We start from the raw sequence: 56087 nt of genomic DNA, 5'->3' as shown, positions 1-56087 counted from the left end.
GAATCGCTCACAGATGCTAGAATCCGTGGGCGATTTTCTGCTAAAACGACGAGAAGAGAAAGGGCAAAACACATGAAAAAATTTATGGATAAGGATTTCCTTTTGACAACAGATACAGCAAAACATTTATTCCATGATTTTGCAGAAAATATGCCAATCATCGATTATCACTGCCATTTGAGCCCACAGGAAATTGCTGAGGATGCTCATTTTGAAAACATTACACAGGTATGGCTTGGTGGTGATCACTATAAGTGGCGTCAGATGCGTTCCAATGGTGTGGAAGAGCGCTACATCACAGGAGATGCGACAGACCGTGAAAAATTCCAGAAATGGGCAGAAACACTTGAAATGGCAATCGGAAACCCACTTTACCATTGGTCACATCTGGAATTACAGAGATACTTTGGCTATACAGGGGCTTTGAATGGTGATACAGCAGAAGAAGTATGGAATCTGTGCAACGAAAAGTTACAGAATATGTCTGCAAGACAGCTGATTCTTGATTCCAATGTAGAAATGATTGGTACAACGGATGATCCGATTGATGATTTGCATTGGCATAAAGTGATTGCAGCGGATGAAAGTTTTAACGTAAAGGTGCTTCCATCCTGGAGACCGGACAAGGCTGTCAATATTGAGAAAGATGATTTTGTTTCTTATATGGAAAAATTAGGTGATGCAGCAGGCATGAAAATCACATCGTTTGCAGATGTGAAGACAGCACTTACGAAGAGAATGGAATACTTCAAAGAAGCAGGCTGTTGTGTCAGCGATCATGGCTTGGAATATGTAGCATATGCAAAGACAACCGAGGAAGAAGTAGAAGCCGTATTTGCTAAGAAAATGGCTGGAGAGGCTTTGAACCATGAAGAAATCGGTAAATACAAGATGGGCATTTTATTACATCTTGGAAAAGAATATCATCGCTTGAACTGGGTAATGCAGCTGCATTATGGTGTAAAGCGTGACAACAACCGCAAGATTTTTGAAGCCTTGGGACCGGATGCAGGCATCGACAGCATTTCTACCAGTGCACCGATCAACGAACTGGCTGATTTCTTAAATGCCCTGGCATATACGGATGAACTGCCAAAGACCATCATCTACTCTTTGAACCCGATCGACAATGCAGCGATCGGAACCATCATTGGATGCTTCCAGTCTTCTGAGGCAGTCGGCAAGATCCAGCATGGTTCTGCATGGTGGTTCAATGACAATAAGACCGGCATGATGGAGCAGATGACTTCGCTGGCGAACTTAGGACTCCTTGGCAACTTTATCGGTATGCTGACAGATTCCAGAAGTTTCCTGTCTTACACAAGACATGAGTATTTCCGCCGCATTATGTGCGAACTGATCGGAAATTGGGTAGAAAACGGAGAGTACCCGGCAGACGACAAGTCTTTACAGAAGATTGTAGAAGGTATTTCTTACCGCAACGCAAAACGTTATTTCGAAATTTAGTACATCAGGTAGTACATCAGGGACGTTCCTTTTGCCACAAGGAGCGTCCCTTTTTCCATCTTTATCTTGTGATGTTTCTAACCCATACATATTTTTTGTAGTGTTTGTAAACGGCAGGAAGTTTTACAATTTCGTCTAAGCTGATAATGATATAGACAAGCCAGACAGGCGCATGGAAAACGAACGCAGTAATAAAACCAAGAGGTACGGAAAAACACCACATGGCACCCAGATTACCGATCATATCAAATTTTGCATCGCCGCCAGCACAGAAAATACCATCGAGTACGGTGGTGTTTACAGATTGCCCCATGAGGTTGAATCCAAGTACAACCATCATAAATTGCAGATATTCTCTAGCGGTGTCTGACATCGGAGCAACGTGAGATACAAATGGTGATAGGATAATTAAAATGGTTCCGGTTACTACACCGATGAGAATGGAGATACGCGTAATCCTGCCTCCGTAATTTTTCGCTTTTTCCAGTTCATTTGCGCCAAGCAAATTGCCGACAAGAATACCTGCACCGGCACTGACACCACGAATTACGCATTGTACCATACTTTTTACAATGCTGGCAATGGAATTTGCAGCGACAGCATCACTGCCCATATGCCCTAGAATGACAGAGTAAAGGACAAAGGCAATGCCCCATACAAGAGCTGCACCAAGTGCCGGTGTTGTGTAGTACCAAAAATCTTTTGTTAAAACTTTACTGGTGTGCAAAATGCCGGACCAGCGAATGGCAACATTATGAGCGTGGCGTACAGCAAAATATGCCCATACAAGTTCGACCAATCGAGCGGTAACTGTTGCGTAAGCGGCACCGACAATGCCAAGACGTGGTGCCCCAAACAGACCGAAAATCAAAATGGCATTTAGGATAATATTAATAATGACAGCGGAAGAGCTGATTTTAGAACTCAGCGCGGCATGCCCTGTGTTTTTTAGAAGAATCAGGTAAATCTGTGAAATCCCACAAAAAACATAGGAAAGTGCAACAGCGCGTAAGTAGGACGCACCATTGGCAATCAGCAGGGGATCATTTGTAAAAATGTGCATAAGTCCACCCGGTATCATAAGGGCAAGCACTGTAAAAATCCCACCGGATAAAAGGTTGGTATATAACGCAACGGGCATGACTTTTTCAATGGATGCAGTGTCTCTTTTGCCCCAATATTGTGCAATCATAATGCCGCAGCCAGCAGCAATGCCGGCAACAAAGAGATTGAGAACAAATTGAACCTGCCCTGCGAGAGAAACGGCAGAAAGAGATGTCTGGTCGACAAATCCTAGCATCAGAGCATCGGTTGCACTGACGAGCGCCAGCATAAATTGCTGTATGGCAATTGGCACAACCAGATGCAACATTTGTTGCGCTAATTCATTATCTTTTGTTTTTGATAGCATCATGGTAAAACTCCTTTATGTTTCGTCAAATCCTTGCTATTTTATCGGTTATGACAGGCTGATGTCAAGGGATTTCAGAGAAAGGACAAATTACGCGAAAGAAAGTGAAACGTGAGAAAAAATAGAGCAAGATATGTAAAACGTATGGGATAGAAAATGAGTTGGATAAAAGTAGCAGAAACGGTTTAATGAAGGTGATTGAAAATCGGAAATGAAAGAAGATAGGAGGGGACTCTTTGAAAGGATTGCTGGAAATTTGCTGTGGCAGTTTTGAAGATGTGAAAATCGCCTGGGAAAATGGTGCAAATCGCGTGGAACTTAATAGTGCATTGTATTTGGGCGGGCTGACACCATCACTCGCTCATTTGATTTGTGCAAAAGAGCAATGTGATATTCCCATTGTGACTATGGTTCGACCAAGGGGAGGCGGGTTTTGTTATTCCGAGGAAGAATATCAGACGATGCTTCTGGATGCGCGCATACTGTTAGAACATGGAGCAGATGGAATTGCGTTTGGCTTTTTACATGCGGATCATACACTGGATGTTGCACGGACGGAAGAAATGATTGCACTTGTTCATGAAAAAGGAAAGGAAGCAGTATTTCATCGGGCATTTGATTGTGTCACGCAGCAGGAGCATGTGACGGAAACTTTGATTTCTCTTGGAGCAGACCGGATTCTTACCAGTGGTGGTGCGCCAGATGCATGGACGGGAAGACAACAATTGCAATGGCTGCAAAGTCAATATGGGAAAGAAATCACATTTTTGGCAGGAAGTGGCATAAATGCTGAAAATGTAAAAGATTTGATGGAATATACGAAAGTGGAGCAGGTGCATACATCTTGTCGAAAATGGAACGTGGATGGGACAACCTCGCATCAGAATGTAGATTTTTCTTATGATGCAGACAAAAAGGATGCATATGAGATGGTAGATCCTCAAAAAGTAGAAAAAATGGTAAAAGTATTGACCTTGTAGTTTGTATATGGTTTAGAGTTCAGGGTGTAAAAATCAAAAACACGGAGGAATGGAAAATGATGAACATCAAACAAGTAGAAAAACTTACAGGGATTTCAAGCCAAAATATTAGATTTTATGAAAAGAGTGGATTGATTTATCCAAAACGTAACGAAGAAAATGGATATCGAGAATATAATGAGGAAGATGTCCGTTTGCTAAAACTGGTAAAAATGTTTCGCATGCTGGATATGCCTATCGAACAGATTAAGTTGATGTTATGTGAAACGGATGAGTTGGACAATCTTCTCGTAAAACAGGAAAAAGCGTTAGAGAAAAAATTTGCAAATACAAAGTGTGCGATTGATCTCTGTGAAAATTTAAGAAAAACGCATAAAACAATTGCAGATATTGATGTTGATTCGTATCTCAACCAGATGGAAAAGGTGCCGGGCAATTATTTTGATAAGTGGATTTCGGATTATAAGGATGTGGTTCAATATGAGCACCGGAGAACCTTTACGTTTACACCAGATGATGAGATAAAAGACGTATATGATTTCGCTAATGCACTGTATACTTATGCGAGAGAGATGGATAAGGAGATTACCATAACGAAAGAGGGAATGTATCCGGAATTCATGATGGATGGCGTGGAATATACGGCAGAACGAAATTATACGGCTGTTCGTGGTATTCCGGTGTCTGCGATTCGATGTACAAGAAAGGATGCACCGGAAACAGATGCTGCGTACCAATCGGGTAGAAAGAAATGGATGCGGCTTCTTCATGTGTGCTGGCCGGCTGTTTTGGGAATGCTGTTTTTGATTTTTATGAGAGGAACGGCATCATTAAAAGCGCTGTTTTCTACAGCAGAAGGCGTTATTGTTCTCGTGGCAATGTTGGTGGTATGCATAGCGATGTCCATTCGCAATTATTTCTTTTATTGGAATCGCGATGATGCACAAGAAAAATTATGATGGTGCCATCGGCAATTGAAAAGCTTGGTGAACTGGCAGTTTATTCATCGGAGCCAACCATCAGGAGTATCGTATCGCTGAAAACAGAGGGTTACTCAGAAAGTAAGAAAATGGGAATTGAGTGGCTTTCATGGAGTATACACGGTAACCTACTGCAATGAAAGCATCTAAATTATAAAAATTGATGTTGTATTTTTCATCAGATTCAGCCAGAATAATTCGTTATAATAGATTATTGATACATTCACATCGCCATCATCAAGAAGATTAGAGATAGTAAAAACTCTGATGGATATCTCTATCGAGGCTGACATCTTTAATCAATGTAATTCTGGTGCTAAAGTGAAATGCTGCTTCTTAAGTTTGAGAGCATATTGAATGGGCTTTCCTAACATGGTATAAATCTTTTTATACTCGTATTCTCTCTTTTCATTTTGAGTTGTTATACACTTCATTGTAAAACCGATTTCTTCATCAGATCCAAGTAAATCATCAATGCTACAATTACAACAAATCCAAATCGACGAATTAGCAGGAATATTAGAATCTTCATAAATTAGTTCGTCCTGAAGAAATACTTGAATACTTCTCATATCAAATGGAAGTTGCATTTTAACTTTCGTATGTCCTGCATTACCTGATTCTCTTAGATATTCAGGAGGTGTACATTCATCGATATCAAATGAGTCAAACTCATAAAAGTGAAACATCTCATATTTCTTTCGCTTCATGTAATCAAAGATTGTCTGCATCACTATTATAATAATGGATGCTACTACACCTGTTACAATGCCCGTTAAAACATTATCTAATGTCATGAAAATCACCCGCTTCTAATTTCCTAATAACCCTATTATACTCTGAAAGTGCTATTCTTCAAAGTGTCTATGTATTATGTCACACCAAAGGCATTATGCAGAGTGGCAGGTTACAAGATTCAACAAAATAAATATACGCATTAAATGCGTATAAAATTGTTGACATATACGTATTCAATGCGTATAATATGTATATAAAGAGCGAAAGGAGGTATATATTTGAAGCGAGCGGACTTAATTAGGACGCTAGAACAAAACGGATGGTATTTGTTGCGAAATGGTTCTAATCACGACATATACACCAATGGTGTAAAGAAAGAGCCAATTCCTAGGCACAAAGAGATCAGCGAACGACTAGCGAAAACCATTCTAAAAAGGGCAGGGGTATAAAACCCCTGTTCTTACAGAATCCTAATTAAGTAAATTGTTAAAGGAGAGCAATCATAGGAGGTAGGAGAAAATGGCTGTAGTATATCCGGTTATATTATCAAAAGAAGCCAATGGATATTTTGTTACTATACCAGATTTCGACGCAAATACAGAAGGAGAAACACTGGAAGAGGCTATTTTTATGGCAAGAGATGCTATTGGAATTCTTGGTATAGAAATGGAAGATGAAGGGGAGCAGTTACCAAAACCTTTTTCACGGACATGTGAAAAGGAATTGGGAGATCAGGAGGCGCTTATCGATATTGATTTTGAAGATTACAGAAAGAAACATGATAATCGTACAGTAAAGAAAAACTGTACGATACCATATTACTTGAATGCACAGGCAGAAAAAGCAGGAATAAACTTTTCACGGTTGTTGCAGGATGCACTAAAACGAGAACTATCTTGTTGATTTTATCGCTAAGTGTGATATAATCTGATGTATTCAAATATATACCGAAAGAGGAGCACCTTGTCGTGGGGTGCTCCTTTTTGATAAAATGTAAAAGATACTTTTTTGTTAGCGGGATGTTTTTTCAAGATGTGCAAGAACTGATCCGGTATACGTTAACAAATACGACGAGGGGATATTATAGAAATAACTCGGATAATATAAAGCATTCTTAACTAAAAGCAGCCTAATAATTGTGGGGCAAAAATGAGTGTCTTTTTCGATATAAATTGAAATAGTAAAAAACCCGAAACCCAATAATAAGGGCTTCGGGGTTTTTATATACGTTCTATAACAACCAATGCGGAAGATGGGAAGTTTACCTTTTATGAGAAGTGCCGTAAAATCAACGCTTTGCGGCACTTCTTACTTCGCAAATTATATAAAATGGGGCAAAAATGGGGCAAGTGGTTCTTACTGTGCCGCCTTGAGGTATGAGTGCTTTACATTCTCCAGAGTGTTTCGATAATAACTCCGCGTGGTATTGATGGAGGTATGCCCGGCTAATTCTTGCACATCCTGTAATGGCATGCCGCGATCAACAAGATGCGTGATCCGGCTGACGCGGAACCGATGCGGATGCAATCTAGTGATCCCGGATCGGACACCTACATCGTGGATCATGCTACGGATACCGGCGGCACTAAGGGCGCTGCCTTTATTCTTGGACTCAAACAGAGCATTGACCGACAAATCGCGGTTGGTGAGATATTCTTCCAGATACATCGCTGACTTGTCTGTGAACATGGAAATACGGTCCTTGCCACCCTTGCCGTGTAAAAGTACAGTGTGTTCGTTGAAATCAATATCTGATAACTGTACCCCGGCGACCTCGGAGACCCGCGCTCCGGTTTCATACATAAAAGAGATAATTGCTTTGTCGCGTGTGGATTTGCAGTTTATCATGGCTTTTTCAATCTGGCCGGAAGTGAGAGCAGGCTCCTTGGTTTTTTCCGACTTGCCCTCGACCTTTAAGGTGGCATAGTATTGTTCACATAAAAAGCGATCATAATCATCGTATTCGACAATTTCATTCTTGCCCTCAGAGATCTCACAGTCGTATAAGGTGATCATGAGAACATTGTGGAGCATATCTAATTGATCCTGGGATAATATTCTTTCCATTTCCATAATAACTTTATTGATAATTACAGTCTTTGCTTCCATATTCAACCCTCCTATAGTAAAGATATTTTAGAGACAATTTCGTTATCGCGCTCAATCATGCGATTGGTGACATGAAGATAGACACGTTTGGTTATGTCACTGTCTTCGTGACCGACACGCCTTGTGATTGTTTCCAGTGGTACACCAGCCTCTGCAAGCAGGGAAACATGCGTGTGCCGGAGTACATGCGTTGTGATCGGTCTGCCAAGGACAGATGATGATGTTTCCTTCAGATATTTGTTAAATGCATAGTATCGCAGATACTGACCATTCTTATTGCATAAGAGAAGATTTCCACGAAAGCCACAGAGGTTTTTCTTTTTGCTGGTGTCGTTGCAAATTTCATGCAATAGATCCTCTAACTCCGGTTGCATGAATACATCCCGGTTGGAAGTCGGGGTCTTAGGTGTTGTGACGGTTTGATTTACGGCATCATATGTTTTGGTAATATGTATTACCTTGTTGGCAAAATCTATATCATTCATGGTAAGAGCCAGAGCCTCACCTACGCGCAAGCCGGAAAGAACCATGAGTGCAGTTAGGTAGTGCCAGTGCTTGACACGCATGGCATCAAGCAGGGTGGAGAGTTCGGATTTCTCTAAAAACTTATGATCTAGTTTTTCGCGTGCCTCTTTATCGGGCAGAGGCTTAATCTTCTTTAGATAGTTGATATCGGATATGTAATCGTTATCATAGCCCCAGCGGATCAGAGCCTTAAAGCGTGTGATACGTTCGTTGATAGTGCCTGGTGCATCATGGTTTTTGATAAATTGTGTTTTGACATAGCCGGCAGAGAGTTGGTTTACTAATGTCGATGGTCCGAGCAATTTTAGGATGGATTGGGTGGCAAAGAAATTTCGCTGGTAGGTAGAAGCAGAGACTGAACTTTTCTGGGAGTCACGGTATAGACCAACCAACTCTTGCAATGTGAGGTTATCCTGCTTGGTATATGCAGCAGTGGTGGCTATTGCGTCCTCAATGCGGGTCTGTAAGATCTCTGTTGCCTGTTTTCTTACGGCGGCGGTATTTTTATCCATGACAACCGATACCTTGCGGTATTGACCGGTCAGAGGCTCCATGTAACGTTCGACAAATCGAACTTTTCCGTTTTTGGTATTTTCAGCCCACATAGTATCATCCTCCTTAAAAATGCGTATAAAAATAACAGCCAGCAAGGAACGTCTGTTCCGCTTGCGACTGGCTGCCCCGAATGATACAATATGCTTGTTGAGGGCGTTGTATCTTCGGAACAATGCTTGTCCTCGGTGCAATTAGCACCGGGGGCTTTTTTATTGTTACTGATTTTGATATCGCTTTGCCACGGCGACTAATTTACTTTTACAAGAGTATATATCGTTTAAGGATTGGATATAAATTCTTTCAAAATTCTTATCGGCATCTGGAATTAGGATTTGTTTGTTTTTGGTGTCGAGGTTGATTCGACAAATAGGTTTTCGGTTATTGTCTTTATATAAAATGCCAAAATAACTTTCTGTATCTCGATATACAATATTTTCAACTGGAATAGTTCCTGCCAAAATGCCTCGGATAATATAAAATGCCTCTAGTTCTTCCTCGGTAGTAATGATTTTGCTTTTAGGCTCAGATAGGGTTGGCTCTGCTGGGGGAACATCATCTTCTGGAGTAAGGGCAGAGGAGATTTTTTGGTTTACAATATCATTGATAAAACCAGTAAAGGATTTCTTGATGATAGGCTTGAATTTATCTATCACTTTCTGATTCTTTTGCCCTTCATATACATTAGATAATATGTATCTTACAAAGTCGTCACTTGGTTCTTCTATATCGCTTGCTAAAAGATTTTTAATTAGAGAAGAATACTTTAAGTCAGATGCTGTACTAAATATGCTTTCTTTGTCAAAGATTTCTTTAGAGAATTTTTTTAACTCATTTATTTGAGCATCCTTGAGATTGTCGAGATGGATTTCTAAGAATGGAGTTAGATCCATCTTGTTGACTTCGTCTAAATCAGTGAAAAACTGATATGTCAATCCATTAGTTAAAATACCAAACTTAGCTTGTGATGTCCCAAAGTAGCGGAATAACTGAGAACCATGTTTTGAAAGCGACTCACCACACCATTTGCATTCAATAAGAATTTGTGGAGTATTGTCAATGAGAATTGCATAATCAACTTTTTCGCCCTTTTTCACCCCGATATCAGCAGTGTATTCAGGACAAAATTCTGACGGATTGAATACATCATATCCCAATAGTTGGAAGAAAGGGAGAATCATTGACATTTTAGTTGCCTCTTCGGTCGAAATGCTTTCCCTAAGTGATACTACTCTTTCAGCAAGTTGTTTTAAATCTTCATTAAAGCCCATAATTTTTCCTCCTAAAGTATAATTTGCTTGATAATTAGAATTTTCCACGTAACTCTACAACTTTTCCAATGATCCGGACAGGTTTGGCCTGGATTTCAGTGTTATCAAAGAACAGGGGATCATAAGATGGGTTGTTAGCAATGAGTTCGATACCATCATGATATTTTTTTAAGCGTTTGCAGGTGGCTTCGTCTCCATTGACCGTTACGATGACAATATCTCCAGATTCAGCATCGTCTTGTTGGCGTACGATAACGACATCTCCATCGCAGATGCGAGGCTCCATCGAATGACCACGGATGAGAAGACCAAAAAATTCTCCGGTTTGCGCCATTTCTTCTGTAATTTCTTCGGTATCAATGATTTCCTCAACGGCATTGATTGGAATACCAGCAGCAACACGTCCGAGAACGTTGATAGTGTGAACCGGAATATTATGATGAGCCTGTCCTTTAGAATCATATGATATCTTCTGTTTGATAGGACTTCGACCATATAAGTAATCCATATCCACATTAAAGTAGTCTGCGATTTCTTCGTATTTATCAGGACCTGGTTTTCGTTCACCGATTTCCCACATACCGATTGTAGCCTTGGAAACGTGAAGTTCTTGAGCCATTTGTTCTTGATTGAATCCCATGGAACTTCGGAGATCAAAAAAAATATCTTTGAATTCGGCCATTATTTTTCTCCATTCATAATATTTATATTATGAAAATATCACAAATAGTGATAATTTACAATATCTTAATCACAAAAAGTGAAAAAAGTTATTGACAAGGTCACAAATAGTGATTATCATACAGACGTAATCACAAATAGTGAACTAAGAGAAAGGAGAAGAAAGATGGATACCAAAAGAATGGGATCAAAATTAAGAAGGTTGCGAGGAAATAGAAGCCAGAAAGTTGTCGCTGAGGAACTAAAAATTTGCCAAAGTACTTATGCAATGTATGAACTTGGGGAAAGAATTCCAAGCGATGAAAAAAAGAAAAAAATCGCTGATTATTACAAGGTAACCGTGCAGTTTCTTTTTTTTGAATAGAAGATCACAAAAAGTGAGAATAGATAACAATCTCAAGACCAGAGGAGAAAGGAGAAGAGAGTGGATAAGTTTCAAGAAATTCTTGCTGGAATACCGCAAGAGATAAAAACACTTGAGGTAGATACAGAAAAGAAAATTTTCAAATTAAATGGTGTGGATTTTGGGAAGGGGTGCGATTTTTTGAAATATCGTGCACAGGAGGCGTAAATGCAGAAGGATATAACTATATATCAAAATAAGTCAGCCATTTGTCGCACCTTTGGCATAGGGCGGCAGACGATGTATCGGTACGAAGCCGGCATAAGAGAGCAGATGGAGCATGGTCGTTATAACGAGTATGCCATCATCGACAATGAGATCAATGTCGGTGTGTTTGCGGATTATATCAAGTATCGGAAATTGTTGAAAAATAAGAATGCGCGGAAGTATGTACCGCCGTTTAATCTGCAAAAGGCACTGGCGATGGTAGTACCAGAGGAAGAAGAATGACAGAACAGGAGAGATACTTCATATTGGTACGGATGCTCCGGCAAAAGAAGAAAATCAGGGTCTATAGTCATATGTCAATGTATGACGATGGCTGGATCAAGATTTATGAGGTAGTTGGAATCGGACAGGCGACGCGTCTGGGTAAATGCCTGGTCGCAGTGTCAGATGATGACGAGGACGCGCTTTACCGGCGCGCCGCCAATGATATACGGATGATCTTGATATGGGAGAAAGAAAAAGATGAAAAAGAAAAATAAAGAGGTGTTGGCAGATTGCGCCCTGGCATTAGTGGCGGCTGCTATGTTTGGCACGGCACTTGGGTGCGTGATCGTTACCAAGGATGAGTGCAGCTTGCTCCGGCGTCAGGTCGGACAAGCCATACTGGAGGTATCCAATATTCAAACAGCACAGGAAGATGAAATGTATCGTTTGGAACAGGTGGAATCCGAGCAGGAGAGAATGAAAGAGAATGTCGAGGCGAACAATCAGAAGTACGCTGCCGAGATAGAAATACTTGCCAGATGCGTAGAAGCCGAGGCAGGAGACCAGAGGATTGATGTCAAACGTGCAGTGATCTCCGTGATTTTAAATCGCACGGAGGACGCAGACTGGCCAGACACGATTAGCGAGGTGATTGCGGATCCGTATGAATTCGCGACCTATTGGAATGGTCGCATGAATGAGGTAGAGCCGTCAATAAGTACATACGAGGCGATCAGCCTTGAAATGGAGACAAGATCCTATCCGGGGCTGTACTACTTTGATATGGATAAGTACCTACAATATGGTACCCCATACGCCAGGATGGGCGACTTATACTTCTCAACAAAATAAAAAAATAGCACCGACCAAAACGGTCGATGCCAGGTATCACATGGATACAAAAATCATCTAAAAAGAGTATACCATGTGATGCCCGAAAAAGCAAGAAAAACAGCGGATTTAGCGGCTGTTTTCCGAACACTATCAATATATTAAACTTAGGAGCATTTAAGCGTGGCATACAAGAGAAAGACATATGACTGTGGTGTATGTAAAGACATCGAATATACATGGGCTGGTAATTATGGAGCAAAAGGAGAGAGTAGAGCACCAAGGAAGAAGCCAACACCGGAGCAGATAGAAAAACAGAACCAAAGGAACAAAGAGACCAGAGTCCGGCGGAAGATGCTTTTGAACTTTAAAGAGGGAGATTACTGGTGCACACTCAAGTATAAAAAGGGTTACCGCCCTACTACAAGTCAGGTGCTAAAAGATTTTAAAAATTTCCGGTCGAGGCTGGGTAATCGATACCGGTCACGTGGCCAGCCTCTGAAATACATATACCGGATCGAGATAGGAAAGCAGGGAGGCGTGCATATCCACTTCCTGATCAATGACATCGGCAGCACAGATAAACTGGTTGCCACGGAATGGAACAAGGTGCAGCAGGCGGCGGGAATCTATTTCGCACATGCTTACGAGAAGGGCGGCTTTAAAGAACTGGCAGAATATGTCGTAAAAAAGCCAAAGGGAAAGGCATTGGAACAGATCAGCCTTTTCCCCGAGGAGGAACAAAAGACATATATGGCATATAACTGCTCACGCAACCTGATAGAGCCTGATCCGGAGGAAAAAGAGTATAGCCACTGGACGATGGCGAAGATCCTTGCAGATGGTCCACAGCCGTCTGAGGGATTCTATATAGAAAAGTCCACGATCAGACAAGGGATAAATCCGTTTACCGGATATTCCTACCTGTATTACACAGAGAAAAAATTGGACAGAAAGAGAGGTGATCCGCCATGGATGTCAATCTTTACCTGATATCGACCATAAAAACACCAAAACCGAGCGACGGTATCATCGGTTTTGTGATCGAAATACCGACAAGTGGAGAACCGGCAACAAAAAGTCAGTTCTATAGAGTAAATACAACGAAAAACCAGTCTCAGATCATGATATTGAACATTGCACTGTCACACCTTAAGAAAACCCGCTTCCGCTTTAGTATTTATGCGGATTTCGAGTACTTAGAGAGTACCTTTTTACAGGGCTGGATAGAGGAATGGGAGAAGAATGGATGGAAAAATGCCAAAAATGAGCCGGTTGCCAATGCCGCCATGTGGCAGGAAACCTTGATTTTACTAAATGGGAACGAGATTTTGTTCGACCATGAAACGAAAGATAAATACCGGAACTGGATGTTGAGTGAAATGAAAAGAATGGAGGAAAAGAAATGAAAAAAACAGAAAGAGACATCGTGATGATCGAGACCAAGCGGTTGAGACACCACCCGGACAATCCCAGGAAGGATCTGGGGGATGTGACAGAACTTGCGGATTCCATCAAAAAGAATGGAATCATGCAGAACCTTACCGTTATCCCAATCGAATGCACTGAAGAGGATCCAGAGAAACAGTGGGATGCAAATAAGGTCAGTCCGTTTCATGATTTTTACGTGCTGATCGGAAACCGTCGTATGGAAGCGTGCTTGCAGGCAGGACTTGAGGAAGTGCCGTGTAAGATCGTATCGAACATCAGCAAGAAGGAACAGGTCGCCATCATGTTAGAAGAAAACATGCAGAGAAGTGATCTGACGATCATTGAGCAGGCGGAGGGCTTTCAGATGATGCTTGACCTGGGAGAGACAGTGGATAGCATCAGTGAAAAGACCGGCTTTAGCAAGGCGACAGTCTATCATCGCGTGAACATTGCAAAATTAGACAAGGAGATTTTAGCAGAAAAGAAAGACGATGAGGGATTTTTCCAGTTATCCATGGGTGATCTCATCGAACTGGAAAAGGTCAAGGATATGGATGAAAGAAACCGGATCCTGAAAGAAACGTCAGGTGGAAGAGATATGCAGTGGCGCGTGCAGCAGGCGGTCAGAAAAGCAAACAGAAAAAGGAACGTGAGTGAGATCAAGTTGATGTTTGCAAAAGCAGGATTAGAGGCAGCACCAAAAAAGGCAGAGCAGGAAAGATGGTATGGGGACAGATGGAGCATTTGCAGGACTGGGACTTAGAGGACGATACCTTAGAACCGGTAAAAGAGATCAAGAAAAAGAATGCCATGTGGGTATCTACGATGATCGTAATGCAGCAGTTGTGGTGGAGGTCAAGCAGAAAGAACGGAAGTTATCAGAAGCGGAGATCAAATCACAGGAGAGGGACACTAAAAAGAAAGAACTGAAAGAAAAGCAGAAAAAGTTATATGGCACGATCACTAATTTTATTAAGGCTATCTTCGTTTTCAAGGAGATCAAACCTTTGAAGCCGGATCTGGAATTGTATAAAGCGATCGTGGAAGTAATGGTCAAAGTGAATGCCCAGTCAACCGAAAGTGATCTGACACAACTCTACGCGGGTAAAGGTCTATGGGAGATAGAACAATCAGAGGACTATGAAAAATATGTCAAGTGGCGTGACAGTCTGACGGCACTGGATCGCGCAATAATATCCCTACAGGAAGTAAAGCGTAACGATTTATACACATGGGATGGCAAGTACCGCCGAGAGTACGCAGAAAGAGCGATCGCGGTTGTAGATTTCTTTAAGAAGTATGGATTTTCCATAACAGACGATATGCAGCAGTTGCTGGATGGAACAGATGAGTCTTATGTAAAGGAGTAGGAGATGAGCAGTTTAAAGAAAGACGAACAACTAAGGCGCGAGGGTATGTCATATGCTTTGCGTGTCGCAAAGGAAAATGGTGTAGAGGGATTGGAAAATGAGTTGCATAGAAGAAATGCATCGGAAGTTCCTCTGCGTATTACAAAGGCGCAGATGCAGCAGTATTCCGAAAGTGTGAAAGAAAATGTGGTCAATCATATTTTACTGCTTTCATTGGTGACGCTTAGGGATGAGTTTGAATTTGGAGCAAAACGTTTAAAACAATTCCAAGAGAGATTTACAGACAAAGCATCCTGCATAGCAGGGGACTGGACTACATGGGAAGAACAGGTAAAGGTACTTGCCGAGGAAGTCGGTATTGAGTACGTGGAATACATGAAGGATGTGACGGTGAGAGTATGACATATCAAGAATTTTTAGAGACCAAGATAGAACTGGCGCAGGATAGTGGATTTGTTGTTGCGCCGGGGAAGATCAATCAGGTGCTAAAGCCGCATCAGAGGGATGCCGTGGCTTGGGCACTTAAAGGTGGCAGGAGAGCATTGTTTGAGTCTTTTGGACTGGGAAAGACGGTGCAGGAATTAGAGTTTTGCCATCTGGCAGCCGAGCATGAAAAGGGACGAGCCTTGATCGTGTTACCGCTGGGAGTAAAGCAGGAATTTACCAGGGATGCAGTAGAGATCCTTGGGTATGAGCGACCGACATATTGCAGGACAATGGATGAGGTCAAGGCATGTGATAGCCGGATCGTGCTGACAAATTATGAGCGTGTGCGAGACGGTGATATAGATCCGTCATACTTTGTGGCAACGTCACTGGATGAAGCCAGCGTATTGCGGTCCTTTGGAAGTAAGACCTACCAGACATTTCTGGATAAGTTCAAGAATGTGCCGTATAAGTTGGTGGCAACGGCTACACCAAGCCCGAACAAGTACAAGGAACTGATCCATTATGCCGGATATCTGGAAGTTATGGACACCGGACAGGCATTGACCCGGTTCTTCCAAAGAGACAGTACAAAGGCAAACCATCTGACATTATATCCAAACATGGAAGATGAGTTTTGGCTATGGATCTCATCATGGGCATTATTTATTACAAAGCCGTCAGATCTGAACCCAGAATATTCAGATGAGGGATATGATTTGCCACCCTTGGAAGTACGCTGGCATGAGATTCCAATCCACTACGGCGATGCTATGGAAAAAGATGGTCAGATGCAACTTTTTCAAGAAGCAGCGGAGGGGCTGAAAGAGGCGGCACAGGTAAAGCGCGAGAGTATTGATAAGCGTGTGGAGAAGATGAAAGAGATCGTGGATGCATCGCCGGAGGACAATTTCCTGTTGTGGCATGATCTGGAAGCAGAGCGGCATGCGATCAAGAAAGCCCTGACGGAAGTGGTAGATATCTACGGATCAATGGACTATGACCTGAGAGAAAAGCGGGTGATCGATTTCTCCGAGGGCAAGATGCGACTGTTTGCAACCAAGAAGTCTCTGTCCGGATCTGGATGTAATTTTCAGAGGCATTGCCACCGGGAGATTTTTCTGGGGATCGATTATGAATTTAATGATTTTATCCAGGCAGTGCATCGGTGCTATCGTTTCCTGCAACAGGATACTGTAGTGATCGACGTTATTTACATGGAGAACGAGAAAGCCATCAAGGATGCGCTGATGGAGAAATGGAAAAATCATAATCACATGGTGGATAAGATGATTGCCATTGTGAAGAAATATGGACTAAATGCAGCAAATAAGGCAGAGAGGCTGGAAAGGAAGATGGGAGTGGAAGGTACAAGAAAAGAAAGGACAGTGCAAGGAGCACATTATACGGCGGTGTATGGAGATTGTGTGGAAGAGACACGCGCCATGGAAGATAACAGCGTGGATCTGATCCATACGTCGATACCATTTGGCAATCATTATGAGTATTCGGCCAATTACAACGACTTCGGGCACAACCAGAATACAGACCGGTTCTTTGAGCAGATGGACTATCTGACACCGGAACTGCTCCGGGTCTTAAAGCCGGGAAGAGTTGCTGCCATTCATGTCAAGGACAGAGTGCTGTTCGGCAATGCGACCGGGACAGGGATGCCGACGATCGAGCCGTTTCATGCGGTATGCATTGAACACTATATGAAGCATGGATTTCAGTATTTCGGGATGATTACAGTAGTGACGGATGTGGTAAGGGAGAACAATCAGACCTACCGCTTAGGCTGGTCGGAGCAGTGCAAGGATGGATCTAAGATGGGCGTGGGATGCCCGGAGTATATTTTATTATTCCGCAAATTGCCGACAGACAGATCCACGGCATATGCAGATACACCGGTCAAGAAAAGCAAAGAGGACTATACAAGAGCACAGTGGCAGATTGACGCTCACGCATACTGGAGAAGTTCCGGTGACTGCCTTATCAGCAAGGAAGACTTGCAGAATGCATCGGTTGATACCTTGCAGGCGGTCTACCGGGAATATAGCAGGGACACGGTATATAACTACGATGAACACGTTGCACTTGCCAAGAAGTTAGATACCGAGGACAGACTGCCGGCAACTTTTATGGTGGTGGCACCGGGATCATGGAACCAGTTGGAAGTATGGGATGACATCAACAGGATGCGGACGTTGAACACTACACAGAGCCGCAGACGTGCCCAGATGCATGTATGTCCTTTGCAGTTGGATATCGTTGAGCGTATCATCAACCGCTATAGCAATGAGGGGGATGTGGTCTATGATCCGTTTGGTGGACTGATGACTGTACCGATGATGGCTGTCAAGATGCGTCGCTATGGAAAAGGGTGTGAACTTAACCCGGATTACTTTAGAGATGGTGTTGGATATCTGGAAGCAGCAGAGAGTGAGGTCGATATGCCGACTCTGTTTGATCTGTTTCCAAACGTGGTATAGGAGGATGAGGTGAATGAGCACAAAGCCAATATTGTTTAATACCGAAATGGTACGAGCCATTTTGGGCGGAAGAAAGACCTGCACTCGGCGATTGATAAAGCATAATGTTGATGCAATGCTGAATAGCCCATATCATAAGAAACACCCAGAGGTAGAGGATAAACAGATTATAAGCAAGTTGTGCCTGCCACCGTATCAGCCGGGAGATGTGCTGTATGTCCGAGAGACATGGAGTGAATGGACCGGCGGATATGTTTACAAAGCATGGAACAGTCCGTTTCCACAGACAGGAGCATATTTAGAAGAAAAGTGGCACCCCTCAATACACATGCCGAAGGATGCTGCTAGGATCTGGTTGAAGGTAACAGAGGTAAGGGTGGAACGGTTGCAGGAGATTACAGAAGATGGGGCAATACTTGAAGGCGCGATAGATAATAGAGGATTCATCCACGCTCCAGATGATGAGTACAATCATATACATAGCGCCAAGGAGCATTTTATGAATATATGGAACTCCACCATCAAGAAATCAGACCTTGACCGCTATGGATGGGATGCCAATCCTTGGGTATGGGTCATTGCATTTGAGCCATGTGAAAAGCCAAAAGATGATGAAAACTAAAAGAGGGTGAATAAGTGGATTTAGAAAAACAGGCAATAGACATCTTGCGGGCATTTGCAAGCGATGATCCCTATCAATTAGCATACAGCGGCGGCAAAGACTCAGACGTGATCCTGCATCTTGCTAAGAAATCGCAAGTTCCATTTAAGGCAGTGCATAATCTTACAACAGTAGATGCCCCGGAAACTGTTAGGTATGTGAAAAGCAAACCAGGTGTAACTATCGAATACCCGGCAATGTCGATGTGGCAGTTGATCGTGAAGCATAAAACACCGCCTACACGGATTTTTCGTTATTGTTGTTCGGAATTGAAAGAACATAGCGGAAAAGGCAAGAAAACCATAACTGGAGTGCGAAAGGCAGAAAGTCGTAGCAGATCGAATAATCAAGGAATTGTGACTTTTCCTAAGCCGAACAAGACCATTAAAGGGAGTGTTGACAATGGCGATGTCTTAGCAAGCAGGAAGGGCGGTGTCATTGTATTAAACTACGAAAACGCTGACACACATAGGATGGTAGAGCAGTGCTACCGGACAAGTAAGACGTTGGTAAATCCTATTTTGGAGTGGGATGACGACTATTTGCGATGGTACATCCGGCATGAGGGAATAGAAATAAACCCTTTGTATAAAGGTGGATGCTCAAGAATTGGTTGTATCGGATGCCCCATGGCAGGAAAGAACAGATACAGAGAATTTGAACAATATCCAAAATATAAACAAGCCTATATCAGAGCCTTCGACAGGATGCTGGAACACCGAAAACAGTGTGGCAACAAAGACATCATGGGTTGGAAAACAGGACAAGGCGTATTCGACTGGTGGATGGAAGATGCAAACATCACCGGTCAGTATTCAATGAACTTTGATGGAGCGAACATGGTTGGATATAGCGAAAAAATAACCTGAAAATATGGAGAGGAGAACTGACATGGCTAGAGAGGACGAGATGAGAGAGGTTATACAAGATTTGATGGCAGAAGTAGTTGATGTTGAGTCGTTGGCGAAAACATATGCCACTATTATAAGCGAAGCCAATCTTCAACTTGCATTTATAGCAGAACAAATTTCAAAGGAAAACAAAATAAACTGATGTTTAGGGAGGTAGAGAAATGAGGACATACATAAGCGGTCCGATCACAGGGACGACGGACTATAAAGAGAGGTTTGCAGTAGCGGAGCAAGCCATCAATGCAGCAGCTACGTTGCAATCAACCCGGAAAAGGTCAATGCACAACTGCCAGAGTTAAGCCATGAAGACTACATGAAGACATCACTGGCGATGCTGGATATGTGCGAGGCTATATTCATGTTGCCGGGCTGGCAGGAATCCAAAGGATGTGCCATAGAATTTGAATATGCCTATGAACACGGAATTCATATATTTTTTGCAGGAGGACGAAATGGCGAAGCGTAAAAAACAGACCAGAGCGCATGATTTCACACCAGCCACGAGAAAGCGCATAGAAGATCGGGACATGGAATGTATCTTCTGTCGTATGGGCTATCATATGCCGGAATATGATTATTTCGCGACACATACTTTTTCAATCATGCATTATATCCCAAGATCACAGGGCGGTCTGGGAATTGAGCAAAATGCAGCAGTTGGCTGTATCTACCATCATAACTTGATGGATAACGGGAATAAGGGACTGCGACCAGAAATGTTGGGGATAATGAAAACCTATCTCCAGCGCATCTATCCGGGCTGGAATGAAGATGAATTGACCTACAACAAATGGAAGGAGATGGAGGAATGTTTACAAGAACAAACAAATTAAAGGTGATTTTCAAGGAAGCACATGAGGACCATGCGCTGGATATCGGTCTGACGAATGATAACGTCTACATCATACGCGGACACATCTTTACGCTGATCTGTCCGGCTGAAATCATCGACAACGATGTACTGGCGGAACTGGTCAAACTGACCGGTGGACTTCCGAGTAAGGGCGAAGCCATTAGTTACGTCAAAAATGATGAGCCACAGATGACAAGAGTGGAATTTATCGAGGAAGATCTTAATAGCGAGTGGGAAAAGGCAGAGAATGTGGTAACGGCAACAAGGATGATTATTTCCAGTGGGTCTGACATACAGGTTGTATATCAGACCAATAAGTTAGAAAAGATCATGGTACCGGCGAGATTACATAATTGTATCGGTCTGCCAAGAGGAGATAACGAAGAAATGCAGCCTATCCACATAACGGCAGATGGCTATCTGATTGCCGTAAGTAACGAGATGCAGTTTCGGTTCGATCAGCACAAGATCAAATGGATCCAGGAGTGGGAGATCCTTGATAAGTGCAGAGACATTGACTTGAACTGGTCGCTTGTGGATGTCAATCTGTATCAGTGATGGTTGAAACACCTTAAGAACCAGCGATTTTACTATACCACGAAAAAGCCATGATGCGCCGCTTCCTTTATGGAGGCGGCAGAAAGGAGAAAGATGACGATCAGAAAGTGTCCGGTATGTGGAAAGACGTTTGAAGCGCATATGCGTCAGAAGTATTGCACACCGCAGTGCGCCGAAAAAGCATCGATAGATCTGCGCCAGAAACGATGCGAGAAAGAGAAAAAGAAAAGAGCGCAGGCGCGAGAAGAAAAGGAAAGGATGAAAAAGACCACAAGTCTTGCGCAGGATGCTATGGATGCCAGAGAAAATGATATGACCTATGGCAAGTATATGGCAAAAAAGTACAAGGTAACGATCACGAGACGATAGGCGAGCATCATGCAGCAGGATAAAATGATGTGGAAAAACACAAAAAAAGAGGATATAATAATCAAAAAGAGAGCCTAAGAGCCTGATATGTGGAGCAGAGACTTCATGTATTAGGCTCTTATTTGTTTGACAGGGGGTGCAGAGCATAGGGCAAAGTATGAGAAGTGGCTGGAACCAGAAAATTTGCTGAAATTGGAAGGCTGGGCGCGGGATGGTCTGACAGAGAAACAAATTGCTTCAAACATGGGGATTGCACGTAGCACATTGATCGAATGGAAAAATAAATTTTCGGACATTTCGGACACCCTAAAAAAAGAAAAGGAAATTGTTGACCGAAAAGTTGAGAATGCATTGCTTGAAAGAGCCATAGGTGGTGTGCATGAAGTCCGAAAGACATTTAAGGTAAAACATATCTATTATGACGACCATGGACGTAGGTGTGAAAAAGAGGAATTGGTTGTAGGCAAGGATGAGGTCTATATCCCGGGAGATACGACTGCACAGATTTTCTGGCTCAAGAATAGAAAACCGGAAGATTGGCGAGATAAACGTATTGTGGAAGAGGATGCTGGGAACAAGACCAATGAAATCGTCAAGAATATGCAGACGATAGCAGATATATGGCGGAATCCTGTAAATAACCGTAATATTGACGATCTTGAAAAAGAGGTGAATCATGAATAATCCGGCACCGTTATCAAAAAGACAATATGCATATTTTATGCGTTGCTTTTCCAGTTGGTTCAATGTTGCGGAAGGTGGTAAGCGTGGAGGGAAGAACGTCTTACAGACGATGATCTTTTGTGCCATGTTGGAGAATCACCCAAATAAGATACATTTGGCGGCAGGTGTTTCCAATGCCACAGCAAAACTCAATATTCTGGACTGTGATGGCTACGGTCTGCTCAATTACTTTGAGGGAAGATGCCGGGAAGGTAAGTATAAAGACCGTGATTGTGTATATGTGCAGACAAAAACCGGGGAAAAGATTGTTTTGGTATCCGGTGGTGGCAAAGACGGTGATGAGAAACTGATAAAAGGTAATACATACGGCATGGCATACGTTACAGAGGCGAATGAGTGCCACAAGAAGTTTCTAAAAGAAGTGTTTGACCGAACACTATCCAGTAAAGATCGAAAGATATTCCATGATCTGAATCCAAAAGAGGAAGAACACTGGTATTATACGGAGATCCTTAAGTTTCATGAGATGCAGCAAGAGCGTAATAGTGGCTATGGATATAACTATGGGCATTTCACTCTGGTGGATAATATGAGTATGACGGATGAGGAGATCCGCAAGGTACTAGCAACCTACCAGAAAGGAACGGTCTGGTATAAAAGAGATATCCGTGGTGAACGTGCCGTCGCCGAGGGCATTATATTCAGAAAATTTGCGGAAGATAATGAGCCGTATCTATTTGATGAAGAGACAGATCCGTTACTGGCAAGGGATGAGCAGGGAAGATTATTGCACCGACCATACAAAATTGTGATCGGGATTGACTTTGGAGGAAACGGATCCATGACAACTTTTGTCTGTACGCTATACTTTCATGGATTTCATGATTTGAGAATAACGGAAGAGGAAGGCATAGAGTTGTCACCGGATATAGATGCAGAAAGAATATGTGATAAGTTTGTTGCCTTTTACCGAAAGTGCAAAGATGCGTATGGACCGATCACATGGATCTTCCCGGATTCTGCGAGTACAACTATGATCAACAGTTTGATCAGTGCTGCAAGAAAAGCAGGACTGTCATTTCGCAATATTACCGGATGCACAAAGAATGAGATTGCCGATCGACCGAGAATGATGGATAAACTGTTGAATACCGGGCGGCTTAAAATCAACCGGAAATGCGCAAGAGTAAGAAGTGCAATGGGTAGATTGAAATGGGATGAAAAGGAACCCAATATCCCAGAGGATAAGAATATCGGGAACTGTAACGACTGGTGGGATGCCATATGCTACACCATGATAGATTTTGCAGATAATATTGATTTAGACAGGAGGTAGGACCAGGAAAGAGTGTGTAAAGGGATATTTAGAGAAAAAAGGATATGGAGTGAATGAAACGGCACTGACATATATCAAAATCTGTGAGGATTGGTATGCCAATCGGGAAATCGACGATTTTCATAGGCGGAAGAATTTAAACGACAGTGAGGTTGTGCTGCATAAGATGAACTTTGCAAAGCGGTGTTGTGCAGATGATGCTAATCTATGCGAGGTAGTATCTGTTGCTCCAGATAAGGAATCAGGATCACAGGAGTTTATTGAGAAGTTTATGGCAAGCAATCGCTTTGACATTATGTACCGGGAGCAGTTGGAAAAGACGGCGGCGACAGGGACGGTCGGAGCATACATTTACCTGCGGGGGGCAGAATACATCCAGAAAGGTAAGCAGATGATAGTCCGGGGTGGAGAAGTGCGCATCAATTATTGTGATGCAGACTGCATTGTACCACTGACAGTAGAGAATAAACTTATTACAGAGTGTGCCTTTAGTGGTACGAATGTGGTGAAAGGCAAAAAGAGAACCGTGCTTGTCATGTTCACTTTGCAAGATGGCTTGTATCGGGCAGAGACAGTTGTCTTTGACGAGACAGGAAAAGAAGTAAGCCGGAATGTATTACAGTTGGGTGCGGTAAAGCCATTTGCCATTATGGAGAATGCAGAGGTCAATCATCTGGACGACATGGAAGGATATGGCTTGCCAAAGATCTATAATGCCATTCCGTTGTTTAAAGCCGTAGATCTTTGCTACAACATCCTGCATGGTGATCTGTCAAAAGGAGATAAGTTGGTTTTTATCAATGAATTGCTGGCATGTATCAAAACAGATGAGGACGGCAATCCGTATCTTACCCAGCAGCAGAAGGAGTTATTTGTACTTCTGGGAGAAAAATTACCAAATGCTGATACACTGATAAAAGAATATAATCCAGAGATCCGTGTCGAAGAGATTACAAAGGCCTTTGAACTGGTGCTGTCTCTTTTGTCGATGCAGTTTGGCTTCGGTAGTAAGAAATATACCTTTGAGAATGGGCAGATCAAAACGGCGACCGAGTATATCGGTACCAGACAGGATGCCATGCAGGAACTAAATAAGCAGAGGAAACAGGCGAGCAACTATATCACGGATATATTGCATGCGGCGATGTGGTTTTCAAATCATTTTAACGGAACGTCCTTTAACGAGGATGAGATCCTGTCGATCGAGTTTGATGATTCCTACGTGGAGGATCGGCAGAGCAAGTTAGAGTCCATGAGAGCAGATGCGATGACCTTTAGTAATGTGCCTATCCTTTTACAGTGGTATTTGAAAGAAAAGTATAATTTGTCGGATGAAGAGCTCAAAAGTATATTCCGGCAGATGTGGAAGAGGATGAGCCAGAAGATGATGACTAATGCAGCAGGATGGAGGTGTGTCACAGGGCATTATCAGAAGAACAGATCGAAATATTAGCAGATAAGTATATTATCGGACTGTACCAGCAAATGGAAGATGAGGTGATCGCAGATATTGCCAGACGCGTGAAAGCGACCGGGAGATATACCGAAACGGCTGAACTTATGGCAAAGGATATGATCGAGCAGGGATATTCTGCTGATAAGATCCGGACGGCTGTGATGCAGTCCATTCGGGCAGACAAGGATTATCAGATGGCAGTGGCAGAAAATACACTCAATGCCAAGCAGGAGATCCAGGACATCATTGATAAGACAGTAGCCAAGGCAAAGGTGCAGGGAAAAGAGTTGATCGCTCAGGCAGGAAGTATGGCGTGGAATAACGATCTGTCGATGTGGGAAGAACAAGGTGAGGATCTGAAACAACCGAACAGTATGAGCCAACTGATCAAGGCAGCACAAAAGCAGACAGTCGGAGAATTAAAGAATCTGACACGGTCTATGGGATTCAAGAATGTTCTGTTGGGGACTACCGGTGTCAAAGGCATGTATCAGCGTGAAATGGACCTGGCACTGCTTAAGGTGTGTACCGGGACATTTTCATATGATGCAGCAGTAGACGAGTGTATCCACCGTATGGCACAAAGCGGGCTTCGGACAATCGATTATGCAAGTGGCAAGTCTTATCAGTTGGATACAGCCGCAAGAATGTGTGTCAGGACGGGTATGAGCCAACTATCGGGCAAGATCACGGAAGCCAATTTGCAGCAGTCGGATCATGATCTGGTTATTACCAGTCAGCATATGGGAAGCAGACCGGAGCATGCAGTCTGGCAAAATAAGGTTTTTTCCTATTCAGGAAAGAGTAAGAAATATCCTGATTTCGTCAAAGAAACCGGATATGGGACAGTGACCGGATTAAAAGGAGCAAACTGCACGCATGACTTTTACCCATACTGGGAAGGTGCTTCCGTAGTCCCGGATAATGTGACTGTACCGGAGCCTAAGGTAATAGATGGAAAGAAATATACCTATTACCAGATGACACAGCAACAGCGCAAAATGGAGCGCCAGATCAGAGCCACCAAGCGCGAGATCGAAGCCCAGAATATAGTCGGCGGAGACGTGACAGTGTTGAAAAATAAATTAAGCCGACAGATGGACCAGTATGTCAGTTTTAGTGATAAGGCTGAATTGCGACCGAAAGAAAATCGCCTGAGGATTATTGCTGGGACAAGTGCCATGCCTCAAAAAACAAAATTTCAAAAGGCAGTGGATTTAATTTTTAGAGACAAGCCATTTTCAAATATGAGTGAAAAAGAAAGATTTGAAGATACAATGGCAGTGACACAAGCCTACAAACAGTTACCACTAAGCGTAAAGACAAAGATGTCAGATGTGACGTTTGAAATGGGCTATGATGCAAGTGCATGTGATATAGAAAATAGAATTATACATGTGGGAAAAGGAACAGAAGTACCACATATATATCACGAATATGGACATCTTATTGAAAATTATATGATGAAAAAGGATGATGTAGATGCATATAAAAATTACTTGACAGAGGGACTAACAAGTGAAAATATAGTTAAAAAAATATACTATGATAATTTAGGAAATGAGGTTCCTGTCTTTTTGGTAACCGGAGAACGGTTTGAGTCAGAATATCAAGGCAGACTATATGTAAGAAGTATGCATGAAGCGGTCAATCAGGATGGAACAATCAATATAAATGTTTTAGGTGAAGTTGTTTCGGAAGTGTTTAGAAAGTATATGAGCCATGAAACAATATCAGAGAATGCCTTGGCATTGATGAAGGAGGCTATCAAGTGAGTTTAAAAGATGAATTTCTGAGAATAGAAACATATGAAGAGTATGAAAGCAGAAGGGATGACTTTCATGTATTAGACTGGTCGGACAAGGAGAATATTGAACATTTGTGCCAACTATTTTCTATTAAGCCCAAAGGAGACAATGAAGACAGTGTTCATGTTGATTACTTCTATACCGCTCCAAGGAAAGGATAAATGAGATGGCATAGTGGCTATAGAAAAAATATTTGAAAAACACATTATATGATGGTAATATAAGGACAGGGGTGAAGATGTGTCCTATAAATGGTACAGGTGTCCGATATGCGGTAACCCGAAAATGTTCATGATCCGAACGGATACGATCTTGATAAACTTTCCGGGATACTGCAAAAAGTGTAAACAACAAAGTATAATAACAATAGAGCCTAAGCGCCGAATAGTGAATTCTTAAAGTAAGGATTTATTATTTGGCGCTTTTTTATTGCCGCGGATTGATGCAAAGGTAGCATATCGGTTTCCTAGGCCGACTATGGTGGTTCAAGTCCGCCGTCCGCAATTTCCCATATCGCAGAAAGTGCGATTAAAAAAATATTTTAGGAGGATATTATGAAGAACATTTTTGAAATCATGAAAGAGTATGGCCTTGAGGTACCAGAAGAAAAGAAAAAGGACTTTGAAAAAACTGTACTTGATAACTACAAAACGGTATCTGACTATGAAATACAGTCGGAGAAGTTAAAAACCACCGAAGGAAAGGTGACGACCTTAACCGAAAGCCTTGATAAGTTTAAGGATGTAAACGTGGATGAGTTGAATAGTACGATTGCAACGTTAAAAACAGACTTGGCGAACAAAGACCAAGAACTGAAGGATAAAATTGCAGACCGTGATTTCAATGATCTTCTGAAAGACAGTATTACATCTGTCAAAGGTAGAAATGCCAAAGCAATTACGGCACTTCTTGATTTAGAGACATTGAAAGCATCTAAAAATCAGAAAGAGGATATCACCGCAGCGCTTAAGACACTGGCAGAAGCAGAGGATAGCAAGATGCTGTTCGGTGAACCGGAGCCATATGTTTTAGGCAAAGGAGATCCGATCGGATCAGTAATCAAGACAGGTAATCAGGACAGTGATGCTACTATGCGCGCTGTAATGGGATTGCCGCCTGTAACAACAGAACAGAAATAGGAGGAAAACGAAATGCCAAACACAATCACTTTAGCAAAAAACTATACCAGTTTACTTGATGAGGTATATAGAAGTGCATCCGTAACAGCGGATCTGACTTCTGACGCAACTATGTCAAGGGCTGGTGCCAATGCAAATGAAATCGTATACCCGCAGATCAGCGTCACTGGTCTTGGGGAGTATGATCGTAACAGTGGCTATACAACAGGGGCAGTAGACCTTAAGTGGAAAACCGCCGCATTCAACTATGACAGAGGTACAAAGATCGCTGTAGATGTTATGGACAATGAAGAATCTAGAAAACTTGCCTTTGGAATGGCAGGTGCAACACTTATGCGTGAGAAGGTGGCACCAGAGGCGGATGCATTTACGTTCGCAACATTGGCATCTTTGGAGAGCATTTCCAAGGCCACAGGTACAATTGATGATGCTTCCCAGTTCTTGGATGCATTGCTCACAGCATGGTCTAAGATGGATGAAGATGAGGTTCCACAGGAGAATCGTATTCTTTATGCAACCGCGACATTGCTTAACAGTGTTATGTCTCTCGATACGACAAAATCAAGAGAAGTTCTTGGAAAATTTGCTGTAAAGAAGGTCGTTCCGCAGGCACGATTCTACACAGCCATTGATTTGCTCGATGGTAAGACCTTAGGAGAGGAAGCAGGTCATTATAAGAAGGCTAGTAATGGTGCAGACATCAACTTTATGATCGTGCATAAGCCCGCAATTATCAAGTTTGACAAGCACACGGTCAGCAATATCATTCTTGCTTCAAGCAACCCAGATGCAGATGCAGATATTGTAAAGTATCGTAAGTATGGAATCGTAGACGGTTATGCAAATAAGCGTGCCGGTATCTACATGAACAGCAAAGCGTAGGAGGTGGCACATGAGAAGAGTAGGTGTAGGGGCTGAAAAGCCGGAGAAAAAGAGTACAGATGCAAAACTGAAAAAGGAAATTAAGGATCTTAAGGCTTTGAATGAGAAGTTGCAGGCAGAAAATGCCGCACTCAAAGAGGAAAATGAGAAGTTGCAGCCTAAGGAGTAAAGAAAGGATGGAGCGATATGGCAAAAGTAACATGGGAGCAGTATCGCTCCTTTCATCATATTGTGAGTGAGGAAGAGTTTGACCAGGCAGAGGCGCTGGCAGAAAGAGAAGTGCAGCAGGTTATAGGCTGGATCCGATGGGCGAATATAAATCAGGATACGTTTGGGTATCAACAATTACAGGAATGTATTTGTAATGTGATGGATAAAGTGGCAGAGGATGCCAAGAGTGCAAAAGGACAGGGAGTATCATCTGTTAGCAATGATGGATATTCCGAGTCTTATGTGATCCAGACGGCAGAGCAACTGCGAGGGGAATTACAGAGTTCCATCCGAGCATGGTTATCCGGGACAGGATTGGTAGGTGCTTATTGATGTTTGAGGATGTTATTACACTATTTCATAAGGTGGAAGACGGTATGTGGAATCGTAGCGTGATCCACGGTGTGCAATGGTCAGAGCATACGGATAAGACAGTCACAGATGGTGGCATAGTAAAACTTGCCACGTCAGTGACCATAACATTCCCAAAGGGAACATACGAGGATGTGGTACTGGACGCTGATAATGACGAGGATTGTATCGTCTATGGCGATATCGTTTTTGATGTGCAGGATGTAAAGGGGAGCCGCATTTCAGATCTGCGCCGTGCATTTCCAAGAAGCGGGGCTATTAAGAGCGTCAATGATAATTCCAATCGTAGGTTTTTACAAAATGTAAAGGTGGTGCTTTTTTAGGGCGGCAGATTTATTTAGATTGAAGGCAGTCCAGTGTAATCCGACAGAGATCATCCATAAGCATGGATTGGGAGAATATGAACGAGTGCAGCAGTATGTAGACAACGAGTGTCTGCGTCTCTGTGAGCCGATGGTGCCAAAAGATTCCAATATCCTGATCCAGTCAGCCAAGATCAATACCATCATTGGGAGCGGAGAGTTGCGATACCGGACACCCTATGCAAGACGCTGGTATTATATGCCGGCTAATTTTCAAGAGGCACCGGAAAGAGGAAATTATTGGTTTGAACGTATGAAGCAAAAGTACAAAAACCGGATTCTGGCTGGCGCACAAAAGATTGCGGAGGGTAGAGTGTGACAATAGCAAAGTATATCGTAGATCTGCTCAAAGAATATGGCAAAATGCAGATCGACATCAACCATGTGGCAGATGGAGCAGATAAGTATGGTCTGTTCCGAAGTCCAAACAGAAGCATACAGGAGCACAATGACGGGTCTTATGAGGTCACAGAGGGGTATCAGTTCTTTGTCCGGCAATCGACCGTATCACCATCCGAGAGAATGGAAGTTGATGAGTTTCTGGAAGAATTGACCTATTGGGCAGATGATCTGGGAACCATATATGAATTTCCACAAATTGATGGGAACAGGCGGATCCTTGGCATGGAAATCACTGGTAATCCGTATCCAATGGAGACGGATTCCAAGGATACGTTGTATCAAATATCATTAACGATCACATATGAGAGAGAAAGAGAGGTATAAAACAAGGGAGAGATTAAAAAAATTTAAGACAATTCCATTTTTGAATATTGCAACATCGGGATCACCAGAACATGCAAGAATCGGCAAATCAACCATTTTTGATCTGGTTCTCAATGCGCAGACCGAGGAAAATGACTTCATTGAAAGTGAGATGCCGACAACGGATGTGCAGTATTACAAGCCGGAGTTGTCACAGGAATTACAGTCTAACAAGGGAGATCCAGCATTTGATTATCTTTATGAAATGTTTTTGGATCTGCCGACAGGCGAAGAGGTCAAGAAGAATCTGATGATCGTCTTTGCCGGTAACATTGGAACTGAGGATGCGGAAAAGTTTAATGCCTGGAATACTAAGGCAACGCTGATTCTGGATCACTTCGATTCGGTTGCAGAAAAGATCTATTTTAAGTTCAGCATCTATGAAATTGAGAGAGGAACATGCACGGTAGCTGATGGAAAGCCGGTGTATGAAAAGAAGGAGTAAGCCATGGAATACACAGTGATTATCAAGGATCGATCTTATGATCTGCCAGACAAGACCTTAAAGGTTGTTGAGGAAATGGATACAGTGGTCAGGATTGACGAAAAAAGGGGAATGAGCATCAGAGACAAGTACAAGAGATTGTATGATTTTATCGTGGGATTGGTAGGAACGGAAAATGCAAAAGAGATTCTGGGATCCGATAATATTGAGGAAGTAGATCTGTGTGAAGTGACATTGACGGTCAAAAAGATTTTAGATGCTTATGAGCAGCCTCTGCTTGACTATCAGACCAAGCAGATGGAAGAACAGTTACGCCGTGTTCCAATAGAGAAGATGGCTGGCATCACACAGACCATTGATAGTATTGCACATAGTTCTATTGCCAAAGGCAATGTATCACAGTTTAGCCGATGATAGATCTGACAAGAAAAAAACTGCCAAACACCGTGACCGTGGATGGCAGGGCTTATTCCATACATACAGACTTCCGAGAGTGGTTGCGGTTTATGGAAGATGTAAAGGAGATGAGGAGCGGTCAGTTGGTGGATGTGTCCTATTTGTTTAAGAACGACATGCCGAGCCGATGCGACGTCGCATCTCTTATGGAATTTGCATCACCACAAAATGAAGTGCCACGAGGAAGCGGATCAGATGAGGTCATATTGGATTATAAGATCGATTCGGATTTTATTGTGGCAGGATTTTGGGAGCATTATGGCGTTGATCTGACATCCATAGAGTATATGCACTGGCATGTGTTTATTGCCCTAATGCGAGGGCTGACGATTCAATTAAGAGACATTATGCAATACAGATCATACCGCAGGGATGACCGTAAAGATGTAGATGTCTATGAGGAGTTAAGACGTGCCTGGGAGATCATTCCACCACTCACGGAAGCGGATCAGAAAGAACTAGATGAATTTAGCAAGACCTCGGAGGGTAAAAAGAAGGGCTGACGGATCTTTATTATTTGATACAAAACTTGATACAGACGGAGTTACTACCGGCTTAAAGAAGATTGGCAGTGTTGCTACGATCGGTATGGCGGCAGTTGGAGCGGCAGTAGGTGCAGCAGCAACCGGATTGGGAATATTGACCAAGCAGGCTGTGAGTGCTTATTCAGCATATGAACAGTTGACAGGTGGTGTAGATACACTATTCAAGACGGCATATGATCAGGTCATGCAATATGCAAATAATGCATATAAGACAGCCGGATTATCGGCGAATGCCTACATGGATACGGTGACGTCCTTTAGTGCATCGCTGATTGCATCATTAGATGGTGATACTGCTGAGGCAGCAGAAAAGGCAAACGGTGCCATTACCGATATGGCGGATAATGCAAATAAGATGGGTACCGCTATGGAATCCATCCAGAATGCTTATCAGGGATTTGCCAAGCAGAATTATACTATGCTGGATAACCTAAAATTAGGTTATGGCGGCACGAAGGAAGAAATGGAGAGGTTGCTTGCTGATGCGGAGAAGATCACAGGCATTCATTATGATATATCTTCCTTTGCAGATATAACGGATGCCATTCATGTGATCCAGACCGAATTGGATATAACAGGCACTACTGCAAAAGAAGCGGCAACGACTGTCGAAGGTTCCATCAACATGACGAAAGCATCCTGGGAGAATCTGGTTACCGGCTTAGGTGATTCCAATTCGGATATTGAGAGATTGGTTAGTGAATTTACGACCTCTACAGAAACAATGCTATCCAATCTGTTGCCTGTGATTGAAAATATTCTACCCAAGTTATCAGTAGGAATCACGGAACTGGCGGCAAACCTGTTACCTAAACTACCACCGATCATATCTAGTCTGCTTCCAGCATTAGTGGACGGTGCAGTTAGTCTGATCAATAGCCTTGTTGCTATACTGCCAGCATTATTGCAGGCGGTGATCAATGTGATACCGAGTGTTTTGAGTGGAATCGCGACCATTATAGTACAGGGTGTGCCGACACTGATACAGGGCATTACACAAACGATACCTATGCTTGTTGAGGCACTGGCTAGTATTATGCTTCAGATTGCAGAGAGCCTGCCAGAACAGTTGCCGGTTTTTATAGAGCAGATGCTTACATTGATACAAGATCTGGCAACGACCATAGCAGAGAATGCACCGATACTGATCGATGTGGGTATCAAGTTGATGCTGGCATTGGCGGAGGGGATAGTAAAGAGTCTGCCAACTATTATAGAGATGCTGCCGACCATAATCACGACGATTGCTAATGTTATCAATGATAATATGCCGACGATCCTTATGGCAGGTGTGCAGATCCTCATGATGCTGATAGAGGGGATTATCCAGTCTATACCGGTGCTGATAGAAAATATACCCAAGATCATAGAAGCTATTGTGGCAGTGTGGTCGGCGTTCAACTGGTTGGAACTGGGGAGCAAGGCAATCACACTTCTAAAAAATGGTATTGTCGGTATGATATCAGCATTGAAAGGTGCCGGAACAATGATTTTTGAGGCTGTAGAAGGGGCGATAAAGTCATTACCACAGACCTTAAAGAACATTGCAGCCAACGGCATCAAGAGTATGATCAGTGGCTTTATGGGAATGCTGTCAACCTTGCTGAATACAGTTGGAACGTTATTGATATATATGGTCCAGGCATTTGGCAGTGTCTCGTTAAAAGATATAGGCAAGAACGTGATCCAAGGATTTATTGATGGAATCCTAGGAATGGGAGGTATCTTGCTAAAAAGCGTGGGTGATCTCATGGGAAATGTGATCAGCAAGGTCAAAGGAGTCTTTGGTATCCATTCGCCATCAAGAGAGTTCAAATACATTGGTAAGATGTGCGTGGCTGGTATGGATGATGGTATGGAAGGTTTTGGAGATTCCATCGTAAATACAGCACAGGCAAGCCTTGGAACATTAAAAGCCAATGTGACAGGCAGATCCATGATGGGATATGGAAATAGCCAAACGTTTAACTTTTATGATACACAGACAAGCCCGGATGCTATCCGGCGCACGTTTGAAAATACAATGACATTTGGATTGGCAGGGGGAATATGATGAAACCTACATTAGTCAAATGTGTCCGAAGCGATGCGAAGGAATTCACTATAGGCTTATCAGATTGGAAGATTACAAAGTTAGAGGGTATAGATGCCCCTAACTTCTCCCTGTTTACCGATAAAAATGCTGTTGGAGATGGAGCCATGCTATCCGGTAAGCGTGTAGATGACAGGGACGTGTATGTCGAGGCAAAATCGAGATTTCCACAGCAAAACGAAGCAATAAGAACGAGAGCGTTGGGATTCTTTAATCCGAAATATACCTATCGAGTGCATGTGACATATCTGGGAACCACACGTTGGATCGAAGGTGAATTGGAGGGCTTTTCTATACCGGCAGAGAATGTCTATAGAAATATGACAATGAAAGTACGGTTTTATTGCCCGGATCCATACTTTAGATCAGAGGATAATTTTGGTAAAGACATTGCATCAAGCCAAAAGATGTTTGGATTTCCATACATTCAGACAGCGAAGATCAAGACAGTAGCATCGGCTTTTAATTTTGCCAAGTTGGTTAAGATTACGAATGATGGCGATGTGGAGACATATTGCATGGCGCGGATCTTATTTAGTGGGGAGACAACGAATCCTAAGATTGTAAAGGATGATTATTTTGTCAGAGTATGTGAGTCATTTACATCCGGGGATGTGCTGGAAATTGATTTTGCAAATGCTACGATCCGAAAGAATGGCACAAATATCATTCAGAAAATAGATCGGGGATCCACATTTACATCAATGCAGTTAGATGTAGGACCGTCAAACATTGGCTTCGCTGCCGATACAGGGGACGCAAATATGTCGGTTACGATTTATTACAATAAGTTGTACTTGGGGGTATAGGATGCAGTTATTGGCACTGGATGAAGAATTTAATCCAATAGGATATTTTGGATATATCAACTTGCAGTGGATCAGGCGATACTATGAGCCGGGGGAGTTTTCTGTGCAAATTCCGATCGAGATGTATATGTCGGATATGAAATATATTTATACAAATGAAAGACCAGAGGTGGGGATGGTACAAAAATCAGAGTATCAGACCAATTATCAAGGAGCATATATGCAGGTGTCTGGGTATTTTTATGAGTATAAGGTCAATGACAAAATTATTTATCCGAGGTACATAAAAAGCGGTGTAATCGAAGATGTGGCTCTTGATCTGGCACAAAAATTTTGTGAAGATATTCCACTATTGCAGATAGACGCCAGCAAAAAGCGTGGGGAGGTAATAGCCATACAGTCAACCGGAAAAAATCTAGCGGCACAGATCTATGAGATGCTCCAAACGCAGGAGATGTCCTTTAGAACCAGATACGGTTATGCAGAAAATAAGATGTATTTTGAGGTCTGGCAGGGTGTAGACCGGACCATGCAGCAGTCGGATAATCCGTTTGCTATCTTTTCCGCACAACTGCGAAATATTGCGAACGAGAAAATTGTCATAGACAACTCTGCATTTAAAAATTATGCGGTGGTTATCGGCAATGGGCAGTATGAAGATGGTGAACAGGTCGAGGTTATCATAGATCAATCTGATGGTGGATATAGACAAAAGGTGTATATAGATAAGACCTCCATGAAGTATGACGAGGATAAGCAGTCATTGGAGGAGTTTAAAGAGTCACTGGTGCAAGCCGGACTTGAGGAAATGCAAAAATCATATTCACAGATAGTCAATATAGAGGTTGACACTGTGATAGAGGTCTTAAATATCTGCAAGATTATGATTTGGGCGACAAGATAGAGATTGTAGTGGATGCATTGCAGGAAAATCTTGTTACCAGGATTATTGAAATCGACGAGGTGTTTAAACAGGGAAAACATACCGTATCGCTCACCTTTGGGACAAAGGTACCAAGAGTGTATAGAAGAATATAAGGAGGTACACGACAAGGCAGTCATTTCCATTCACATCACAGGTAACATATGATGAAGCAGGATATCCAGAATATGATAGGGCAGTAGATTCGGACATTCTGCGAAATCTTTTCAAAAATTATTATTCAAATGGGGTATTTCCAAACCCATCCACCAATTTTCAAGTGGTGGCAGACGAAGGTATGCAGGTCGTTGTTCGGCCAGGAGCGTGCCTTATTGAGGGTGCAACAGGCTATGAGACGGAAGATAGAACGATGGTCGTGCAGGCGGCTGGGGCTACGGACAGAATAGACAGTGTTGTGCTTCGACTAAATGACAATATCGATTATAGGGACATTGATCTGTATGTTATCAAGGGTAACTCTTCATCGGAGCCACCAGAATTGACGAGGACAGGCGGTGTGTATGAGATCGGTCTTGCCAATCTGTATGTATCAGCAAATTCATCCACAATCACAACGGAACGTATTACCGATACACGACTGGTCACAGAACGCTGTGGCTATGCTATGCCAGTACAGAAGTTTGATACTACGGCATTGTTTGACCAATTACAGGCACAGGTAAATGAAAACATCGAGCTGATTCAAAGAGCGATTAATCAAACAGAGGCGGCACACTTGCAAGAACAGATTGATTCAATTAGTTCAGACATAGGAACGACAAGTATAGCTAGTATATCTGACGGAACACTCAAAGGTGCTGTGGCAAAGCATGAGCAGGATGTTAATTCACTAAACATAAAGATGGACTCTGCTCGCGAGAAACTTCTATGGTCAAATAGCGATACCACTAAAAGTTTCGCTACGCAGACCATCACACTTGATCTTAGCGACTATGACTATGTGGATATTCTGTTTAAAGCGACGACAACTTACACTGGGAGCCGACTAATTCGGTGTGTCAAAGCATACACTGCGGTGTGTTGTATTCCTGGATATGTTGCCAAGAATACCATTACCGGATCATCATATAATGCAATCAACTTACGTCGTATAGTAAGCGTTGGTTCAAGCGGTGCGATCAATTTTGGAAATGGTATCGTCGACACTAGCGCAGACAACGCAAATGGCAATGCAAATGTGATGATCCCAGCGAAGATTTATGGCGGAACATTTTAATTATGCAGTTCTCTCCCAGATATAAACTACTTTATATGGAGGCATATTGTTATGAGCTGCATTTCCACCTGCAAGACTTGTACTTGTTGCACTTATATCGTAAGCATATGATGATTGATACGCCAGTGAACCGTCGTAAAGTCCATAATATTTACCGGTTGAACTGGCTTTGTTATCCCAACAGGGTATTGCTCCTCTTCTTGTTGATGATGCGTGATTATGTGATGGCATTTCAGCCGTTGTTAAAGTGTGCGCAGTTTCACCTCCGATAGAATTGACAGCATAGGAAGATGAAGTGCCAAGCAGAAATCTCCCCTCGACCTTAGACCAGGATGTACCGCCATAAATGGCGATTACCTTGGCTTCGGTATCAAGGGTGGTAGATTGTACGATCATGCCAACATGGGATCTGACTAATTCCATCTTTAAGTTTAGTGAATAAAAAAGGAGGAAAAGCAAATAAAAAAACATAATGCCTTGAAAAATAGGTTTGATCGAATAGATAAAAAATAGAAAAGGAGAGAAGTACTTATGAAAGGAATTATATGTACAGCCGCGGGAATCGTGGGCGCAGCAATCAGCACAGCCTTTGGAGGTTTGGATGCTGGAATCAAGACACTTATCATTTTTATGGCAATCGACTATATCACCGGGTTAATCGTTGCTGGAGTTTTCAAACAGTCAACCAAGACAAAGACCGGAGCCTTGGAGAGCAAGGCAGGTTGGAAGGGCTTGTGTCGAAAATGTGCAACACTTGCACTGGTGTTGGTGGCCTATAGGTTGGATATAGTAATTGGGACAAACTACATACGAGATGCGGTGATTATAGCATTTATCGCGAACGAGACGATTTCAATAGTTGAGAACGCAGGACTTATGGGGGTACCAATGCCAGCGGTCATCACCAAGGCAATTGATATTTTACAAACAAAAGCAAATGAAGGAGGAAAAGAATAATGAAATTTAATGTACACGCAGGACATAATCCAGAAGGCAAGATTGCTTGTGGAGCAAAGGGGATTTTAGACGAATCCCGCGAAAACAGAATTGTAAAGGATAAAGTGATTCAGTTGCTTCGTGCAGCAGGGCATGAGGTATATGACTGTACTGTAAATGATGGGACCAGTCAGGGCGATGTGCTGCGACGCATCGTGGAAAAGTGCAATTCGAGATCCGTAGACCTCGACATCAGCATCCACTTTAACAGCGGTCGCAATGACTATGTGGGCGATGGATCTATTGGTGGAACTGAGGTGTTCCTGTACAACATTGCAGAGTCCAACAAGGTAGCCATTCAGTACGGAAAAGCAATCGTGGAAAGCATAGCAAGCCTTGGATTCCGCATCCGTGATGATGCTATCCCGGATCATGTTAAGACGGATTCACAGCTATATGTGCTGAAGAATACCAAAGCACCAGCAGTCTTGATCGAATGCTGTTTCGTAGATGATAAGGATGATGCAGATCTTTACAATGCAGATCAGATGGCAAATGCCATTGTATACGGTATTCTTTCGTTGGCTGGTTCCACAGCACCAACACCAGCGCCATCTCCGACACCGACACTAGTGCAGGCAGGACATAGCGTAGGAGAGGCTGTATCTTTTAACAAGATCTACAGCACTGCGGCATCAACCACACCGCTTAATCCAAGAGTAACGTCTGGAACGATTACAAAGGTGCTTCCTGGCAAGGCTAATCCTTACCTTATCAATGGTGGTACAGGTTGGGTTAATGACGGATGCATCACAGGTGGTGGAGTAGTGGCACAGCATATTGTTAATTACTACCCGGCATATGGTGGAAGTAATTCAATCACACAGTCGTTGAGAGCGATTGGTGTTGATTCGAGCATGGCACACCGTAAGCAGATTGCAGCTGCTAATGGTATTGGTGGATATGAAGGTACGTACACGCAAAACGTGACAATGCTTACCTTATTAAAACAGGGCAGATTAATTTCAGCATAAAAATGGGAGAGGGCTTCGGTCCTCTCTTTTTTATTACTAAACTTAAAGATGGGGGATTTGAATACAAGTATTTTAAATAAAATTGATAGCAAAATATGTTTCGAATCCGTAGTCAACAAAATACCAAGCGATTATTACGGTACAAAAAATATTATTACGGTAGCAACTAGCAGTAGTTGGAGGGAAGCACCATCGAATTATGGTACTTTGATTTCTTTTTATTCTGGCGGTAATTATATGCCACAAATCTTTTTTGATGCGGTAACGGGAGTAATGTTTACACGTATGTTCGTTGATGGACAATTAAAGGAATGGCATCGGATTGGTTAAATCAAATTATATCGGACACATCGTGACGAATTAGACTCTGCCAGTTACAACATATGATTTGATGATGTTTCCATCTGCATACCAATCAATTATCAGCCTTTCCGTGCCGGGTTGAATATATAAACCAACAACAGGATAGCCTTTACTATTTTGTTGATACGTTGGTATTAATCCACAAATAGTACCACTAATGTTTACGGACGGTCTGTTTATAAAGTCTCCATTATTCTGAGTACCTTTTAAATAAGTGGATGCAATATCAGCACCATTCCCATCTTGATATGCCTTTGTCGCGGCATTGGCACTTCCTGCACTATTTGCATAATTAGCGTTATTTGCATAATTCACAGACTGGGAACCAATGTTGGAGGTATTGATTGCAGTTGAAGAATCCTGTTTTTTGGAGATATTAGTATTCGCAGAGTCCATCTTTATGTTTAGTAACGGGAGTTTAGTAGTGAAATGATAAAAAATCTGTGGGGCAAAAATGGGGCAGAATGGGGCAAAAAAGAGGGCTTTTTTTGAGACAGAATGGGACACGAAAAAGCCCCGAAATCATTGGCTTAACAGTGATAAGGAACTAATTTACTTATCAACTGTTAGCTGACGGTTTCCGGGGTGCATACGGACAAATCCCGTCTGATTTCTAACAGGAAGTCAGACGGGATTTTCGCTTTATATTACGAATTATGGAGGACATACCATGAAAACCTTAATATCTTGTGCCTACAATATGGATAATTGCTGTGTGGAAGTGAAATTCAGCGACGGCAGTATGATTGCGATTGACACTATCGTCGTTGAGAACGAGATTGCTGACAATATGTATCAGCGGTCAGAGCTGGATTATTTGATCTACAACGCTCCTTTGGAGTATGCAGACCTTATCTTGAACGGCGATCCCGAAACCTATTTGAAAACTGTAACAGAATACAAGCCTTGGGATAGCTGACAACACGCTGCCCGCAGGAGAAAATCCTGCGGGCGTTTTTCTGTTTATATTATTTCCCTCCGTTGGATCTCAATTTAGGAAAGAAGATGACAATCTTGAAGCTCTTTCCCCACTGGGAAGCTGCTTCCAGATGAAGATTTAGATCGTCGGCCATCTTCTTAACCAGGTAAAGTCCCATACCGGTAGCCTTCTTTCTGCTGTCAGTAGAATCCCCGGTAAAGCCCTTTTGAAAAATGTACGGCAGATTATATTTTTTTACGCCAATGCCGTTATCTTCAACAGAAAGGATATCTGCAGTCTCCGAATGTATCACGGAAATTGTAAGCATGGGACTATCGCTGCTATATTTGATGGCATTGCTAACGATTTGTCCCAACATAAACTGAAGTCCTCTACGGTCTGTATAGACTGTTTCAGATTGCAGTTTGTTGAGAATGACAAAATGCTTCTCTTCAAGAAGTGGGGCATAGTCCTCCAGAACTTCACCCAAGCAGTCATTCAAATTGACATCCTCAAATCGGTAATCCTTTGTACTGCTCTTCAACCGGGCATAGTACAGCATCTGCGTGACATCCTCCTGAAGCTGACTGCGGACATAATCCAGCTTTGCTTGCAGGGAAGGAGAGATTTCATCGTTCCGGTTATCCAAGAGCATGGTCAGCAACGATAGGGGCGTTTTCGCTTCATGTGCCCAGCCCTCCACGTATTCTTCATAGTCCCGTAAGGCATCCGCCATATTGTTACTCTCGTTTTTGTATTCCCGTAAAACCGAAGCCAAAAATCGGACAGATTCTCCTTCTTTCTGACTAATGGCACTGAGCAGCCGTTCTTCATTGCAGATGGTAGGATCACTGAGGAAATCTCGGAACAGTTCCATGTGGGTGTTCTCCCTCTTGTTTAGTACAAACAGAATCGCTGAAAACAAAAGGATGCTCGTCAGAACTACTAACCCGATCAAGGTTTGAAATACCTGAATGTCAGAAATCCAAAGAATGACAGCGCAAAAGCAATCCACGCCCAGCAGCAACAGAAGCCAGGGGTAGTACCGTTCTATCATGTGCCAAAGCTGCTTCATAGAGACACCTCCGCTTCCAAACGGTAGCCCATTCCTCGAACTGCAACGATTCGCTGCTTCATTTCAAGGGCGGACATCGTTTTTTTCAGCCGGGTTAGGTTAACCTGCAAGGCATTTTCATCTATGTATTCCGTGGTTCCCCATAGTGCCATGCAAAGCTGCTCCGTCGTGACCAGAGCATCGCCGCCGGACAAAAGAGCGACCAACAGTTTTCCCTGATTTTTTGGAAGCACCACAGAGGTATTATGAATATAAAGCGTGTAGGTCTGCTGGTCTAACAGGAAATCTGGTCCCTCTATGAGATTGGTACGGCCTTCATACCTTTTGAGAATATTGGATACCCTGGCAAGAAGTCGATCTTTTCTGCACGGCTTCGTCAAATATTCATCGGCACCCAACTGGAACGCTTGCAGTTCATCCTTTACCTGATCTCTGGAAGTCAGCACCAGGACGGGGATAGCAGTTTTATTCTTTAGCTCCTGGCAGATTTGAAAGCCACTGATCTCCGGCAAGTTCAGGTCTAAGATCACAAGGTCAGGGCGGAGGGCTGCCAAGAGCCGAGCGGCATCTTCAAACTCGGTAATTGCCTCCACAAGATAGCCGTCCTTTTGGAGCATATCGCAGAGTTCTTCCCGCATATAGACTTCATCTTCCACAACAGCAATTCTTTTCATGACAGCACCTCCTTCCAAATTATTCTTCTCTCTGCGGCTGCATCAGTGTCAGCAAATACCGATCACTGGAGCGCTTGACCACTCTCATATAAATATATTCTATCACGCAAAGTAGTAAAATCATAGCAGCAGATACAAGCAGCATTTCAGACACTGTCCCACGGGTTCGGGACGAGAGTATCCCTGTAAATAACGCCCTGACTCCAAACAGACTGCTGACAGCCGCAACCAATACAGGAAGTCCCATAAACCAGGTAATTTGCTTTCCAGCAGACTGGCAAAGGGTTTCGTAAGTAGCTCCCAGGCGGATCAGGGTCTGGTATCTGCGCCCGGTTTTTTGCTGACTCATCAGGAACTGAACACCCACGATGGTGTTGGCAACTACCAGGAAAACAATCGCAAGATAGAGGGTAATATAACTGGATGCTATGGTGTAGAAAAGCTGACGACCTATATTCTGAAGATAGCTTTCATATTCAATGCCAGTTTCGTCCAGCTTCTCGTTCAAATCCAAATATGCAGTCATAAGGCTATTTCCATCCAGAGCCTGCTCACTGAGCACCGCATTGACATAGGTATCATACATTCCCTGGCTATAATATAGGAATGCTTCATCCGGAAGAATCAATGCAAAGGACAAGGTTATAGAACGGTCCGTGACCAAATTCACAGACTGAACCTCTCCTGTAAGATGAATCGGACTACCATCCAGTTCCACCTTGGGCTGTCCGGCCAATACTTGGTTCAGCATTGCGGTACGGCTTACCATAGTAAACTCTGTATCAATATAGACAGCGGCCTCCTTTTCGCCTAATTGGAGAGCCGGTTTGCCGGACAATTCCAACAAACGATTATAGTCCGATAAACAAATCAAATATGGGTATGTGGCATAACCAAGATTGTTCAGAAGGACATCCCGGTCTTCCGACTGGGGCAGGCTCCGAAGAGAGTCCATAACAGCGTCCATGCTGTAGGCATTATCATAATCTTCTGTGGTGCGAATACGCCCAACCCTCATTTCAAAAAGCTCTGAAAATTGATTTTCCAAACCGTTTTCTTTCAGGGCTGCCTTTATATTCGGAAGAACCTGCGATGAATCTTCTGCAGTATGATCTTCAAAAGTATAGTCGATTACATGGCCAGAAGACAGGCTATTCGTTCCTGCAATTCCTACGCCCGCACCAAAACAACACAGCGCCGCCAGAATCAGCAGGGAGCTGATGGCCATGGAGGTTGACTGATGAATAACATTCTCCTGAATCTGCCGGAAGGTAAATACATGAAGCTGCTTATTTCCTTTTCCTTTCTTAACAATCAAAGCAATCAGCGCACGCATCCCATAGAAAAGCAGCATCGTACCAACTATGCCCAACAGCAAAGTCAGTCCCATCATACTTACCTTTGTCCATGCAATTCCCTGAATCGCCATGTAGTAAGCCACTGCCAACATCACACTTCCGCATATAGCAGCCAGTCCATAGATAACAGATGGCATTTGCTTTTTGGGGCGGTTCGTTGGCTGGGATAGCAAAGTACCGATCTCCTGGCGGCTGATTCGTCCACTCAAAATCAGAAGTGCCGTCAGCTTAATTGCCAGAAATCCTGCCAGCGTCCATTCAATTGCAGACCAGGATAAAGAAAACTGATGACCGATGATCCCCATGCCTACCAGCTTGGCGGTGACAAGACTGACAATTTCTGAAAGCACCACAGCCACAGGTAAGCCTATGAGCATGGCAAGAATACTGGTCAGGAAATCTTCCGCCAGAAGCATACCAAACAGTTTACTTCTACGCATCCCCAACATTAGATAAACACCAAACTCATGCCGTCTGCGCTCGAACTGATACTTGCAGGCAAAATAGATCAAAAAGAACAGAATACCGAGGGTCATCCCATAAAACGCAGGAATCAGAAGCAGGAGTTTGTCAACTGCGTCACTCTCCATTTTCTGCAAAAAGAGCATCACATCTTGAGTGGAGATGGAAAGAATCATGTAAAAGGCAACAATAGAAATCACCAGGGAGCTGAAAAACAGACCGTTTTCCTTTCGGCTGCGGTGGCTGTTCCGAAGAATGAGATTAGAGAACATTTGCGCTGCCCCCTCCCAGTTGCGCCATCACCTTCAGGATGCGCCCGTAGAACTCCTGCTGGCTTTCGTCTCCACGCCGAAGCTCATGAAAGATCACGCCGTCCTGGATGAACAGAATGCGCTTGCAAAAGCTGGCGGCATTGGAATCATGGGTTACCATCAGGATCGTAGCTTGTTCGTCACGATTCAGGCCGGACAGCTTCTCCATAAGACTTCTTGCGTTCTTAGAATCCAGCGCACCCGTCGGTTCATCGGCAAGGATCATTTGGGGATGTAAGATCAGAGCCCTTGCTGCCGCAACACGCTGACGCTGGCCGCCGGACATCTTGGACGGAAACTTATCCAGAACATCAGTGATTTCCAGATAGTCAGCCAACTGCTTCAGCCGCTGGCTGCTTTCTGCTTCGGATACCCCATGCAAGGAAGTCGGGAGCAGGATGTTTCCCTGCCAGTCAGGTTGTCCAGCAATTCAAAGTTCTGGAATAGATAACCAACTTTTTTGCCACGGTACTCTGCAAGAGCCTTTCCCTTGAGGGATTGCAGAGTATCGCCTTCCACCTGAATGCTTCCACCTGTGGGTTGAATCACAGTCGCAATACAATTGAGCAGTGTGGATTTACCGGAACCGCTGCTTCCCATAATGCCGAGAAACTCTCCCGGCATCACCTGGAAGGTGATCCCATTCAGTGCCTTTGTTTGACTTGGCACATTGCCATAGATTTTTGTTAAATTTTCAATATTCAAAATGGGTTTCATGTGAATACCTCCTATCATTTGTAATAAAATGATAGCATGGGAACACAGCAAATACCACTTACAGTGGTTGTAAGGATTCAAGATATAAGTGGCGGCTCAAGGGGGACGAGCATATATTTTGTAAGAGCATCAGGCGACAATGATAAAATATACCGGATCGCCTCCTTGGCAAACCAGTTCGTTTTAATTGTATCCCAATCAGCAAGTCGGATAATCTCTGCTGTGCCGTTCTCAAAATCAACTGAAATTTCGCCCCATTCGCCGTCGCAGTCTGCTTGATATTCGTAGATTGCGGCGGCGATTTTCTTTTTGCGCTTGGTTTTGGTTTTCTGTTTCAGCCGGACAGCATGGAGCGCACCTTCGGCAACCAGCAGTTCTGTCAGTTTGTCCACCGCTTTCCGGTAGGCTCGCTCTGCACCGCTGGCTGTGCTGCCCTCAAACATAATCGCCAATTCTTCAAAAGTGGGGCGGTTCTTCCATGAGCCAACTCGCCCGCAGGTCATACAGATTGCTAACCGTTTTTCGAGCAAGGTCTGTTCCCGGTAATTCAGCTTCTCAAATGCCCGCTGTACCTTTTCTGCTTGTATGCCGTTCCAGAGGATGTCGGTATAGTTCCAGCTATCGTCAAGGGCTATATCCTCGCCTGTTTCCTCGCCGTCCTCGTCCGTTATATAGAACGGCTGCTGGTTGCGGATTCCACGGACAACTTTCAGATATTCTTCCGCAAGAGCAAGGTCGCAGTTATACTTCTTGGAAAACTGGTTGACCGCATCTTTGGTGTTATGGTACAGCCACGCCATTGATCGCACCATTTTGTAATTGGTCAGAGAGGATACCGACCATTTTTCTTCGCCCATGCGGAAACGGAGCATAGAATCCCAGATGAACGGATAGATGTATGTAGCATACTCCGCACCCTTGGCAGGATCATAGTCCATCAGCTTTTGGAGCATTTGCTCCCGGCAGGAGATCTTTATATCGATAAATCGGTCTGTGTCGTACAGATTGCCGCCGTCCACACTGAGAAAGCCTTTGATGCGCTTGTTGAGCTGCGTTTCGTAGTGGTGCAGAAAGAACGAAAAATATAGCAAATTCTTTTCCCGCAAAGCAGACAGGATATATTCATTCAGACTGTCCACCGCTGGCGGTTCCGGTTCCAGTTGGAAGATGCGCTCTGCCACATAGGGGATGATGCCGTCACCGTGTGGATTAACTTGGTGCTTCGGTATGTATCCGGTCATGTTCCACGAAAAATCATTTAGCATAGCGCACCTCCCTTCTAAGTAATCAGCGGGAATAATTAACCATAATTCCAAGTTTGTCTTGCAGCATTTATATTATCCAGAAGAACAGATGCAGGATTTGCCTCGTAATAGTACGTGCTCATATCCAAAATGCCTTCTTCCATTTCACCCCACTCTGCTGTGCGAGAAACAAAGATTCTATTATATACACACCAATCGCATGTGGTGGTGAAAGCAGCAATATCTGCAAAGTCTTTTGGAAATACAATTCTTCTTCCATTTGATGTTGGCTTAAGATAGTTCTCCATTATTTCTTTGAAATTCTTCAGATCATAATCCGTAGCGTTTTCCAAAGCTTTACAGACAATCAATTCTTCGTGCGTGAATTCTGTAAGTGTTTCTAAATGGTTTGCAAGAATTAGACCATAAATAACGCAAACCTTTGGGCATTCTGCATTTACGGTTTGTTTGAACAGATTGGCTACGATAATAGCCTTTTCCGGGCTGGAGTTTACATAGTTGTAAAGCTCGTTCAATCTTCTTTCGAGATTAAAGCCAGATGCAAGACCGTTCAGTAGATGGCCGAGTTTGAAGGTATTGTATTCAGATAGAAGATCATTTCCTATTCCGCCTACAATTCCCGCAACTGGGTTTACTACGCCCAACACACCAATAGAGCCAGAACGGATTATTTTGGTCATAGGATTGTCCATAACCCGGCTAAGCGCATTCCCAATATCAGTTAAATCATATTTCTGTGCCATTACATATTCCTCATTTCGTCCGTAATTTTGCTTCTTTCTTCAAAGCAGCCTGTCCCATCTCTTTTTCGTAATCACCTTTGGCATAGGCGACATTGCTCAGCGCTCGAAGCATTTTATCCTTTGCCAGCTTTTTCATAACCTCTGCAAGATCAGCGTCCAGAGTACCACGCTTCACATAGCGGTTTATGGTGTTCAGCCGTTTCTCATAAATCTGTTTCACCGGATGATCGTCCGCAAGCTCCCGTTGTTCTCTGCCTTTCAGGTTGCCGATCTGTCGGCAAGTGCGGTGCAGCTTGTCCCCCGGTGCATAGCCGCCGCAGTATTTGGTGTGCCTTGCGTTGGTGGTGAGGAACCACTTGCCGCAGATTTTGCATTTTTTCGGGGCATGACCAACACATAAGCCCTCAAAAAGATCAGACCGGAACATCCCTACAAAGGATACATAGTGCATCCGCTTGACCAGCTTCGCAACTTTTTCGCCGGGACGGATGACCGATATATACTGAACGGAATTATTCAAAGTAGACATCCAGGCATTGCCCTCCGTGATAGAGAACTCCGGCGGAAAATAGTCGCCGAACATTTTTGCAAAACCCTCTGCGGTGCGTTCTGCTTCATTGCCGTCTGATTTTTCTGCAAAATCAAGCATGGCCGTTTGGTATTCCCCAAGGGAGTATGCCAGATGCCCGAAAACTGCGGTATAGCGTTGGAGCATCATCGCATCGGCAAAGTTCTGGATTTCTTCAAATTGCAAAGAATTGGTTGCGGCTTTTATGGCAAACTCCACATATTTCAGCGCATTGTCCACAGTAAAGACTTTTTCAATCCGTTCTCTGTGCTTTGAGATATTCATATAGGAGAACGGCGGTGTTTGACTGAGAATATCAAGCATCGTCAGAGCAGCTTCCGTTGCAATAGGACAGAGTGCAGAAGCATCCTGTCCGGCGTTTAATATTCCAAGCAGCAGATTGATTTTCTCGCATTGCTCGTTCATCTTTGCGATGGTATCCGCAGGGACATTCAGCGCATCACAGGCAAGAGCGCCGACAGGAAGTGTTTTTCCCTCATATATGACCGTATCCTGCCAAAAATCCAATGTCATCAGTTCTTGGTTCATGCTTGCCCCTCCTGTCCTGTTTTTTCATTTTCTTAATTCTATCATGCTAATGTAAAGAAATCTACATCTATCCATAAGTTGTCCTGTTTTTTGAAACGGGGTTGTCCTCCGATTAGCCTGTTTTTTGAAAAATCCGGCATAACCATAGTAGAAGGAGCCAAACCCCTGCCAATCACGGCGGGTGTTTCGTGCTTTCTAAATACTATGAACGGAGGTTTTTCTATGACAATCTATGAAATCATCAAGGCGGCAATCAGCGTAAAGCAAGCCGCAAAACACTACGGGCTGAATGTCAACCGCAATGGTATGGCTTGCTGCCCGTTCCACAACGACAGGCATCCGAGCTTGAAGCTGAACGAGGATTATTTCTTCTGCTTCGGCTGCGGAGCCAAGGGGGATGTAATCGACCTTGTGGCAAGACTGTTCGATCTGAGCAGTTATGAAGCAGCGCAAAAGCTGGCTGCGGACTTCGGGCTTGACCCGAAACCGCCCACTGCCGCAGCTATGGTCAAGCCAAAGCGTCCCTATATCCGTCAGTTCCGGGAGAATGAAATGCTGTGTTTCCGGGTGCTGACGGATTATCTGCATCTGCTGGAAGATTGGAAAATACGATACGCACCCAAGACACCGGAAGATGCTCTGGATGACCGTTTTGTGGAAGCCTGCCAGATGCACTGCTATATCGAATATATGGCAGATGTGCTGACGGTGGGTGATCTGGAAGAACGGGTGGCATTGGTGGACAAGCTGATGCAGGACGACAAAATTGCTTTTCTGCAAGAGTATACCGCACGAAAGAAAAAGGAGGTGGCGCACCGTGGCGAAGAACCGGAAAACGCCTAATATGAATTTTCCTGTCTGGTTTGACGGGCAGAACATCAACGAAGCTCTGTTTTGTGAAGAATTTCTGCATGAGCGCAGAATCATCTTCGCAAACGGAGCTTTTTTCACGCCCGATGGTCGAGTGACGGATGACCTTCCTCTGCGTGGGGAGATTTACGACAAGCTGAAATTTTGTGCCGTGAACAACATCCCACGGAAGATCACCAACATTCTGGAAGTGCTGAAACTGGAAGCGCAGGTGTCTGACTTCCCTCCGGAGCAGGATCGCATCCATGTTGCCAACGGTACGCTGCTCTTGAACGGCACTTTCACCGAAGGCAGACCGGCTATCGTGCGAAGCCGTCTGCCTGTCGGCTATAATCCCGATGCTCCTGCACCGGTGATCTGGCTGAACTTTCTGGATGGGTTGCTTTACGCCGAGGACATTCCAACTTTGCAGGAGTTTATCGGCTATTGCCTGATTCCCTCCAACAAGGGGCAGCGCATGATGGTGATTAAAGGCAACGGTGGCGAGGGTAAATCTCAAATCGGTGCGGTGCTGTCCACCATCTTCGGCACGAATATGAAAGACGGCAGCATCGGGAAGATTTCTGAAAACCGTTTTGCCCGTGCCGATCTGGAACACATCCTGCTGTGCGTGGATGATGATATGCGGATGGAAGCTCTGCGTCAGACCAACTATGTAAAATCCATCGTGACTGCACAGGGCAAAATGGACTTGGAACGCAAGGGCAAGCAGAGTTATCAGGGCTGGATGTTTGCCCGGTTGCTGGCATTCAGCAATGGTGATCTGCAAGCCTATATGATCGCAGCGATGGTTTTTACCGCAGACAGCTTGTGCTGACCACCAAAGAAAAGCCCATGGACAGAGCCGATGATCCTGACCTTGCAGAGAAGATGAAAGCTGAAGCCGAGGGTATCTTCCTGTGGGCATTTGAAGGCTTACAGCGGCTTGTTGCCAACAACTTTAAGTTTACGGAGAGTGACCGTATCCGGAAAAACCGGGAAGCGGTCAAGCGTGACAACAACAATATCTTTGATTTCATGGAGTCGGAGGGATACATCCGATTGAAAGCGGATGCTTCCATCAGCTCTAAGGATTTCTATGAAATCTACCGGATGTGGTGTGAGGAAAACTCCCTTGCACCGCTGAAAGCCCGTAGCTTCAGCGATGCCATGATTGCCAATGCCGGGAGATTCAATCTGGAGCATTGCAACAACATCACCAACTCTGCCGGACGGCGGGTGTGGGGCTTTATGGGCGTGGAAGCTGTGGCAAGACCTCATATAAATGGATTTTACGATGTTTCGCCGTGTACGTACGTACCGGAGGACTGGCGGGATTGATTTTGCCAGTCATGCTCTGTACGTATGTACGCAGCATTTACCCCTGTTTTCTTCCGTTATAGGAAACAGCAGCTTTCAAAGCTGACCTGTTTTCGGGCATTAAAAATCAATGGTAATGGAAACAGCAAAGTTTTTGACCGCAGGACGAAACTATTTCACGAAATCGTGCTTCTCTGAACCGTGTACCCTGTTCACGGAACAATGGGTGTTTTCACTGTTCCAGACCAAACCACACAAAACGGCAAAGTGGGATATGGTCATATATGGACAGGACATCACAAGCGAAATTCTGAACGGATTTCGGAGATTGCAGATTTTTCACTGTTCGGTGCATCCACTCCACCTTGGAGCGCAGAGGTTGCACCGACACATGAACTGAATTATGGAGGATTTTATCAATATGAATATACGCAACGAAATAAAGGCACAGATCATCCGTGCCGGGATGACCATGCAGGAAGTTGTTGACCTGCTCTCGGACGAGTACGGATGGAGCGACAGCGTTTCCAACCTGTCCGCAAAATTACAGCGGGAAAGTATACGATACAAGGAAGTATTGGAGCTTGCCGCTGTGCTTGGTTACGACATCGTATGGCAGAAAAGACGGGAGAAGTGATACCCCGGCAACAGCCCTCCGCATCTCCCGTCCCCATAGGCGCACCGCAGTGCTGCCCATGGACAGGCAGTGAAAGATACGGTTTTCGCTGCCATCGTCTGCAAGAAATGTTCCGCAGAACAGCTTCATGCAGACGGGCTGACCAAGGTAAAAGGCGCAGACATTTTGCCTTGGTCAGCAGAGGTCACCGCAGTGACCGCATTCCCCCTCGGGAGAGCCCTCGGAGAGCCCACGGCACTTTGTAGCCAGCATGGATGAAAGTGTAATAGTGGGTTATTACACTTTGAAAAAGTGCCGTTCCTCAGCCCTCCGCTGTCTGCAAATCTTAAAGAAAGGACAAAAATCTATGGCAAGAAATGATGGAATTGATCGTACCTTAGCCAGAAATCAGGACTTGGAAACTCCGGATGATGTGACAAAAGTACAGGAACACAATGAGCGTGAAAAAGACCGTTATTCCAATGTGGACATCGTGCCGGAACGTACTGCGCTGAATGTTCACTTCAAGTCTCCCACTGACGATTATGTAAAAATGTTTGAGCAGATGGAGCAGGACAAGATCATCTCCACCAGAGGGCTGAAACCGGATGCCGTCAAATATGGCGAGTTGGTTTTCGATGTGAACTCCGCTTATTTCTACAACCACGGCGGCTATGAGTTTGCAAAACAGTTTTATGCCGATGCCTATAAAGCCGCCGTGGAGATCGTGGGCGGTGAGCAGTATATCCTCTCCGCTGTAATGCATGCCGACGAGCGCAACCGGGCAATGTCGGAAGCTCTGGGTGAGGATGTGTACCACTATCACCTTCATGTGGTTTATATCCCGGTGGTGGAGAAACAAATCCTGTGGTCGAAGCGATGCAAGGATGAATCCCTCTGGGGAACGGTAAAGGAAACGATCACACAGGTCAGCCGCAGTAAGAAGTGGGAATCCAAACCCGTTCTTGATGAAAACGGAAATCCTATGTTGAACGCAAAAGGGAAAAAGATTTTGAAGTCGTCCTACAGTGTGCTGCAGGATGACTTTTTCAATTTCATGCGAAACGCTGGTTATACCGATGTAGAGCGTGGAGAATGTGGCAGCACCGAAGAACATCTGACGGTGACACAGTTCAAGGTACAGGCCGAACAGCAGCGTTTGGAAGCTGTGACCGGACAGGTGGCACAGGCCGAGCAGAGCTTAGCGGATGCCAAAGCTGCCACGGAGAAGCAGAAAAAGAAACTGGAAGCTCTGAAAAAGGAAACTCAGGCTGCTAAGTCTGTTGCTATGACTGCACATGAGATTGAGTCGATGGGCAAGAAAAATCCCATTACGGGAAATGTTACCATGACGGCGGATGAGTGCCGCACGCTAAAGGATTATGCGGTCAGCAGCTTTGCGGAAAAGTCTGAGAAGCTGAAATACAAGCAGAAATTCGAGCAGGCAGATAAAAACGCAAAGATATGGAAAGACCGTTTTGAAAAACTGAACAAAGACTATGAGGAGCTGAAACAAAAAGCCCAGCCTTTCCTGGATGCGATTGAGATTGCATCTGAAAAGGTCTGGGCTTTTATCAATGCCATCCTCGCCAGGGGAAAGGAACTGTATGAACACAAACACCCTGCCCGCAATCGTGGACAGGACATGGAAATTTAAGAAAGGAACTATTTGCCTATGAAGAAAACCGTAGATGAAATTAACAAGATGATTATGGAAGATGCCCCGATGGAAGAAATCAACGATGCCATCGGCTATATTGATATTTGCTCCTGCTTCGATCCGATTTTTGAGCCGCCTATTGATTTTCTGGAAGAATGCCGCAAGCGTTGGGAAGCGGCACAGTCCTCTTTCTGCAAAACCATTGAGTGCAAGATCGGAAACACATGGTATGTGATTGAAACGGAGTGTGATGGAAATGAGCCACTTACCGACAAGGTAAAACGGCTCATTTTTTCTGACAAGGGGGTGATTTGTTAATGACTGCGACACAAAAGCATGATATAATTCCAATATGCACAACGGTACTGTCGGCTGACCAACCACCGAAGGAGGATATTATGTTGGATCAGCAGAAAATTACCATTCTCTATTGCCGTCTGAGCAACGAGGATGCCCAGGAAGGCGAGAGTAACAGTATCGCAAATCAGAGAGAGTATTTAACCCGATATGCCCGTGACCACGGGTATACAAACCTGAAAATTCTGGTGGATGACGGCTATACGGGGACGAACTTCAATCGTCCCGGTGTGCAGGAAGGCTTTGAGCTTGTCAAGCAGGGGCTTGTGGGCTGCTGGCTGGTCAAAGACCTCAGCCGCTTTGGTCGTGACTATCTGACTGTTGGACAATATACGGATATTATCTTTCCGAGTTATGATGTCCGCTTTATCGCTATAAATGATGGCGTAGACAGCAACCGGGGAGACAGCGAGGCTTCGCCGCAATCCGTAATCTGTTCAACGAGTGGTATCCCCGTGATACCAGCAAGAAAGTCCGTGTCAGTTTGCGGCAGAGAGGAACCAGTGGGAAGCACATGGGCAAACCGCCCTACGGATACCGCTGTGACCCGGAGGACAAGGATCACTGGATTCTGGATGAAGAAGCGGCTCCGGTAGTCAAGCTCATCTTCGACCTTTGCATTGACGGCAAAGGCCCGGAGCAGATTGCAAGGATTCTGGAAGAAAAGCAGATTATGACCGCAAAGGCACTCTATGCCAAGCGAAAGAAAAAGCCGATGCCGGAAAGACCGTACCACTGGGGCAACCAGTCCATTGCAGGGATTTTGGAACGGCAGGAGTACACAGGCTGTACCTGCAACTTCAAGACTTATTCCAAGTCCTACAAGCTGAAAAAGCGGATTCCCAATGAGCCGGAGAATATGTTTTATCTGCCGGACACACAGGAAGCGATTGTATCTCAGGCACAGTTTGACAGGGTGCAGGAACTGAGGAAAAACAAACGCCGCCCCGCAAAAGCGGAACGGCAGGGATTGTTCTCCGGGCTTCTGTTTTGTGCCGATTGCGGCGGCAAGCTCCACTTTGCCACAAGCAAAAGCTTTGAGGGCAAGCAGGATCACTACGTCTGCAACAACTACAAGAGCAACCGTGGTACTTGTACTGCCCACTATATCCGGGAAGATGTGCTTCGTGAAATCGTTCTGGAACGCATCCGGGCAGTCAATGAGTATATCCGAAGCGATGTGGACGGTTTTCAGGAGGAATGGCTGCAATGCCGCAGGACTGACCAGGAGCGCAGCATCCGGGATGACAAAAAGAAGCTGGAACAGGCAAAGAAACGCCTTGCCGATCTGGATGTCATCATCGCCCGGCTGTACGAGGACTATGTTCTTGGAAATCTCAATCAGGACAGATACAGAAAGATGTCTGCGGACTATGAAGCGGAGCAGGAACGGTTAAAGCTCGAAATTGAAGTTATCGAAGAATGGGTGGAACAGCGGGAAGAAATGAACGACGGTCTGGATGCCTTTATCGCCCTGACACAGAAATATGTGGATGTGGAGGAGCTGACACAGACCATCGTGAACGAGTATATCAAGAAAATCATCGTCTATGCCCCGGACAAATCCAGCGGCAAGCGCAAGCAGAAAGTGAAGATTTTCTTCAACTTCGTGGACGATGTAGATATTCCCGTTATTTCCGAGCCTATCATCACGCAAACAACCTATGAACACAGAAAAACGGCGTGACCTTCGGGTCACACCGTTCTCTGCGACAAAATAGTTACTTGTCACTATTAAGCCTTGATTTTACTGGATTTCGAGGCTTTTTGATATACACGTTTAATACCTAACAAATGCGGAAGATGGGACTTGAACCCACACGTTCGCAATGAACACAAGATCCTTAGTCTTGCTCGTCTGCCAGTTCCGACACTTCCGCATATCATCTCGCGACGACCTGATTATAATATCAAAACACAGAAACAATGTCAACCCTTTTTTGACTTTTATTTTGCATGCCAAAAAACTACATACGAAGAAGATATTTCATGGTAATATAAATGTATCAACAGGATAGGAGTAGATACATGGCACAGGAAAATGTTGGCGCATTCATGCAGAAAATGCGCAGAGAAAAGGGCATGACACAAAAAGAACTCGCAGATATCTTACATATCAGTGACAAGACGATCTCAAAATGGGAGACAGGAGTTTCCCATAGTTAAAGATACCACACCAAATATGATGAACCCACGCTTATACACTACCAGCTATAATAAACCGCAAGGACAGCAATTTGATGATACTGCTGTCCTTTCTTTTATAAAATTGCAGTACACATAAAAAAGCTGTAAAATGATAAATATATTTGTCCTTGTAACAATTCTCGGACATTTGCCTGTTATACTATCTGCAAAAAGCAAAGGAAGTGAGAATATGGAGCAGATTTTAATTGTCGAGGACGACAGTTTTTTGAATAAGATGTTAGACTATAACCTGACCGCAGACGGCTACGGCGTGACTTCTGCCCTAAATGCCAGAACCGCAGCCGAAGCCATCCGCCAGCGGGAATTTGATTTAGTGCTGCTGGACATCAACCTGCCGGACGGGAACGGTTTTGAACTGTGCAAGCTGATAAAGCCCCAGCACCCGGACACCATCGTAATATTCCTGACCGCCAACGATCAGGAGAGCGACCAGATACGGGGCTATGAGGTGGGCGCGGTGGACTACATCACAAAGCCCTTTGTGATCGGGGCCTTGCAGCGAAAAATCAAAGCCATGTTCGCCATGCTGGAACACCACAAACCGGCCAAGGACATTTACGACGACGGGCGGTTGTTTCTGGACTTCTCGGAGCAGACGGCTTCCTTAAACGGCAAGCCCCTGACTCTATCCCCGATGGAGTACAAAATGCTGAACCTGTTTCGTAAAAATCCCCGGCAAGTGCTGACCCGTGGGCAGCTTTTGGAAAAGCTGTGGGATATAGACGAGCGGTTTGTGGACGAACACACCCTGACAACCTCCATCAGCCGTATTCGCAGCAAGATTGAAGCCGACGGCGGCGCACCCTACATCAAGACCGTTTACGGCATGGGGTATCAATGGACGGGAGGCGAGGTAAAATGAAGTTTCAAAACCTCTCGGTAAAGCGGCTGTTTGGCCGGGTGGCAATGGAGCTTGTCCTCTCCATGTCCGGGATCACCATAGCCCTGTTTCTTGTGACAAAACAGATTGCGGTGCTGCTGACAGGCGGGACGCTGCTGCTGTGCGCCCTTGTGGGGATTTTTGTACTGACGCAGGCGTTTGGAAAGCGGCTGTCGCAGTTTACCGCTGACCTGTGCCAGACCTTAGACCACATGATCGCCGGGAATGAAGCGCCCCAGCGGCCAGAGGACA

The 56087-nt window shown here is 44.0% G+C and carries 74 protein-coding genes, 2 tRNA genes and 2 pseudogenes; 62 read left to right on the top strand and 16 right to left on the bottom strand.

The window, feature by feature from the left end:
• The first annotated feature begins 72 nt into the window (after positions 1-72).
• The gene (uxaC, locus tag DW996_RS12535; protein ID WP_118536110.1) at positions 73-1467 is read left to right on the top strand and encodes a glucuronate isomerase; all 1395 of its coding nucleotides are present in this window, start codon (positions 73-75) and stop codon (positions 1465-1467) included.
• 61 nt (positions 1468-1528) lie between these two features.
• On the opposite strand, the gene DW996_RS12530 is transcribed toward uxaC, so the two are convergent.
• Complete coding sequence (locus tag DW996_RS12530) at positions 1529-2881, bottom strand: MATE family efflux transporter (protein ID WP_118536108.1); 1353 nt, start codon at positions 2879-2881, stop codon at positions 1529-1531.
• A gap of 242 nt (positions 2882-3123) precedes the next feature.
• On the opposite strand from DW996_RS12530, the gene DW996_RS12525 reads away from it, so the two are divergent.
• On the top strand, positions 3124-3858 hold the full coding sequence (locus DW996_RS12525) for a copper homeostasis protein CutC (RefSeq protein WP_118536150.1): 735 nt from the start codon (positions 3124-3126) through the stop codon (positions 3856-3858).
• Positions 3859-3914: 56 nt separating this feature from the next.
• Positions 3915-4817, top strand: a complete 903-nt coding sequence (locus DW996_RS12520) for a MerR family transcriptional regulator (protein ID WP_118536106.1) — start codon at positions 3915-3917, stop codon at positions 4815-4817.
• A 320-nt stretch (positions 4818-5137) separates the two neighbouring features.
• On the opposite strand, the gene DW996_RS12510 is transcribed toward DW996_RS12520, so the two are convergent.
• Positions 5138-5635, bottom strand: a complete 498-nt coding sequence (locus tag DW996_RS12510) for a hypothetical protein (RefSeq protein ID WP_147403564.1) — start codon at positions 5633-5635, stop codon at positions 5138-5140.
• Positions 5636-5854: 219 nt separating this feature from the next.
• On the opposite strand from DW996_RS12510, the gene DW996_RS14965 reads away from it, so the two are divergent.
• Positions 5855-6025, top strand: a complete 171-nt coding sequence (locus DW996_RS14965; protein WP_118536102.1) for a type II toxin-antitoxin system HicA family toxin — start codon at positions 5855-5857, stop codon at positions 6023-6025.
• Positions 6026-6095: 70 nt separating this feature from the next.
• Entirely contained in the window at positions 6096-6479 is a 384-nt protein-coding gene (locus DW996_RS12500) for a type II toxin-antitoxin system HicB family antitoxin (RefSeq protein WP_118536100.1), read from the top strand.
• A 453-nt stretch (positions 6480-6932) separates the two neighbouring features.
• Here DW996_RS12500 and DW996_RS12495 read toward each other — a convergent pair whose 3' ends face one another.
• The 4 genes from DW996_RS12495 to DW996_RS12480 all read right to left on the bottom strand — a co-directional run bounded on the left by DW996_RS12495 (position 6933) and on the right by DW996_RS12480 (position 10715).
• Positions 6933-7685, bottom strand: coding sequence for a tyrosine-type recombinase/integrase (locus DW996_RS12495; RefSeq protein ID WP_118536098.1), 753 nt, complete (start codon positions 7683-7685; stop codon positions 6933-6935).
• An 11-nt stretch (positions 7686-7696) separates the two neighbouring features.
• A complete protein-coding gene (locus tag DW996_RS12490; protein ID WP_118536096.1) occupies positions 7697-8815 on the bottom strand; it encodes a tyrosine-type recombinase/integrase in 1119 nt (372 codons plus the stop codon).
• Between the two features lie 165 nt (positions 8816-8980).
• Positions 8981-10033, bottom strand: a complete 1053-nt coding sequence (locus DW996_RS12485; protein ID WP_118536094.1) for a type I restriction endonuclease — start codon at positions 10031-10033, stop codon at positions 8981-8983.
• A 34-nt stretch (positions 10034-10067) separates the two neighbouring features.
• Positions 10068-10715: a helix-turn-helix domain-containing protein gene (locus tag DW996_RS12480; RefSeq protein ID WP_243098778.1), complete on the bottom strand. Its 648-nt coding sequence runs from the start codon at positions 10713-10715 to the stop codon at positions 10068-10070.
• A 165-nt stretch (positions 10716-10880) separates the two neighbouring features.
• On the opposite strand from DW996_RS12480, the gene DW996_RS12475 reads away from it, so the two are divergent.
• From DW996_RS12475 to DW996_RS12290, 41 genes are all read left to right on the top strand, one after another.
• Positions 10881-11078 (top strand): helix-turn-helix transcriptional regulator, encoded by a 198-nt coding sequence (locus DW996_RS12475; RefSeq protein ID WP_118536092.1) that lies wholly within the window; start codon positions 10881-10883, stop codon positions 11076-11078.
• A gap of 60 nt (positions 11079-11138) precedes the next feature.
• The gene (locus DW996_RS13060; protein WP_158575334.1) at positions 11139-11285 is read left to right on the top strand and encodes a hypothetical protein; all 147 of its coding nucleotides are present in this window, start codon (positions 11139-11141) and stop codon (positions 11283-11285) included.
• Complete coding sequence (locus DW996_RS12470; protein WP_118536090.1) at positions 11286-11567, top strand: hypothetical protein; 282 nt, start codon at positions 11286-11288, stop codon at positions 11565-11567.
• Positions 11564-11824 carry a hypothetical protein gene (locus tag DW996_RS12465; protein WP_118536088.1) on the top strand — a complete coding sequence of 87 codons (261 nt, stop codon included), beginning with the start codon at positions 11564-11566 and terminating at the stop codon, positions 11822-11824. The genes DW996_RS12470 and DW996_RS12465 overlap by 4 nt, the downstream gene beginning before the upstream one ends.
• A complete protein-coding gene (locus DW996_RS12460; protein WP_118536086.1) occupies positions 11808-12401 on the top strand; it encodes a cell wall hydrolase in 594 nt (197 codons plus the stop codon). Before DW996_RS12465 ends, DW996_RS12460 begins: the two co-directional genes overlap by 17 nt.
• A gap of 162 nt (positions 12402-12563) precedes the next feature.
• Entirely contained in the window at positions 12564-13373 is an 810-nt protein-coding gene (locus tag DW996_RS12455; protein ID WP_118536084.1) for a rolling circle replication-associated protein, read from the top strand.
• Positions 13352-13789: an RNase H family protein gene (locus DW996_RS12450; protein ID WP_118536082.1), complete on the top strand. Its 438-nt coding sequence runs from the start codon at positions 13352-13354 to the stop codon at positions 13787-13789. Before DW996_RS12455 ends, DW996_RS12450 begins: the two co-directional genes overlap by 22 nt.
• The gene (locus DW996_RS12445; protein WP_118536080.1) at positions 13786-14574 is read left to right on the top strand and encodes a ParB/RepB/Spo0J family partition protein; all 789 of its coding nucleotides are present in this window, start codon (positions 13786-13788) and stop codon (positions 14572-14574) included. Before DW996_RS12450 ends, DW996_RS12445 begins: the two co-directional genes overlap by 4 nt.
• The gene (locus DW996_RS12440; protein WP_118536078.1) at positions 14537-15181 is read left to right on the top strand and encodes a hypothetical protein; all 645 of its coding nucleotides are present in this window, start codon (positions 14537-14539) and stop codon (positions 15179-15181) included. The genes DW996_RS12445 and DW996_RS12440 overlap by 38 nt, the downstream gene beginning before the upstream one ends.
• A gap of 3 nt (positions 15182-15184) precedes the next feature.
• The gene (locus DW996_RS12435) at positions 15185-15583 is read left to right on the top strand and encodes a hypothetical protein (protein WP_118536076.1); all 399 of its coding nucleotides are present in this window, start codon (positions 15185-15187) and stop codon (positions 15581-15583) included.
• Entirely contained in the window at positions 15580-18099 is a 2520-nt protein-coding gene (locus tag DW996_RS12430; RefSeq protein WP_118536074.1) for a DNA methyltransferase, read from the top strand. Before DW996_RS12435 ends, DW996_RS12430 begins: the two co-directional genes overlap by 4 nt.
• Before the next feature lie 13 nt (positions 18100-18112).
• On the top strand, positions 18113-18721 hold the full coding sequence (locus DW996_RS12425; protein WP_118536072.1) for a hypothetical protein: 609 nt from the start codon (positions 18113-18115) through the stop codon (positions 18719-18721).
• A gap of 14 nt (positions 18722-18735) precedes the next feature.
• Positions 18736-19629, top strand: coding sequence for a phosphoadenosine phosphosulfate reductase family protein (locus DW996_RS12420; protein ID WP_243098777.1), 894 nt, complete (start codon positions 18736-18738; stop codon positions 19627-19629).
• Positions 19630-19651: 22 nt separating this feature from the next.
• Positions 19652-19813 (top strand): hypothetical protein, encoded by a 162-nt coding sequence (locus DW996_RS13055; protein ID WP_158575333.1) that lies wholly within the window; start codon positions 19652-19654, stop codon positions 19811-19813.
• Between the two features lie 19 nt (positions 19814-19832).
• A complete protein-coding gene (locus DW996_RS12415; RefSeq protein WP_118536070.1) occupies positions 19833-19970 on the top strand; it encodes a DUF4406 domain-containing protein in 138 nt (45 codons plus the stop codon).
• Positions 19931-20137: a DUF4406 domain-containing protein gene (locus DW996_RS12410; protein WP_118536068.1), complete on the top strand. Its 207-nt coding sequence runs from the start codon at positions 19931-19933 to the stop codon at positions 20135-20137. Before DW996_RS12415 ends, DW996_RS12410 begins: the two co-directional genes overlap by 40 nt.
• A complete protein-coding gene (locus DW996_RS12405) occupies positions 20124-20504 on the top strand; it encodes a hypothetical protein (RefSeq protein ID WP_118536066.1) in 381 nt (126 codons plus the stop codon). The genes DW996_RS12410 and DW996_RS12405 overlap by 14 nt, the downstream gene beginning before the upstream one ends.
• Complete coding sequence (locus tag DW996_RS12400; protein WP_118536064.1) at positions 20480-21082, top strand: hypothetical protein; 603 nt, start codon at positions 20480-20482, stop codon at positions 21080-21082. Before DW996_RS12405 ends, DW996_RS12400 begins: the two co-directional genes overlap by 25 nt.
• A 93-nt stretch (positions 21083-21175) precedes the next feature.
• Positions 21176-21451: a hypothetical protein gene (locus DW996_RS12395; RefSeq protein WP_158575332.1), complete on the top strand. Its 276-nt coding sequence runs from the start codon at positions 21176-21178 to the stop codon at positions 21449-21451.
• Between the two features lie 126 nt (positions 21452-21577).
• Complete coding sequence (locus tag DW996_RS12390; RefSeq protein WP_199642656.1) at positions 21578-22135, top strand: hypothetical protein; 558 nt, start codon at positions 21578-21580, stop codon at positions 22133-22135.
• Positions 22128-23471 (top strand): phage terminase large subunit, encoded by a 1344-nt coding sequence (locus DW996_RS12385; protein ID WP_118536060.1) that lies wholly within the window; start codon positions 22128-22130, stop codon positions 23469-23471. Before DW996_RS12390 ends, DW996_RS12385 begins: the two co-directional genes overlap by 8 nt.
• A 49-nt stretch (positions 23472-23520) precedes the next feature.
• Positions 23521-24924 (top strand): phage portal protein, encoded by a 1404-nt coding sequence (locus tag DW996_RS12380; RefSeq protein ID WP_118536058.1) that lies wholly within the window; start codon positions 23521-23523, stop codon positions 24922-24924.
• On the top strand, positions 24882-26702 hold the full coding sequence (locus DW996_RS12375; RefSeq protein WP_158575331.1) for a phage minor capsid protein: 1821 nt from the start codon (positions 24882-24884) through the stop codon (positions 26700-26702). Before DW996_RS12380 ends, DW996_RS12375 begins: the two co-directional genes overlap by 43 nt.
• A complete protein-coding gene (locus DW996_RS12370; protein ID WP_118536054.1) occupies positions 26699-26896 on the top strand; it encodes a hypothetical protein in 198 nt (65 codons plus the stop codon). Before DW996_RS12375 ends, DW996_RS12370 begins: the two co-directional genes overlap by 4 nt.
• A 79-nt stretch (positions 26897-26975) precedes the next feature.
• Positions 26976-27134, top strand: coding sequence for a cysteine-rich KTR domain-containing protein (locus tag DW996_RS13680; protein WP_118536052.1), 159 nt, complete (start codon positions 26976-26978; stop codon positions 27132-27134).
• Positions 27135-27168: 34 nt separating this feature from the next.
• Positions 27169-27239: transfer RNA gene (locus DW996_RS12360), tRNA-Arg, on the top strand.
• Between the two features lie 50 nt (positions 27240-27289).
• A complete protein-coding gene (locus DW996_RS12355) occupies positions 27290-27874 on the top strand; it encodes a phage scaffolding protein (protein ID WP_118536050.1) in 585 nt (194 codons plus the stop codon).
• A gap of 12 nt (positions 27875-27886) precedes the next feature.
• Entirely contained in the window at positions 27887-28756 is an 870-nt protein-coding gene (locus DW996_RS12350) for a hypothetical protein (RefSeq protein ID WP_118536048.1), read from the top strand.
• Positions 28757-28766: 10 nt separating this feature from the next.
• On the top strand, positions 28767-28925 hold the full coding sequence (locus tag DW996_RS13050; protein WP_158575330.1) for a hypothetical protein: 159 nt from the start codon (positions 28767-28769) through the stop codon (positions 28923-28925).
• 17 nt (positions 28926-28942) lie between these two features.
• Complete coding sequence (locus tag DW996_RS12345) at positions 28943-29299, top strand: hypothetical protein (protein WP_118536046.1); 357 nt, start codon at positions 28943-28945, stop codon at positions 29297-29299.
• 44 nt (positions 29300-29343) lie between these two features.
• The gene (locus DW996_RS12340; RefSeq protein ID WP_147403563.1) at positions 29344-29661 is read left to right on the top strand and encodes a hypothetical protein; all 318 of its coding nucleotides are present in this window, start codon (positions 29344-29346) and stop codon (positions 29659-29661) included.
• A 19-nt stretch (positions 29662-29680) separates the two neighbouring features.
• Complete coding sequence (locus tag DW996_RS12335) at positions 29681-30019, top strand: hypothetical protein (protein ID WP_118536042.1); 339 nt, start codon at positions 29681-29683, stop codon at positions 30017-30019.
• Entirely contained in the window at positions 30016-30426 is a 411-nt protein-coding gene (locus DW996_RS12330; RefSeq protein WP_118536040.1) for a hypothetical protein, read from the top strand. The genes DW996_RS12335 and DW996_RS12330 overlap by 4 nt, the downstream gene beginning before the upstream one ends.
• A 40-nt stretch (positions 30427-30466) precedes the next feature.
• Entirely contained in the window at positions 30467-30910 is a 444-nt protein-coding gene (locus tag DW996_RS12325) for a hypothetical protein (RefSeq protein WP_118536038.1), read from the top strand.
• A gap of 3 nt (positions 30911-30913) precedes the next feature.
• On the top strand, positions 30914-31324 hold the full coding sequence (locus tag DW996_RS12320) for a hypothetical protein (protein ID WP_118536036.1): 411 nt from the start codon (positions 30914-30916) through the stop codon (positions 31322-31324).
• Entirely contained in the window at positions 31321-31869 is a 549-nt protein-coding gene (locus DW996_RS12315) for a Gp15 family bacteriophage protein (protein ID WP_118536034.1), read from the top strand. The genes DW996_RS12320 and DW996_RS12315 overlap by 4 nt, the downstream gene beginning before the upstream one ends.
• On the top strand, positions 31829-33964 hold the full coding sequence (locus DW996_RS12310; protein WP_118536032.1) for a phage tail protein: 2136 nt from the start codon (positions 31829-31831) through the stop codon (positions 33962-33964). Before DW996_RS12315 ends, DW996_RS12310 begins: the two co-directional genes overlap by 41 nt.
• Positions 33964-34812 carry a phage distal tail protein gene (locus tag DW996_RS12305; protein WP_158575329.1) on the top strand — a complete coding sequence of 283 codons (849 nt, stop codon included), beginning with the start codon at positions 33964-33966 and terminating at the stop codon, positions 34810-34812. Before DW996_RS12310 ends, DW996_RS12305 begins: the two co-directional genes overlap by 1 nt.
• A 1-nt stretch (position 34813) precedes the next feature.
• Positions 34814-35716: a Gp37-like protein gene (locus DW996_RS12300; protein ID WP_118536029.1), complete on the top strand. Its 903-nt coding sequence runs from the start codon at positions 34814-34816 to the stop codon at positions 35714-35716.
• A gap of 8 nt (positions 35717-35724) precedes the next feature.
• Entirely contained in the window at positions 35725-35850 is a 126-nt protein-coding gene (locus DW996_RS15070) for a hypothetical protein (RefSeq protein ID WP_442969958.1), read from the top strand.
• Between the two features lie 254 nt (positions 35851-36104).
• Positions 36105-36971, top strand: coding sequence for a hypothetical protein (locus tag DW996_RS12290; protein WP_147403562.1), 867 nt, complete (start codon positions 36105-36107; stop codon positions 36969-36971).
• Here DW996_RS12290 and DW996_RS12920 read toward each other — a convergent pair whose 3' ends face one another.
• Positions 36972-37442 carry a phage baseplate protein gene (locus tag DW996_RS12920; RefSeq protein ID WP_147403561.1) on the bottom strand — a complete coding sequence of 157 codons (471 nt, stop codon included), beginning with the start codon at positions 37440-37442 and terminating at the stop codon, positions 36972-36974.
• Positions 37443-37502: 60 nt separating this feature from the next.
• On the opposite strand from DW996_RS12920, the gene DW996_RS12285 reads away from it, so the two are divergent.
• Genes DW996_RS12285 through DW996_RS12915 form a run of 3 tightly spaced genes read left to right on the top strand, consistent with a single transcriptional unit; the run spans position 37503 to position 39271 of the window.
• Positions 37503-37928 (top strand): phage holin family protein, encoded by a 426-nt coding sequence (locus DW996_RS12285; protein WP_118536024.1) that lies wholly within the window; start codon positions 37503-37505, stop codon positions 37926-37928.
• Positions 37928-38941 (top strand): N-acetylmuramoyl-L-alanine amidase, encoded by a 1014-nt coding sequence (locus tag DW996_RS12280; RefSeq protein ID WP_118536022.1) that lies wholly within the window; start codon positions 37928-37930, stop codon positions 38939-38941. Before DW996_RS12285 ends, DW996_RS12280 begins: the two co-directional genes overlap by 1 nt.
• A gap of 57 nt (positions 38942-38998) precedes the next feature.
• Positions 38999-39271, top strand: coding sequence for a hypothetical protein (locus DW996_RS12915; protein WP_147403560.1), 273 nt, complete (start codon positions 38999-39001; stop codon positions 39269-39271).
• Between the two features lie 30 nt (positions 39272-39301).
• Here DW996_RS12915 and DW996_RS12910 read toward each other — a convergent pair whose 3' ends face one another.
• Positions 39302-39619 (bottom strand): hypothetical protein, encoded by a 318-nt coding sequence (locus DW996_RS12910; RefSeq protein WP_147403559.1) that lies wholly within the window; start codon positions 39617-39619, stop codon positions 39302-39304.
• A gap of 355 nt (positions 39620-39974) precedes the next feature.
• Here DW996_RS12910 and DW996_RS12270 point away from each other — a divergent pair, with 355 nt between their 5' ends.
• Positions 39975-40223: a DUF6061 family protein gene (locus DW996_RS12270; RefSeq protein WP_033121501.1), complete on the top strand. Its 249-nt coding sequence runs from the start codon at positions 39975-39977 to the stop codon at positions 40221-40223.
• 49 nt (positions 40224-40272) lie between these two features.
• Here DW996_RS12270 and DW996_RS12265 read toward each other — a convergent pair whose 3' ends face one another.
• The 7 genes and pseudogenes from DW996_RS12265 to DW996_RS12235 all read right to left on the bottom strand — a co-directional run bounded on the left by DW996_RS12265 (position 40273) and on the right by DW996_RS12235 (position 47945).
• A complete protein-coding gene (locus tag DW996_RS12265) occupies positions 40273-41298 on the bottom strand; it encodes a sensor histidine kinase (RefSeq protein ID WP_055228679.1) in 1026 nt (341 codons plus the stop codon).
• A complete protein-coding gene (locus DW996_RS12260; protein WP_055228678.1) occupies positions 41295-41972 on the bottom strand; it encodes a response regulator transcription factor in 678 nt (225 codons plus the stop codon). The genes DW996_RS12265 and DW996_RS12260 overlap by 4 nt, the downstream gene beginning before the upstream one ends.
• 19 nt (positions 41973-41991) lie before the next feature.
• Positions 41992-43920, bottom strand: a complete 1929-nt coding sequence (locus DW996_RS12255) for an ABC transporter permease (RefSeq protein WP_330428970.1) — start codon at positions 43918-43920, stop codon at positions 41992-41994.
• A 133-nt stretch (positions 43921-44053) separates the two neighbouring features.
• Positions 44054-44820 (bottom strand): annotated as a pseudogene (locus DW996_RS14960) (ABC transporter ATP-binding protein).
• A 77-nt stretch (positions 44821-44897) separates the two neighbouring features.
• Positions 44898-46085 (bottom strand): hypothetical protein, encoded by a 1188-nt coding sequence (locus DW996_RS12245; protein ID WP_033121506.1) that lies wholly within the window; start codon positions 46083-46085, stop codon positions 44898-44900.
• Positions 46086-46120: 35 nt separating this feature from the next.
• On the bottom strand, positions 46121-46828 hold the full coding sequence (locus tag DW996_RS12240; RefSeq protein WP_055228676.1) for a hypothetical protein: 708 nt from the start codon (positions 46826-46828) through the stop codon (positions 46121-46123).
• A 10-nt stretch (positions 46829-46838) separates the two neighbouring features.
• Complete coding sequence (locus DW996_RS12235) at positions 46839-47945, bottom strand: DUF6076 domain-containing protein (RefSeq protein ID WP_033121508.1); 1107 nt, start codon at positions 47943-47945, stop codon at positions 46839-46841.
• Between the two features lie 222 nt (positions 47946-48167).
• Here DW996_RS12235 and DW996_RS12230 point away from each other — a divergent pair, with 222 nt between their 5' ends.
• From DW996_RS12230 to DW996_RS12200, 9 genes are all read left to right on the top strand, one after another.
• Positions 48168-48788, top strand: a complete 621-nt coding sequence (locus DW996_RS12230; protein WP_033121509.1) for a CHC2 zinc finger domain-containing protein — start codon at positions 48168-48170, stop codon at positions 48786-48788.
• Positions 48763-49632 carry a DUF5906 domain-containing protein gene (locus DW996_RS15065; protein ID WP_330422326.1) on the top strand — a complete coding sequence of 290 codons (870 nt, stop codon included), beginning with the start codon at positions 48763-48765 and terminating at the stop codon, positions 49630-49632. The genes DW996_RS12230 and DW996_RS15065 overlap by 26 nt, the downstream gene beginning before the upstream one ends.
• Positions 49626-50135, top strand: a complete 510-nt coding sequence (locus tag DW996_RS15060; RefSeq protein WP_330427113.1) for a primase-like DNA-binding domain-containing protein — start codon at positions 49626-49628, stop codon at positions 50133-50135. The genes DW996_RS15065 and DW996_RS15060 overlap by 7 nt, the downstream gene beginning before the upstream one ends.
• Before the next feature lie 400 nt (positions 50136-50535).
• Complete coding sequence (locus DW996_RS12215; protein ID WP_055228675.1) at positions 50536-50751, top strand: hypothetical protein; 216 nt, start codon at positions 50536-50538, stop codon at positions 50749-50751.
• Positions 50752-50820: 69 nt separating this feature from the next.
• On the top strand, positions 50821-51009 hold the full coding sequence (locus tag DW996_RS12905; protein ID WP_117856474.1) for a hypothetical protein: 189 nt from the start codon (positions 50821-50823) through the stop codon (positions 51007-51009).
• Between the two features lie 88 nt (positions 51010-51097).
• On the top strand, positions 51098-52387 hold the full coding sequence (locus tag DW996_RS12210; protein WP_118536142.1) for a plasmid recombination protein: 1290 nt from the start codon (positions 51098-51100) through the stop codon (positions 52385-52387).
• A gap of 18 nt (positions 52388-52405) precedes the next feature.
• Positions 52406-52708 (top strand): hypothetical protein, encoded by a 303-nt coding sequence (locus tag DW996_RS12205; RefSeq protein WP_033121834.1) that lies wholly within the window; start codon positions 52406-52408, stop codon positions 52706-52708.
• An 80-nt stretch (positions 52709-52788) separates the two neighbouring features.
• Positions 52789-53343, top strand: a complete 555-nt coding sequence (locus DW996_RS14615) for a recombinase family protein (RefSeq protein WP_330422329.1) — start codon at positions 52789-52791, stop codon at positions 53341-53343.
• Positions 53262-54434: a DUF4368 domain-containing protein gene (locus DW996_RS12200; RefSeq protein ID WP_199664674.1), complete on the top strand. Its 1173-nt coding sequence runs from the start codon at positions 53262-53264 to the stop codon at positions 54432-54434. The genes DW996_RS14615 and DW996_RS12200 overlap by 82 nt, the downstream gene beginning before the upstream one ends.
• Positions 54435-54542: 108 nt before the next feature.
• Here DW996_RS12200 and DW996_RS12195 read toward each other — a convergent pair.
• Positions 54543-54627: transfer RNA gene (locus DW996_RS12195), tRNA-Leu, on the bottom strand.
• Positions 54628-54775: 148 nt separating this feature from the next.
• Here DW996_RS12195 and DW996_RS12190 point away from each other — a divergent pair.
• From DW996_RS12190 to DW996_RS12180, 3 genes and pseudogenes are all read left to right on the top strand, one after another.
• Positions 54776-54913 (top strand): helix-turn-helix domain-containing protein, encoded by a 138-nt coding sequence (locus DW996_RS12190; RefSeq protein WP_243098775.1) that lies wholly within the window; start codon positions 54776-54778, stop codon positions 54911-54913.
• Positions 54914-55124: 211 nt separating this feature from the next.
• Positions 55125-55817 carry a response regulator transcription factor gene (locus DW996_RS12185; protein ID WP_015533258.1) on the top strand — a complete coding sequence of 231 codons (693 nt, stop codon included), beginning with the start codon at positions 55125-55127 and terminating at the stop codon, positions 55815-55817.
• Positions 55814-56087: pseudogene (locus tag DW996_RS12180) on the top strand (sensor histidine kinase); the annotation flags it as partial. The gene DW996_RS12185 and the pseudogene DW996_RS12180, both read left to right, overlap by 4 nt.

The organism is Roseburia sp. AM51-8, from assembly GCF_003478275.1.
In the GTDB taxonomy this organism is placed as follows: domain Bacteria; phylum Bacillota; class Clostridia; order Lachnospirales; family Lachnospiraceae; genus Pararoseburia; species Pararoseburia lenta.
Note: the sequence above shows the minus strand (reverse complement) of the source record. Positions and strands in the feature narration are given on the sequence as shown.

Coding starts and splice junctions, on each gene's coding strand:
- DW996_RS12400 (WP_118536064.1), top strand. CDS start 20,480: ATGTTTACAAGAACAAACAAATTAAAGGTGATTTTCAAGGAAGCACAT.
- DW996_RS12385 (WP_118536060.1), top strand. CDS start 22,128: ATGAATAATCCGGCACCGTTATCAAAAAGACAATATGCATATTTTATG.
- DW996_RS12450 (WP_118536082.1), top strand. CDS start 13,352: ATGGATGTCAATCTTTACCTGATATCGACCATAAAAACACCAAAACCG.
- DW996_RS12920 (WP_147403561.1), bottom strand. CDS start 37,442: ATGTTTTTTTATTTGCTTTTCCTCCTTTTTTATTCACTAAACTTAAAG.
- DW996_RS12200 (WP_199664674.1), top strand. CDS start 53,262: ATGGGCAAACCGCCCTACGGATACCGCTGTGACCCGGAGGACAAGGAT.
- DW996_RS12305 (WP_158575329.1), top strand. CDS start 33,964: ATGAAACCTACATTAGTCAAATGTGTCCGAAGCGATGCGAAGGAATTC.
- DW996_RS12430 (WP_118536074.1), top strand. CDS start 15,580: ATGACATATCAAGAATTTTTAGAGACCAAGATAGAACTGGCGCAGGAT.
- DW996_RS12185 (WP_015533258.1), top strand. CDS start 55,125: ATGGAGCAGATTTTAATTGTCGAGGACGACAGTTTTTTGAATAAGATG.
- DW996_RS12245 (WP_033121506.1), bottom strand. CDS start 46,085: ATGCTAAATGATTTTTCGTGGAACATGACCGGATACATACCGAAGCAC.
- DW996_RS12285 (WP_118536024.1), top strand. CDS start 37,503: ATGAAAGGAATTATATGTACAGCCGCGGGAATCGTGGGCGCAGCAATC.
- DW996_RS13050 (WP_158575330.1), top strand. CDS start 28,767: ATGAGAAGAGTAGGTGTAGGGGCTGAAAAGCCGGAGAAAAAGAGTACA.
- DW996_RS12415 (WP_118536070.1), top strand. CDS start 19,833: ATGAGGACATACATAAGCGGTCCGATCACAGGGACGACGGACTATAAA.
- DW996_RS12230 (WP_033121509.1), top strand. CDS start 48,168: ATGACAATCTATGAAATCATCAAGGCGGCAATCAGCGTAAAGCAAGCC.
- uxaC (WP_118536110.1), top strand. CDS start 73: ATGAAAAAATTTATGGATAAGGATTTCCTTTTGACAACAGATACAGCA.
- DW996_RS12265 (WP_055228679.1), bottom strand. CDS start 41,298: ATGAAGCAGCTTTGGCACATGATAGAACGGTACTACCCCTGGCTTCTG.
- DW996_RS12215 (WP_055228675.1), top strand. CDS start 50,536: ATGAATATACGCAACGAAATAAAGGCACAGATCATCCGTGCCGGGATG.
- DW996_RS12485 (WP_118536094.1), bottom strand. CDS start 10,033: ATGGGCTTTAATGAAGATTTAAAACAACTTGCTGAAAGAGTAGTATCA.
- DW996_RS12290 (WP_147403562.1), top strand. CDS start 36,105: ATGGTCGTGCAGGCGGCTGGGGCTACGGACAGAATAGACAGTGTTGTG.
- DW996_RS12340 (WP_147403563.1), top strand. CDS start 29,344: ATGTGGAATCGTAGCGTGATCCACGGTGTGCAATGGTCAGAGCATACG.
- DW996_RS12440 (WP_118536078.1), top strand. CDS start 14,537: ATGGGGACAGATGGAGCATTTGCAGGACTGGGACTTAGAGGACGATAC.
- DW996_RS12300 (WP_118536029.1), top strand. CDS start 34,814: ATGCAGTTATTGGCACTGGATGAAGAATTTAATCCAATAGGATATTTT.
- DW996_RS12480 (WP_243098778.1), bottom strand. CDS start 10,715: ATGGCCGAATTCAAAGATATTTTTTTTGATCTCCGAAGTTCCATGGGA.
- DW996_RS14615 (WP_330422329.1), top strand. CDS start 52,789: ATGTTGGATCAGCAGAAAATTACCATTCTCTATTGCCGTCTGAGCAAC.
- DW996_RS12445 (WP_118536080.1), top strand. CDS start 13,786: ATGAAAAAAACAGAAAGAGACATCGTGATGATCGAGACCAAGCGGTTG.
- DW996_RS12210 (WP_118536142.1), top strand. CDS start 51,098: ATGGCAAGAAATGATGGAATTGATCGTACCTTAGCCAGAAATCAGGAC.
- DW996_RS12345 (WP_118536046.1), top strand. CDS start 28,943: ATGGCAAAAGTAACATGGGAGCAGTATCGCTCCTTTCATCATATTGTG.
- DW996_RS12395 (WP_158575332.1), top strand. CDS start 21,176: ATGACGATCAGAAAGTGTCCGGTATGTGGAAAGACGTTTGAAGCGCAT.
- DW996_RS12240 (WP_055228676.1), bottom strand. CDS start 46,828: ATGGCACAGAAATATGATTTAACTGATATTGGGAATGCGCTTAGCCGG.
- DW996_RS12500 (WP_118536100.1), top strand. CDS start 6,096: ATGGCTGTAGTATATCCGGTTATATTATCAAAAGAAGCCAATGGATAT.
- DW996_RS12310 (WP_118536032.1), top strand. CDS start 31,829: ATGAATTTAGCAAGACCTCGGAGGGTAAAAAGAAGGGCTGACGGATCT.
- DW996_RS12190 (WP_243098775.1), top strand. CDS start 54,776: ATGGCACAGGAAAATGTTGGCGCATTCATGCAGAAAATGCGCAGAGAA.
- DW996_RS12520 (WP_118536106.1), top strand. CDS start 3,915: ATGATGAACATCAAACAAGTAGAAAAACTTACAGGGATTTCAAGCCAA.
- DW996_RS12475 (WP_118536092.1), top strand. CDS start 10,881: ATGGATACCAAAAGAATGGGATCAAAATTAAGAAGGTTGCGAGGAAAT.
- DW996_RS12460 (WP_118536086.1), top strand. CDS start 11,808: ATGAAAAAGAAAAATAAAGAGGTGTTGGCAGATTGCGCCCTGGCATTA.
- DW996_RS12315 (WP_118536034.1), top strand. CDS start 31,321: ATGATAGATCTGACAAGAAAAAAACTGCCAAACACCGTGACCGTGGAT.
- DW996_RS12435 (WP_118536076.1), top strand. CDS start 15,185: ATGAGCAGTTTAAAGAAAGACGAACAACTAAGGCGCGAGGGTATGTCA.
- DW996_RS12510 (WP_147403564.1), bottom strand. CDS start 5,635: ATGACATTAGATAATGTTTTAACGGGCATTGTAACAGGTGTAGTAGCA.
- DW996_RS12490 (WP_118536096.1), bottom strand. CDS start 8,815: ATGTGGGCTGAAAATACCAAAAACGGAAAAGTTCGATTTGTCGAACGT.
- DW996_RS12270 (WP_033121501.1), top strand. CDS start 39,975: ATGAAAACCTTAATATCTTGTGCCTACAATATGGATAATTGCTGTGTG.
- DW996_RS12355 (WP_118536050.1), top strand. CDS start 27,290: ATGAAGAACATTTTTGAAATCATGAAAGAGTATGGCCTTGAGGTACCA.
- DW996_RS12255 (WP_330428970.1), bottom strand. CDS start 43,920: ATGGAGAGTGACGCAGTTGACAAACTCCTGCTTCTGATTCCTGCGTTT.
- DW996_RS12235 (WP_033121508.1), bottom strand. CDS start 47,945: ATGAACCAAGAACTGATGACATTGGATTTTTGGCAGGATACGGTCATA.
- DW996_RS12280 (WP_118536022.1), top strand. CDS start 37,928: ATGAAATTTAATGTACACGCAGGACATAATCCAGAAGGCAAGATTGCT.
- DW996_RS12530 (WP_118536108.1), bottom strand. CDS start 2,881: ATGATGCTATCAAAAACAAAAGATAATGAATTAGCGCAACAAATGTTG.
- DW996_RS12405 (WP_118536066.1), top strand. CDS start 20,124: ATGGCGAAGCGTAAAAAACAGACCAGAGCGCATGATTTCACACCAGCC.
- DW996_RS12320 (WP_118536036.1), top strand. CDS start 30,914: ATGGAATACACAGTGATTATCAAGGATCGATCTTATGATCTGCCAGAC.
- DW996_RS12495 (WP_118536098.1), bottom strand. CDS start 7,685: ATGGAAGCAAAGACTGTAATTATCAATAAAGTTATTATGGAAATGGAA.
- DW996_RS12470 (WP_118536090.1), top strand. CDS start 11,286: ATGCAGAAGGATATAACTATATATCAAAATAAGTCAGCCATTTGTCGC.
- DW996_RS12425 (WP_118536072.1), top strand. CDS start 18,113: ATGAGCACAAAGCCAATATTGTTTAATACCGAAATGGTACGAGCCATT.
- DW996_RS13055 (WP_158575333.1), top strand. CDS start 19,652: ATGGCTAGAGAGGACGAGATGAGAGAGGTTATACAAGATTTGATGGCA.
- DW996_RS12260 (WP_055228678.1), bottom strand. CDS start 41,972: ATGAAAAGAATTGCTGTTGTGGAAGATGAAGTCTATATGCGGGAAGAA.
- DW996_RS12465 (WP_118536088.1), top strand. CDS start 11,564: ATGACAGAACAGGAGAGATACTTCATATTGGTACGGATGCTCCGGCAA.
- DW996_RS12205 (WP_033121834.1), top strand. CDS start 52,406: ATGAAGAAAACCGTAGATGAAATTAACAAGATGATTATGGAAGATGCC.
- DW996_RS12350 (WP_118536048.1), top strand. CDS start 27,887: ATGCCAAACACAATCACTTTAGCAAAAAACTATACCAGTTTACTTGAT.